Source organism: Lancefieldella sp. (genome assembly GCF_057237245.1).
Genome location: NZ_DBHHJM010000009.1, coordinates 1 through 57,671, shown reverse-complemented (window position 1 = coordinate 57,671; position 57,671 = coordinate 1). Strand labels below are relative to the sequence as shown.

The window sequence follows — 57,671 nt, the reverse complement described above, 5'->3', positions numbered from 1 at the left end:
CGTTGCCTGCCTGCGCCTGCGTCAGACCGAGCCAGACCTGCCTCGTCCTTACAAGGTCAACGGTGGTATCGCAGGCATCCTGGCTGCAATTCTTGCTGGTAGTATCATCATCGGCCTGATGGTTGTTCCTTTCAGCCCTGCAGCTTTGAAGCCAGTTGAGTGGATCATCACCATTTCTTGGATTGTCATTGGTATGGCCATCTTCATGATCTTTGGTCGTCAGTCTGAGAAGGCAGCAGCATAAGTTGCTTGCAAGCTCTAAAGGTTTCATCGGTACGTTGAACTAAGCACGTTATTTGTTTCTTTAGTTTGGATTTTTTGCGCCCAAAAAGGGTGGGCGCAAAAAGATAGTATTTATCATTTACTAGAGGGGGAAAGAAATGAGTAAGATTGCTTTTGTAGGCGGAAAGCTCGTTGACGGCACTGGCGCCGCTCCTGTTGAGGATTCTCTTGTCCTCGTAGACGACAAGAAGATCGCTTATGCTGGTCCTCGCACTGAGGTTCCAGAGGGCTATGAGGTCCGTGACATCCAGGGCCGCACCATTATGCCAGGTCTTATCGATACACACCTGCACTTCTCCGGCAACCTGACCGACAACGATAACGACTGGGTTATCGAGTCCGTTGCTCAGAAGCAGGCATGCGCAGTCAAGCAGTCCTGGGACGCTCTCTCCCACGGTCTTACCACCGTCTGCGAGATTGGCCGCAATGGTATCGCAATTCGTGACCTCGTTAACATGGGGGTCATGGAGGGACCACGTATCTACGCTACTGGCCTTGGCTTCTGCCGCGTTGCTGGTCACGGTGACTGCCACCAGCTCCCACAGGAGATTTCCAAGAATGGTCACCCATGGGGCGATCAGGTAGACGGTCCTTGGGATCTTCGTAAGGCAGTTCGTCGTCGTCTTCGTGAGAACCCAGACGCAATCAAGATTTGGGCTACCGGTGGCGGTATTTGGCACTGGGACTCCGGTCGCGATCAGCACTACTGCTACGAGGAGATCAAGGCAGTTTGCGACGAGGCAGCAATGGTTGGCATTCCTGTTTGGTCACACTCTTACAACAGCTTCTCCGCAGCTTATGACTCCGTCCGTTGCGGCTGCGAGCAGATGATTCACGGCTTCGAGCTTGATGCAAAGACCATGGATCTTATGTGCGAGCAGGGCACCTTCTTTACTCCTACCATCGGCTTCCTGCCAACTTGGTACGGAACTTATCCACCAGAGTGGACTCCAGAGCTTGACGCATTCCCAGGCGATACCGTCGTTGAGAAGGGTCTCAACCGTACATACGAGAACCTCCGTGCTGCTAACGAGCGCGGCGTCACTCTCACCATCGGCTCCGACTCCTTCAGCTTCGTAACTCCTTACGGCTATGTCACCATCGATGAGATGTATGACTTCGTTGAGAAGGCTGGCGTCACCATTCTTGAGACCATCAAGGCTGCTACCCTTAACGGCGCTAAGATGGTTCACCACGAGGATGAGTTTGGCTCCCTCGAGGCTGGCAAGCTTGCTGACCTCCTGGTTGTCAAGGGCGACGTTGCTACCAACATCCGCGACCTTACCCCAGATAACATGGAAGTTATCATGAAGGAAGGCAGCGAGGTTATTCGCGGCACCTTCTAAGAGGTAAACCAATCCCTTCTGGAGCCCCTATGCAGTCTCTGCATAGGGGCTCTTTTTGTATGTGCAGGGATGGCGAGAAACCCGTTGAGGGCTCCGACGTCTATCCGTCGAGATGTTCGTCGAGAAACCCGTCGAGATCCCTGGAACTTCTCGCCTTATCTGCGCATCGTCTATCACAAGGCACTTTAGGGTACATATCAGAAGATTCATCGGGTCAGCGCAAAAGGCGCTGGCTTCTACCTACAGGAGGATTTTTGGCTAGAAAACGCATACATAAAGGAAACCGTCGTCAGGGGCGTGCAAAAGTCTCAAAGCGACCATCGGCGTTGCTTACAGGCACGCTGAGCCTTTCTCGTCCAGGAGTTGCTACCGTAAGCACCCCTGAGGGTACGTATGCGCTGGCCAAGCACGGGATTCATGAGGCAATGCATGGAGATGAGGTCCAGGTTTCGCTTGTCTCGGCCAAGGGAAAGACTCCTCTGGCAAACGTGCGCTTTGTGCTTACGCGAGCTACTCAGACGTTTTTGGGTATCTACCACGACGCCGGTCCACTTGGCGCTGTGGTGCCGCTGGATAGTCGCATTCAGCGAGATTTCTTTGTGCTTCCCGAAGATCCTTCTGTTGGGCGTCATTACGTTTTTGAGGGCGACGTGGTTGTCGCGCGTATCACGGAGTATCCAACGCGTAAAAGCGCTGCTGTGGTTACTATCGAGCGCCGCGTGGGATCAGCCGAAGATCTGGACATGAACGTTGAGGCAACTATTGCTTCGTATGGTTTGGCAACGGAATTTCCTATCAAGGCACTGAAACAAGCCGAGAAAATCTCCGTTGATGCAGATAAAGCCCTTGCAGAAGACGCTTCAAGACACGATTTGCGAGAAGAGCTGTGCATCACCGTAGACCCAGCAGATGCTAAAGATTTTGATGACGCCGTTGGTGCGCGGAAGCTTGAAGATGGCAGCTTTGAGCTGTGGGTTCACATTGCAGACGTGGCTCACTATGTGAACTGGGATTCTCCCATTGACCTGGAAGCTCGCATGCGCACCTGCTCGGCATATTTAGTGGACCGCGTGTTGCCCATGTTGCCAGAAAAGCTCTGCAATGACGTGTGTTCTCTGCGACCAGCTGAAGATAGGCTGGCTATGTCGGTAAAGATGAAGCTGAGCAACTCAGGCAAGATTCTTGGCGCAACGGCTATGAATTCCGTCATTCGCTCACGAGCAAGACTCAGCTACGACCAGGTAGATAGCTATCTGCAAGGAGACGTCGCGGCACTTGACTCCGTTGTGCCTAGAGAAGACGTCGGCGCAATCAAAGAAATGATTAACGTGCTCAATCAAATCCGAGCACTGAGAGAAGAGATTCGTGAGAAACGCGGTTCGGTAGATTTTGAAAGCGTAGAGACGCGCGTAGTGCTTGACGAGAATAACAAGCCAGTTGGCGTGTCGGTGCGCGAGCGCACCCAAGCAACGGGGCTTATCGAGGAAGCAATGCTTGCAGCCAATGAGAGCGTCGCGCACATGCTCAGCCAGCATGACCTGGAGTCGGCATATCGCGTGCATGAGCAGCCTTCTCCAGAGTCACTTAAGCTTGCGGTCACTCCACTTGTAGCGATGGGTGCTCTTGAGCCAGATGTTGCGTCTCGTATTGCCATTGGCGATCAGACGGCATTGCAAGAAGCGCTGGAGTCAGTCCACGGCACACGTTATTCTCGTGTGGTAAATGCACAGCTGCTTAGAGCCCAAAAACGAGCTATCTATCTGCCAACAAACCAGGGCCACTTTGCCCTGGGAGCAGATGCGTACTGCCACTTTACCTCGCCAATCAGGCGCTATCCTGACGTGATAGTTCATCGTACGCTCAAGCGTTTGCTCCGCGGACAGACGGCGTCTCACGCAGAGCTCAGTGCCCTTCCAGATATCTGCAGCACCTGCTCTGAGCAGGAGCGCAAGGCAGATGCGGCGGCTCGTGCTACGCAAAAGATCAAGCTGGCTGAGTACTACCAGAGTCGTCTGGGAGAAGAAACGTGGGGAACTATTGACGGCTGCGAGCGTTTTGGCCTGTTCATTACATTGGACGATACCTACGCCGACGGGCTTCTCGCCGTGAGGGATTTGGGTCACGAATGGTACGTGTATGATCAGGAGACTCTGGCGCTGATAGGGGAATCAACAGGCAAAACGTATCGCATTGGTGGACGTGTGCGCGTGAAGATTTCTGGCGTAAATGTGGCTCGTGGTCAGATTGATTTGGCACTTGTGGAATAATAAGCAGGTAGATTACGTGCGGGTTTATGAAGCGCCCGCACAGATGATTGCATGATTGATATTGAATGATAGGTGAGTAAGATGGCACTTTCGGCACTTTCAGATGAGCTGATGCGCGCTGAAGGCATGATGATGCAGGACCAGAATGAAGAGGCCCTTGAGCTGCTGCTTCGTTTGGCTGAAGACGCTGAGGAATATGTGGATTGCAACTGCCAAACCACAGATGAGCTGCAGTATTTTGCGTTTCCAACGTTATTTGACCGCTTAGCGTATAGGCGCGTGGAGAACGACCCTCGCAAGCTTGAGGACGTTCATGAGCCGTTTGATCGGCTGTACGGAGACCTTGCAATGGCTTACGTACGTACTGGCGATTACGAAAACGCCATGAATGCGCTGAAGACTGCCATTCGTTGGAACCCAATGAACTGCGGATTTAGGCTTGATTTGGCTGACCTGTTTAAGATTGCAGGAGATATTCGTGAGCATATTGCCCTGACATTTGGCGTCTTTGAGCGCGCAAGCGAGGCAAGGCATCTGACCAGGGCGTTTTTGAACTTTGCTGCGTGGTTTGAGGCTCAGGGTAGGCTTGAGCAGGCTGCAGCATGTCTGAGGGCTGCTCGTCGCTTTGAGGTTAAAGACAGCACGCTTGAGGCCGCTCTTGACCAGGCTGCAGGCACCCCTAAAGATCCTGATGGTCTTACCGACGAAGAGGCAAATGACCTGCTTGAGGCAGAGGGCCTGCCAACAGGCGCCAACGCCGAGATTGCGGTTTGCCTGCTGATGTGTGCGCAGGATTGCGCCGCCATGGGCGACAGGGCTACTGCAACTGAGATGACCATTCGCGCTCGCGATCTTGTGGGCGAGCAGGCAGCTCTTACGCTTCTGCAGCTTGTCCGCGACGCCGCAATCTCCGAGGGCTTTACCGCGGGCGGCAATCCTGTATCTGCTGACGCGCCAGGCAATGCATCTGGCGAGAAAACCGATGCAGCAGAAACTTCGGATGGGGAAGGCAAGTAAGTATGGCCGAGACCCAGGGAAAACAACAGGGCAAGAAGTCGATCGCACGTAATCGCTCTGCTCGTCATGAGTACGAGATTGGCGAGACCTTTGAGTGTGGCCTGGTGCTTACTGGCACCGAGGTCAAGAGCCTGCGTGAGCGTGGCTGCCAGCTGACCGATACGTTCTGCCTCATTCGCGATGGTGAGGCGTGGATTCACGGCATGCACCTGCACCCGTACACAAACGGTGGCGTGTGGAACGTTGACCCAGATAGAAAGCGCAAGCTGCTACTTCACCGCAGGCAGATTGACTATCTTGACGCAAAGCTTCGCCAGAAAGGCTTGGCGCTGGTTCCGCTTGAGATCTACTTTGACGAGCATAACCGCGTCAAGTTGCTGATTGCGCTTTCGCAGGGTAAAAAGCTCTACGACAAGCGTGCGTCTGCAGCCAAGCGTGATTCTGACCGCGAGATTCAGCGAGCTCTCAAGGAGCGCAGCCGCTAGTAGTGCGTCGCTGCCGTACGCGAGCGTACCGCCGGAAGCGGCTGGCGCTCGGAGCACGCCGAACTTCTCGCCAAAAAATTTCGTGCGAATTTTATGAGAATCATTCCTATTTTCGGAATAATGCTTTAGAATCGCTCAAGATTTGTTACTATCTGCATGAGCACTTAACCGCGGATAAGGGCCACGGTTAGTTGCCGTCCGCGTTAAATGCGCGAATAGAAGGAAAAGCGCGTCAGCGCTTGGAGAGAGGAATAAAAATGGCAGAGACTACTTACAAGTTTGTTTGCACCGTTTGTGGCTATGAGGTCGAGGTTGACACTCCAGAGCTTCCTGAGGACTATGTTTGCCCAGTTTGCGGCGTTGGTCCTGAGATGTTCGAGCTTGTCGAGGAGTAAACTCCCCACAAATTAGTCAGATAGGTTATCCGCGCAAGATTGCACGTTGGTAACCTCTTTGATGATCACCCAAACAAAATCGTAAAAGCGATGTAGGATTTAACCTGCATCGCTTTTCGTATACGCCTGCGTAATATGTGCCGTGGATGTACGCAATGTGGTTGGAGTAGTCTTGAAGCACGCGTTACAAATGTCAGATTCGGTGGAAGTTGCAGCATTCTTGGCCTTTTCGGGCGGAGTGATGGACGCCTATTCCTACCTGGTACGTGGTGGTGTTTTTGCCAATGCTCAGACGGGAAACTTACTGCTTTTTGGTATTAATTTGACAAGCGGTTCGTTTGAAAAGTGTCTCAAATACGCCCTTCCAATTTTGGCATTTGCCATAGGTATTGCGCTTTCATATGCTATTCGAGCCATTGCGCGAGAAGAACATCTGCACTGGAGACAGCTGGCGGTTATCGTAGAGATTGCGCTTCTAGGTGTAGTTTCTTTACTTCCAACCGATATGAACCTGCTGGCAAACAGCCTGACGTCACTTGCGTGTGGCATTCAAGTCCAGGCGTTTAGAAAGCTACATGGTCACGCTTTTGCAACTACTATGTGCATTGGAAACCTCCGCGGCGGAACGCAAGAAATAGCCGCATATATGCACACGCACGATTCATCTCACATTGAGACATCGCTGCTCTATTTTGGAACTATTTTCTGCTTTGTAGCTGGTGCGGTAGTGGGTAACTTGCTCATTCCGCTGCTGGGAACCCATATGATTTGGCTGTCACCCGCAGCGCTTCTCGTGGTTATTCTTATCATGTTTATTGATCGCGAGAAACAAGTCCTAGAAGCTCACGGTAAGTCTGCAAAGTAAGCCGTTAAGTAGGCCGTAAAGTAAGCCACAAAGTAAGCCGTTCCCAAAATAGTCATATCTTTTTTGAAAGAATGGCAGTTCATGGGGTATACTCTCTACACTTTGAATTGTGTGTAGTGTCACTTGCGTACACAATTCAGGAACATTGAAAACTGCATGGTGGCAGTTTCTCTCATTTTTGGGGGTGACTGGATTCGACAAGGTGAGTTTGCGGTGGGCAGCAAGCCGTGGTCTCCTCGCCACGTAAAACAGGGGTAACGTCAAATTGAATTGACAACACTCTTACTTTTGAGCCTCGTATGGCTCTCGCTGCTTAATTTAGTTCAGCGCGTCTAACTGGGATTTTCTCCTGTTCTCAGGGTGACGTCATTTTAGGGAGATGCTTGTAAGGACGTAGTTGGTATGCCTTACAAAAAGATTGAACCAACTGGAGTACCAAACGCCTGTTACTAAGTGTGCGGTACTTGAGATTTAATTAGTAACTGAGCTTGGAGACACCTGCCTAGGATTTGCTTTGGACCGGAGTTCGATTCTCCGCACCTCCACCATACATTCGTTACTCATGAATGGCGAGAAACCCCGTGATTCATGAGTACTTTTTTAAACGCAACATTGTGTTGCACGTCTGCAAAAGAGCCGCACTCCGATGTATTTGGAGTGCGGCTTTTGCTGTTCAGGATTTATTTTTACGTTGGCGTTTGTTTTTTACTCGTTTAGCGGAAAGTCATAGGCTACGGGCAGTTGAGGGGTAATATTTAGTTAGCAAAATCTAACAAACACCAAAAGGCAAGTTCAGACATCATTTTCTGCACGTATAGTCCATCGCATTGGTGGATTGCTTTTCAAATCATATGACGCCGTGAATGGAAAATAGAATCGAGGCGAAGCAATGTCAAAGAGTGCTTCAAGGTTTCAAAAAGTGCTGATGTCGTGGGTGTATCGCGGCAAAGAAATATTTAAGCCCCTTAACACAGGTGCCATTGATGAGCACGTGAGGTGCATACGTGAGTATGTGGCCAATATTTTCTTCTACACTAAAGGCAGTACTACCATCATGATTGACGCAGGGTACAGCTACGATCGCCTGCAAGAAAAGATGGACTGGCTGGGAATTGACCCTAAGGATATTCAGCATATTCTAATCACTCACCTAGATACCGATCATATTGGCGCAATCGAGTCGGACAGTGACCAGCTTTTCAGTCACGCACAGGTTTATATTGGCGATGTTGAAAATAGGTATTTAACAGGAGAAGTTGGTCGCCGTGTAATGAATGGCTGGTTTAAGCTGCCAAAGGTGATCATTCCAAATAAAAAGACACTTCTGCACGACGGGGAAGTGCTTGATATTGATGGCATAAAAATCGAAACAATTCTTGTCCCCGGTCATACCTGGGGTCACGTGGTGTATCTGATTGATGACGAGTATTTATTTTCTGCCGATACTATCTGGCTGGGAGCAGACGGTGGTTATAGCTTTATCAATAAGCTTGCAGAAGACAACAAACTTGCTGTTGAATCGCTTGCAAGGCTAGAGGGCATTCTGCGTGAGCGTGGACTTAATCCCAAAATTATCACCGGGCATACAGGCTGGACAGATGACATCAACTTTGTCTTTGCTCATACTGATGAGGTGTGTAACGTCAACAAACCAGTCAAAGTTCATGACCCTAAGGCTCCCTACGACGCATATGACGAGCGCGACGACACACGCGAAAACGCGGTGAACACGCCACTTCTTCCCTGTAATAGGTAACGCCGGAGCAATAAAGAGTACATGATAAATGCACGTTAGGACTCTGTCAGAAATGGCAGAGTCTTTTTCAGTCAGAAAGTAGTTAAAGTTTTTCAGAATTTCTCGTTGACATATTCCACAAGTGGAACTATTATCGTTATAAGATATTCAACAAGTGGAATATAAGGAGATGAGAGATTTGCTCAAGCAGGGAATTCTTGGTCTCTTGAATTATGGAGATATGTCCGGCTACGAGATTAAAACGATCTTTCAACAGTCGCTTAATTACTTCTGGACCGCCCAGACAAGCCAGATTTATAGAGAGCTGCAGTCGCTAGAAAAAGACGGCTGGGTTACCTCAACGCTCGTCGCTCAAAAAGGAAAGCCGGATAAAAAGGTTTTCTCGATAACTGAAGCCGGCAAAGAAGAGTTGCAGAGGTGGCTGAGGGAAGACTCTCAGTCCTCGGTGCTGCGCATTCCGCTTTTGATGCAGACGTTCTTTAGGGGCGAGTGTTCCTACGAGGAAAACCTTGCGTTCTTTAAACGAATCGCAGATAACGCCTCCTCGTTTCCTGGTGGAAGTGAGCTGGCAGCTGGCGCGGTGGCCGCTTACGCAGCTCAAATGGGTGACCCAGAGAAGGCGTTGTTCTGGCAATTTACTATCGAGTACGGCAAGATGCACGAGGAAATGCTTAGGGCATGGAGCGAGAAGTGCATGAAGGAGCTGGAGGCGCACCATGAACATTCTGCTCATTAATGGCAGCCCCAAGGGCAAAGCTAGCAACTCTCTGCGTCTCGCTAAGAGTTTTATCGAGGGCGTCTCTGAGCAGCACGCAAATGAAGACGTGACTGTTGAGCAGCTCAATGTTGCTGCTATGGACATCAAGCCATGCAAGGGATGCTTCCACTGCTGGAAGAACACGCCTGGCCAGTGCATTATGTCGGACGACGAAGAAGACGTCATCCAAAAGCAGCTCTGGGCTGACCTGGTTATTTGGAGTTTTCCGCTCTACTACTTCAACGTACCTGGATTGCTAAAGAACCTTATTGATCGCCAGCTCCCCATGAGTCTGCCCTTCATGAGCGACGCAAATAGGGGATATGGAAGTGGTGCGCACGAATCTCGCTATGACATGTCCGGCAAGAAGCACGTTCTTATCTCTACCTGCGGATTCTATTCTTCAGAGGGCAATTACGATAGCGTTACCAAGATGTTTGACCACATTCTTGGCCAGGGCAACTACGAGAGCATTTTCTGCGGTCAAGGCGAGCTCTTTCGTGTAAAGGAGCTTTCCGCACGCACCAACCAGTACTTGGAGCTTGTCAAAAAGGCTGGTTCAGAATACGCTCAGGGCGGCATTTCTGACCAGACAAAAGCTGAGCTCAAAGTCTTGCTGTATCCAAAAGAGATGTTTGAGCAGATGGCAGATGCAAGCTGGGGAATTTCTCGCGATACAAGCGCTCAGGGCAGCAAAAACGCTGGCGAGAAACCCGTTGAGCAGGTACCTTTTGACCATATCTTCACCTCGCAGATGGCGGCCCTGTATGATAAGACGGCTTACGACGGAAAAGATCGCGTGCTTGAGATGAACTACACCGATCTTGGGCGTAGCTACCAGATTCTGCTGGGCAAAGACGGCAGCAGGGTCTTTACTGATGGCAGTCTTACTACCACCACAAAGCTCAACACTCCGTTTGAGGTCTGGCAGTCCATTTCTCGTGGCGAGATAAGCGGACCAGAGGCGCTGGGTAAGCACCTGTATACCGTTGAGGGCGATTTTTCCTTCATGATTGATTGGGATAAGTATTTTGGTCCCACTCCTGGCGGCGCATCTGGAGGTGCGCAGAACGTGCCGCTTGAAGAAGCGGACAACACGCAGAAAAACCCTCAGATGATTACAATGCTGCTCCCTTGGATTACCTTCTGGACTGCAACATCGTTTGACTCCCAGGTTGGCGCTATGATTGTGCTGCTTGTTACTGCTTTAATGCCGCTTATTATGAGGAACTTCAAGTTCACCATCTGGGACAGAATCTCATTTGCCCTGGTCGGAGCATTGTCTGCAGGCGTTTTTATGAGCGGAAATGGCGACGGGAATCTTATTGTCAATTTGGGTTACCTGGCTTTTGGTCTTATGTGGTTGGCCTCGTGCCTTACTAAAGAGCCTCTCTGCGCTGCATATGTTAAGTACAGCTACGGTGGAGATAATGCCTACAACAATCCGCTGTTCATGAAGACAAATTATATTTTGGCTGCATGTTGGGGTGCTATGTACGTGTTAACGGCCATTTGGAGCTGGTTTGCAGTTCAAAATGGTGTGGGCGGTATTTTGGTTATCGTGAACAACCTGGTTCCTATTGGAATGGGCTTGTTTACGGCGTGGTTCCAAAAGTGGTATCCAGCTAAGATGGCAAGCGGAAAGTAAGCAGCTCAATCCACTACAAAACACCTACACGTCAAAAGAGAAGCAGTACTGAACTGCCTCCCATTTCTTATGTCCAAGAAATGGGAAGCAGTTCATATGCGGGTGATTATGATTCTGTAGCGTGTTAGCGTCGGCTTTTAGGCCTGGCGCACAAAATAGCGCAGTTTTGGTAGGTTCTGCTGAAGAATTGACATGTTCCTAATCAAGATAGCCAGTCAGCCAGGCGGTCTCACTGACCGATATACATTTCTATGTATAAACTTTATTTAATATGCTGAATAATGAATAGGAATATATAAAGAATTTAACTATAGGTAAATTCTGTATCTACGGAACACACCTAAGTCGGATATTCTGCTCAATTGTGGGCATTTTACACACCTAATGACGATAATCTGCATGATTGAGGTATTTTCAGCGTAATGTATACGTCTTTTTAACAGATTATCCGACTTAGGTGTGTTTTGAACTGCCTCCCATTTCTCGTGTCCAAGAAATGGGAGGCAGTTCACTGCGGGCTCTCTTATTGGGCTTCTCGTCGCTTTGCTTTACTATAGCCACATAAGGAGATGATGCGACATGAATAAAGCGGCTCAAGTAATCAAGAACCTTTCACAGGGATTTTTAATTTCAGGTATTTTAAGTGCGCTTATGGGTGCATACTACCTGTTCGCTAAGGCAGGGCTTCCTCTGCAAGATCCTCCGCTGGCGCTCAAAATTCAATACGAGATTGACTTTGGCGTTGGCGAGAAAATGCTTATGTTAGGTCTAACCTGCCTGTTTATCGGCTGCGTCGGCTATACCGTTGCGTGGATTTGCTCCAAGACAGAGAAAGTTCAAGAGCCAGATAATCACCAAGCTGGTAGACCTTCTCGCCCTAATGAGGCAAATTGAAGTGCGATGGCCTGAATTCATATTCGCAAGCAGCAGATGCGGTGCGGATACAAAAATTTGAACTATTTTCAAAACAGTACTGTCCATGCAAACTGTACTATTCATCAGCCAAATTCACTTTTTATGTGAATACTAATTTCTCATATGTTTTGGCTATCAATTTGTAAGAAAATATAGATGTAATATGCACATCTTTTTGAGGGGCCATCATGAAAAAAGGTTTTCTTAAGAGAATCTCAGTCTTTCTCACCATGGTTGTGGCATGCCTGTTTATGTCTATTAACACAGCTCAGGCACTTGATCGCCAGAAAGACGATAGTGATCTTACCCAGATCAATATTTACCAGTTCACGCTGACCAGAGACAACATGACTGTTCTCTCGCAGGGAACTGGCGTTAAGCGTGTAGAGATTCCTGCTTCTGATACAGGCAGACTGCCCTCAACAGCTTTTGTTGTTCAGCCAACTAAAGACGGTTCCAACCAGCAGTATAACCAGCCGCTTTCTCTGAAGTTCTCTAACGCTGGTACTGTTGATGGCAAGGACGTTGACGTCTATGTCACCATCAACTCTCTGGACCTTACCCTCAAGAACGCCAACGCAGATTACAACAACCCTAATAAGACTGACGTTGCATTTTTGACCGTTGATGAGAACTGGGGAACTAAGTCCTTCCAGATTATGGACTACATTGACGTGAACCACCCCAGCTATACTGCTGATATGTTCAGGTCCTATGCAATCAACGCAAACGTAACAGTAGAGCTTAAGTACACCGATGGCACCCCTTGTGACCTCAAGCTTGTTATGCAGCCAAGCGATATTGACGTTGTCGGTGATACTGGCGCAAACGAGACCTTCTCTCTTATTAATGCCAATAGCACCATCGATAGCATTGTTATGAATAACAGGAACATTCTTGTTGAGAGCACAAGCGGCAACAATATTACTTGGAATCCTGTTCGTGGTACCTCTGGTCCTGATCAGGAGAAGAACCTTGCAGGCTTTGCTGTTAAGTCCAAGTCAAACAGCATGACATTTGAGTCAACTAGTGCAGCTACCAGCGGCAGCCTTTTTGGTGTGTACACTGAGGCAATTACTCCAGCTCCTGTAAAGGCCGTTGATCCAGAGCAGGCTCCTGCTAAGGCTGGAGAAACCATTACGTATACCGGCACCTTTACGCTGCCAAAGCAGGGTATTGATACCATCGGCAAGATTAAGTCGATGAGCATGGTTGACACCTTTGACGAGCGCCTTGATTTCCAGAGCCTTACCGTAAGCTTTGACGGCCAGACCCTGACCGAAGGTACTGACTATACCGTTTCTGTTGACGGCCAGAAGGTTACGGTCAACATCAAGGATCACCTGCTCACCAAGGCAAATGGCGGCAAGAAGTTTGTTATTACCTATAAGACTGTTACCAACAGCAAGGTAGAGACTGATGGCTCCAACATTGATAACGAGCTCACACAGGTTGTCGACGGAAACGTTGCTCACTCCAACAAGGTAACCACTGAGCTTCTGTACGAGAAGACTCACGAGTTTGTAAGCGGTACTCCTAACAGGGAGCTTCCTCAGGAGGTCTTGGACCTGCTTCCTGGTAAGCAGACTAGAATTCCTAACGGCACCACCGTTACCCCTGATCAGCCTCTTGGTGGTGTTACTCGCGTAGAGACTCCAGATGGAACGTGGATGTTTATCGGTTACGATCACGATTCCGAGGTCATTGATCACAAAAACGCTCACTTCATTGGCGTTTGGGTAGTTCTGCCTCAGCCAAAGAAGGATGTTCTGGACGGTCAGGGCAACTCTATCGACGGCAACAAGGTAACTGCTGGTCAGGTGCTCACGTACTCCGTTACCTACACCAACACCACCAACACCGCTCGCGATGTCACCATCACCGATGTCATCCCAGAGCACACAACTTACGTTGATGGCTCCGCTGATAACGGCGGCACCTACGACCCAGCTACGCGCACCGTAACTTGGACTCAGAATGTTGCTTCGGGCGACACGCTCACCGTAACCTTCCAGGTCAAGGTCAACAAGGGCGAGAAAAACGTCACAGTTGTAAACACTGCCCACGTCAGCGATGGTCTTATCGACACAGATACCAATACCACCACCAACCCTGTTGTCCCTAAGCCTCGCAAGTCCCGCACTCCTTATACCGGCGACGATGCATTGCAGAACACACTGATGTTTGCTATTGCAGGCGGCGCAGCAGTTCTCTTTGCGTTGGGCACACTCAAGCTTCACGCAGCTAAGAACTAAGCTGCGGCACTAGCACACAGTGATTCCAAGCCGCTCTCATTTTGAGGGCGGCTTTTTGTGTAGACGTTTGTAAGCGTGCACGCTTGTGAGCGCGTGCACTCGTGAGCTCAGGCGCGCGCAAAGCGTCGTTCAAGCGCAAGAACGGCGCCCGAAGCGCAAAGAGTGCACTTCACACGCCAGTTAGTGCATTTGAGTGACACGAGATCCCACATAAGAGATGCAACCGTTATTCTAAAGATGCCTTAAGGCAAGGAGACAAGCGGACACAGTTCCGCTACAGCAAGAAACGAAACGTTTGGTCAAGTAAGTTGTTTGGAAGTGCCATGGAAATTCGTGTAGTTGAAGAAAAGGGTCGCGCGCAAATCGAAGTGACCATCTTGAGCGGCCCCGATGACCCGCGCGTTTCGGGAATTGTTCGTCAGCTCCAGATGGTTGACGGAAAGATGACTGGATACGTTCCCGGTACCATCAACAGGCGCGTCGTTCTTCTCGCGGATGTGTCATGGATCCAAACGGACGGCAACGTGACGCTGATTAACCTGGTAAACGGCGAGACGCTGGAAAGCTCCAACCGCTTGACCGAGCTCGAGGATGCTCTCAAAGACACGGCTTTTGTGCGCACTTCTCGACAGGAACTGGTCAACTTGGATCAGGTTACGGGCATCAAACCCGCAGGTTCCGGCCGCATGTTGCTATCACTTGGCGAGAAAACCCTTGTTGCTTCAAGAAAGTATGCTGCCGAAATCAAACGACGCATTGGAATTGTGTAAGGGGTAGAGGGTTTTCTCGCGCATCGCTCCCGGTGCCGAGCGCCAAACACCACTCGAACCACACTTTAACAGCAGTTTTATCCCAGAGAAGGGAACATCATGGAACGCAACGAATCACAAAACTGGCAAGGAATTGAGCGAGAGACTCAGCAAGAATTTGATGAGGGACTCAATAAAACAGCAGGTCAAATTATGTGCAAAGGCATTTCTTCTGGAGCACTATGTTTTACCGGCATCTCGCTTGTGTATGGCGTCATTGCGCTGGCAATCAATTATGGGGACAAGCAGAATAACATCACGCTTCTTACTCTGATTGCCGCGGGTGTGTGCTCAGGTGTTTACCAGCAGATTTGGTTCAACTATCAGCCTCTGATTACCAAGCTTAGCTACCTTCAGAGGTTTCTTGGCTTTAACGTTTGCCTGTTCCCAACGCTTGTTGCGATGGCACTCATTGGTGGATGGGTTCCTAATATGGCACAGGCGTGGATGTCATTTACCGCACTATACCTGGTCATTCTTCTGGTTACAACCTTGGTCTTCAATGCTATTTTCAAGAAAGAGGAGCAGAAATATAAGGCTGCTTTCGAGAAGTATCAGGCATCTCGTCGCGTATAAAGTTTCAACTGATTCTGTACCGTCCGCCGCGCGCCTGATTTCTACAAAGAATCTGTGTCCCAAACACAGATTCTTTGCATTTTTCAGGCAGACTTTTAGTGACGTGACTTTGTATCCAGGTGTGGTTTCATGGGCGTTTACGTGGAGCCTGATTTTCTCGCCATGTCTGAACGATTGGCCGGAAAAGTTCACCAAGTCTGAGCAATTTGCCGGTTTTCCCCGCCATGTCTGAGCTGTTTTACTCAGACATGATGCGTTTTTCAGGCTCAAAAGAACCTTCGCCGAACCGCACGCGCAAGAGCTCGGCCTGTCGAGAAGACCGCGCTCTTGCGAGTCGCACCTGACCGCCGCATGCTGGCAAGCACTTACTTTTTCTTCAGAGCGTTCAGGATGCTGATGATGATGTGGTAGAGGAGCGCGGAAACAGGCCAGATAATCCAGGAACTTTTCCAGTCCTTGGTGATGAAGCTATAGCCCACGTACAGCAAGGTAATGGTGCCAAAATACGCCCTGGCAATTGGCCTGTACTTCAATGCTGCGGATTTGGAGTCTCTCTTGTTGCTTTTCTCGTCGTGAGAGAAATCGCCTTCCTGAAGAAGAACCCTGTAGCCATCTCTAAGAATTCCCGAGTAAACCAGCAGGTAAACGCCAAGAGAGACGAGAATTGCTGCCACGAAGAAACCAAGAGCAAAGGTGAGGCCAGTCCCATAGTACGAGGCAATAAGGAAGGGGATTGCGCTCAGGATGGTAAGGCAGACGCCGGCAGCCTGTTGCACGTATCGCAACGATTCTGTGGACTCGGCGCGCCTACGAACGGCAGCCTCGACACCATACTGGAGCTCGAGAGAGGCCTCCTTGAGCTGCTTAAACTTCGCGAGCTTCATGTCCTGGAGAATCAGCAGGCCAACGCCCGCAGCAATGAAGAGCATCATGATGCAAATGCCTGCGATACCCATCGCATCTGGAGAAATGTGCATCGGATCAAAGTAAAGCGCGTCTTCGCTGTATGTTGCAAGCGAGACAAGAAGCGCGGGCCCCAGGATAAAGAGGGTAATTGCACCTGCCGTGGGGCGAGAAGTTCGTGCGATTGCATCCAGGTATTCGGTGGCTGTGTCGAGAGAAACGCTGAGCTTCGGTGCCACAGTTTTGCTGGTAGATGCGTTGTCAGTGGAAGATTCGCCAACGGTGCCGCCGTCAGTGCTGTCCGTGGTGCTGTCTGCGGTGCTTGCGGCAGCGGGATCCGAAGGGCCACCCTGCCCCGAAGAGGCCGCATAATCAGCAGCTATGGCAGTAGCAGGCAGCTCTTCAAGCTCGTCTTTGAGCAGGTAGTCTGTGGAAACACCAAAGAGCTCGCTTATGGCCATAATCTTTTGAATATCAGGCATGGAAGCCATGGACTCCCATTTAGAAACTGACTGTCTCGAAACGCCAAGCTGTTGTGCAAGCTCTTCTTGTGACCAACCATTACGCTTTCTGAGACTCATGATTTTCTCGCTCAGTAACATGGCTGTTCCTTTCTGTTGGTGATGTGGTGGGATTCACATGTGATAGCTATTACTCTAAAAATTGCCTCGATTGCACACCACCAAGTTGAGTTGGAAATTTGTCAACTCTGAGTTGCGTAATAGTTTACCTGCAGAAATGTTATCAGACTTTGGAAAATTAGTTTTAAAAGTCATTTAAAATTTTCGTGCGTTCGCGGAATATGTCGATCAGACGCGACATTTGTTCAGCATGTCTATGATAGTATCTGCTCACGGAGAAATTAAATAATCCATATCAGAAAGGAATGCGCTAAAAAATTTTGTGCTTCTTGGCGTTGGGCCCGGCGCATAAATTTTGGCGTAAAAGCCACATGAAGAATTTAAAGGTCTGTATCGCTTCATCTGTTCTTGCAGCCGCATTGGCACTTGCTCCAACATTTGCGCTTGCAGAAGACACAACTCCTGCTCCTACAAGCGCCACTGGAGTTACTGCTACAGCTGCAACTCCAACCAGAGAGCAGCTTATGGACCCAACGGTTAATCCATACGCCCCTGAGGACGCATACTTTCTGCCTGATGTTACTAACCCAATTCCAGACGGATTTATGGTTGGCAATGCTGACGGCGTAGTCATTGTCGATAACGGCGATGGCACTGTTACCGTTAAGGGACACTGGACTCCTGCGCTCGATTTTGACGAGGTCATTGAGGTTGAGTTTGTTCGCATTCCAGATCCAACGCCTACACCCACTCCTACTCCAGATCCAACTCCAGCTCCAACCCCTGATCCAGAGCCAGCTCCAGCACCAGAGCCAGAGCCTACACCAGCTCCTGCACCAACACCAGAGAAGAAGTCCACTCTTCCTGCAACTGGTGTCGCAGACGTTGTTATTCCAGCTTCTGTTCTTGCAGTAAGCGGTCTTGGTTTTGTTGCTGTTTCTCGTAAGGTCCGCAAGTAGGGGAAGAGCCTGCGACGCTGGCCGCGGCAACTTCGACGCCGACCGCGTTGCAAAGCCAAAGGGTTTCTCGCCAGAAGAATATAACATGCATGTAAAGTGCCCGAGATTCGGGCACTTTTTTGTGCGGAAACCGATTGAGCGGCCAGGCGGAAATTGGGTACACTCTGAATAACGAAATTCGGAGGTTGTTATGGAAGACCAGCAGCAGAAATTCTCGCAGGACGGTGGCGTGGAGCAGGAGTCGGTGCACCCATCTTCAACTGCGCTTATTCTAGAAGGCGGCAGTTATCGAGGCATTTTTACTGCTGGAATTCTTGATGTGCTTCGCGAGAAGGGCGTCACTAACTTTGAGAGCGTGTGGGGAGTTTCCGCGGGCGCTATCAACGCCGTGAGCTTCAGGTCCAAGCAGATGGGCCGCGCCATGCGCATCATGCTGGCCTTTAGGGATGACCCTCGCTTTCTTTCGATTCGCTCGTTGATCACTACTGGCGACATCGCGGGCGCGGATTTTATGTTCGATGAGATCCAAAACCATTTGGACCCCTGCGATAACGAGGCATTCAATCAAAATCCCATGCAGATGTACGTGGTGGCGTCCGACGTTACGTTTGGCACGTCGGCGTATCTGCACGTAAAAAAGTTCCCGGAAGACGTGACTATGGTCCGAGCGTCCGCGTCGATGCCAACGGTTTCTCGCATGGTTGAGCTGGACGGACATCGTTATTTGGACGGCGGAACAACTGATTCAATTCCGTTTGCGGCGGCGCTTGGTTTGCCCGACGGTAAAGCGGAACGCGCGGTTGACATTCCCGACCACAAGCCGGCAAAGAAAGCGCTGGTCATTATCACGCAAGATAGGGATTTCGTAAAAACCGACGTTAACGAGCAGATCGCTATCCGCTCGCAGCTCTACTCCGCGTATCCATACTTTGAAGCCGCATTGGCTTCTCGCGCCGAGCGCTACATGGATCAGCGCAAACAGCTTTTTGAGTTGGAAGAAGAGGGTAGAGTGTTGGTACTTCTACCTCCTGAGCCAGTTGAAGTTAAAGTTAACGAGAAGTCCGGTGAAGCCCTACTGTCTCTGTACCTGACAGGTCGCAAAGTTGCACTTGAGCGTCTCGAAGAGATTAAAAGTTTTATCGAGTAGGTCGCGCGAGCTAGCGCTCGCGCGACCTGCGCAGGACCCGCAAGTTGACACGAAAAGAGTTTGTTTTGAAGACGCCAATGAACAAGTTTTTGAAGGTAATGTTTGCGCTGGTTATCGTTGCGATGACCGGTGCGGCAATTCTGCAGATCGTCGCTCCCGAGTACATGGGAAGCAACGCCGCTTATGGCATTTCGACCGGATGGCAGCGAGAGATTGGTTTTTGGAATCTCGCGGTACTCATCATTTTGGTCACCACTTGCTTCCACTACGATTGGGTCTATCTACGTGCGATTTTGCTCGCGCTGATTCTGGGTGGCATTGGAATTGGAACCAACCACTTCATCCATTTTTTGAACGCTCACGAGTCGGTAAATTTGGTTGGTGCTATCGAGAATTACGTTCTTGCAGTTGGCTGGATGGTTGGCTGGAAACTTGAATGTAACCGCAGAAAAGTCGAAGGCGCTTCCGAGTAACTGCGGAAAGGTCGCGAGCGTTTTGCACGACGGCGCTACGAGCGAGACGTTATGCCCGCGACGTTATGCGCGCCTGATTTTCTCGTCATGTCTGAACGATTTGCCGGAAAAGTGCTCCATGTCTGAGTGGTTTTGCCTGATTTTCTCGCCATGTCTGAGCTGTTTTACTCAGACGTGATGTAGTTTTCAGGCTCAAAATTTAGGGTCAAAGCGCCTATCTTTCACGCGCCTGATTTTGTCAAAGAATCTGTAAATTTTGCCTAAAAATGCAAAAGAATCTGTGGATTTGCCTGATTTCTGTAAAGAATCTGTGCCTCAAATACAGATTCTTTGCACTTTTTAGGCGCATATTGCTAGACTGGCTCGCCTGGCGAGAAACCCCGCGCGCTAGCGCAGGCGCGTGAGCTGCACTTTCTCGATAAGCGAATCCACAACCGAGCGCTCCGCCGCCTGAGTTCCGCTCTCCATGACGTTTGCGGCGCCCGTGGCCATAGCCAGTCGCAGCGCGTCTTCTGTCGAGAGACCCTGTGCATCTGCAAAGGCAAGCGCCGCCACAACGGAGTCACCAGCACCGACAGTGCTTCCTACCTGGACTTTTACTGGACCTGCATACCAAACCTCGTCGGCCGTGGCGTAGACGGCGCCGTTGCCGCCCATGGAAACGCAGACCGTGTCGATGCCACCAGCAACAATTTCGGATGCGGCAGCGGCAATCGCGTCCACGTCGGCAAGCTCACGGCCAAGCATGGCGGAGAGCTCGTGGTCGTTTGGCTTGGTGAAGTACGGCTTCTGCTCAAGACCAGCTGAGAGCGCTGCGCCGTCAGCGTCCAGGTATACCTTCAACCCGGCGTCGCGCAAAGCACGAGTCCAGCGGCCATACGTATCAGCAGCAGCTCCGCGGGGGAGACTGCCGGAGAGAACCACAATGTCGCCAGCGGAAGTCTTGGCAATCAAGTCAGCAAGTGCCTGGTCAAGCGTGGTGTCGGTGACCTCGGGACCAGGCTCGTTGATGTCGGTATTGGTGCCGCCCTCAGTATCAACGACCTTCAGGTTGGTACGCGTTTCGCCAGGAACGGAAATCGCTTGGACCTTGATGTTATTCTCGACAAGCGTGTCAGCGATCCATTTGCCGGTTTGACCTGCAAGGACGGCGATGGCGGTAGACTTTCCGCCCAGCTTAGCGATAACCTTGGAGACGTTGATGCCCTTACCGCCAGCGTCTCGCCTGAGCCACGTGATGCGATTCACCTGGTCAACGGCAAAGTTTGGCACCTGGACGGTCTTGTCCAGAGCGGGGTTGAGCGTGACGGTGTAGATGCTGGGCATAGTCGCTCCTCGGTTTGCGGCGCCGCAGTCGGCGCTTGAGTAGCACCGCCAGGCGGCGCAAGTTATCTACGCTGATAATACTTCAGTTTCGGCAAAAAAGTAACCGCGGACAGCGTTGTTACGCGCATGTCCGCGGTCTTTTCTGGCGAGAAACCCGGCGCACTCGCGGCTCGCCTTGGACCCGCGGCCCGGTGGCGCACACGCCGCTCGCCCTGCGCCGCCCCGCGCTGCCCGGCGCGCCGTCAGCGCTTACTTGCTGTCAGCGCTCTTGAACTGGTCGAGCGCCCAAGCGTACGCAGTTGGAGCAACCCTGGACCAGTACTTCCAGTTGTGGTTGTCGCCGGAGTCGCGCTGGTAGTCAACGTTGATACCAGCATTTTTGAGCTGCTCAACAAAGGCGTCGACGTCAGCAACAGGTACTACGCCGTCGTCGGAAGTTGTTGCCACAAAGAACGAAACCTGACTTGGATCAACCTCACCAAGATACTGGGTTGGGAATAGCTGCTTGTACAGATCCCATGACCAGCTGGTGGTTCCGTCGCTAAAGGCGTGCTGAGACGTGTAAATAAAGTTGTCGTCAGCAAGTGTGGTCCAAACAGAAGGCGAGAGCAAAATGCCCTTGCTAAAGTAATCGGAGTGGTGCAAAACAAATCGTGCCGCACCATAACCGCCCATAGAAATGCCGCCGATTGCGTGATCTTTGCGATCTTTTGACACGCGATACGTGCTCTCAATGTAAGGTACCAGGTCGTTCATGATGGCAGATTCCATCTTGAGGCCGCGATCAGCGGAGTCAATGTAGAAGCTGTTAAAGCCGTCGACAAAGACTACGATAGCTCCTTGACCAGCGGTTTGAATGGCCTCGTCAAGCATGGCTGATGAATCAAAGCGCTCCAGCAGATTGCGATGATTGCCGTACAGACCATGCAGCATGTAAATAACAGGATAGGTTTTATCGGGATTGGACTCGTAGTCTGCAGGCAGGTAGACGTCATAGTTCCAGTCCAAGCCAAGGGTTGGCGAGTAGAACGATGTAGCCTTAACCGTACCTTTAGGAGCTTCGTCTTTCTGCGCCTCCGTTTGAGCGGTTGAGCTGCCCTGAGCGTTCTCAGAAGCGGCTGGTGAGCAACCATAAAATGGAATCACCAGCAAAAGCGCCGCAAACAGAGCAAGCGAGGTGCTCAGAACAACATGGTTCTTGAAGCGGGTTTTAAGCTGGCCGCCCAGCAACACAATGTTCCGGTGCAAACGTGCGACAAAATCTGTGTCACGCATTGTTTCCTCCTGACGTTGTAGCTTTGACCTTGGTGTAAACATACGAGCACGCCCGCACTTCTCGCCCTATGAAATAAAAAGTCGAAACAAAATGCATCGCACAGCAGGCCAAGTGGTTGTTCTTGTGCTGTGGACGGCTTTGCAATGTGGAGAAACCCGTCAAATTTGAACGAATTGTTGCATTCGTGAAGCAACAAAAATTCCCGCGTACAACTGCTAAAGAGTGGAGTATACTTTTAAGGCTTTTCCACAGAGCCCCGTAATCTCTGACAAGAAAAAGCATCGATGACCCGTCCAGGGGTTATCAACTCGTAATTCGTAGGAGGAGTCAAGTGAAGAAGTCGACTCAGTTCGCCAAGGCTGGCGAAGTCGAGCGCAAGTGGGTGCTCATCGACGCTGAGGGCGCAACGCTCGGTCGTCTGGCTACAAAGGCTGCCATGATTCTTCGTGGTAAGACCAAGCCACAGTACACCCCAAACGCTGATACTGGTGACTTTGTTGTCATCATCAATGCAGACAAGATCGTCCTTACTGGTGTTAAGGCTGATCACAAGGAGTATTGGCGTCACTCCGGCTACCTTGGTGGCTTGAAGATCACTTCCTTCAAGGAAGAGATGGAGAAGCACCCAGAGCGTGTTGTTGAGCACGCAGTCAAGGGTATGCTTCCTAAGACCACTCTTGGTCGCAAGCAGGGTATGAAGCTTAAGGTTTACGCCGGCGCTGAGCACCCACATGCTGCACAGAATCCCGTCAAGATTGAGCTGGAGGGCTAAACGATGGCAGATAACACCGCTGTTTACACCGGCACCGGCCGTCGTAAAGAGGCCGTCGCTCGTGTTCGTCTTGTTCCTGGAACTGGTAAGGTTACCGTTAACGGCCGCGAGGCAGTCCAGTATTTTGGTCGCCAGCAGCTCGTAGATAACGCAACCGCACCTCTCCGCATTACCGATACCCTTGAGCGCTTTGACGTCTTCGCAAACTGCGATGGCGGCGGCATCAATGGTCAGTCCGGCGCACTTCGCCTGGGCATCGCTCGCGCTCTTCTTGAGGCTGGCGAGTATCGTGATGACCTTAAGAAGGCCGGCTACCTCACCCGCGATTCTCGTGCGGTCGAGCGTAAGAAGTACGGTCTGAAGAAGGCTCGTAAGCGTCCTCAGTTCTCCAAGCGCTAAGGCCGCTGGACTCAAAAAAGTCCTCACAAAGAGACCTGTTGTATATCGGCAGGTCTCTTTTTTGTATACTTTTAAATGGTTGCATTTTGCATATGTGCGCAACCGTTTTAGTCCGCACGTTCTTCTCGCCATCTGGCGAGAAGCCCCACCTGTCGAGTAGTTCGCTGGCGCTTCGCGCGCACGTTGCTCTCCACCCGACAACACCACATTCGCAGCTAGGAGACGCTTATGAAGTACTTTGGAACCGACGGCTTTAGAGGCCGTGCAAACGAGGGTCTGAACGTCGATCACGCATACAAAATTGGCCGCTTCATTGGCTGGTATTACGGAGCTAAGCAGGCTCGCAAGGCTCGCATCATTATTGGTAAGGATACCCGCAGGTCAAGCTATATGTTTGAGTCCGCGCTTGTCTCGGGCCTGGTTGCTTCTGGCGCTGACGCGTACATGCTGCACGTTATTCCTACGCCTGGCGTCAGCTACGAGGTAGTTGACGGTGGCTTTGACTGCGGTGTCATGATTACCGCATCTCACAATCCGTTTACCGATAACGGCATCAAGCTGGTCAACAAAGACGGCTACAAGATGGACGAGGACGTCCTTGAGCAGGTAGAGGCCTATATTGACGGCGAGTTTGACGTTCCTCTGGCAACCGGTGACAGCATTGGCCGCACGGTTGATTACATGCAGGGCCGCAACCGCTACATCTCCAGCCTTATTGCTAGCTGCGGTTTTAGCCTCCAGGGCCTGAAGATTGGCCTGGATTGTGCAAACGGCGCAGCTTCTAGTGTTGCTCGCCCTGTCTTTGACGCCCTGGGTGCTGAGACGCATGTTATCAACAACGCTCCAAACGGCCTCAACATTAATGTTGATTGCGGTTCTACCCACATTGACCAGCTGCAGCGTTTTGTAGTTCAGAACGGCCTTGACGTGGGCTTTGCCTACGACGGCGATGCTGACCGCTGTCTGGCAGTTGACGAGCGTGGTCACGTGGTTGACGGAGACCTGATTCTCTACGTCTGCGGCACCTACCTCAACAAGTATGGTCGCCTGGCTAAGCAGACCGTGGTCACTACCGTCATGAGTAACTTTGGCCTGTTCAAAGCATTTGACGACGCTGGCCTTTCTTACGAGAAGACCAACGTGGGCGATAAGTACGTCTACGCTTGCATGAACGAGAACGAGTACAGCCTGGGCGGCGAGCAGAGCGGTCACATCATTTTTGGTGACCTTGCAAAGACCGGCGACGGCATCCTGACCAGTCTCCGTATTATGGAGGTCTTACGAGCAGAGCGCGAGAAACTCTCTGAGCTGACTCGTCCCGTTACACTATATCCACAGCAGTTGGTTAACGTCCGCGTCACCGACAAAGAGGCCGCTATGCAGTCTCCTAAGGTCAACGATGCAGTTGCAGCTGCCGAGAAGTTCCTTGAGGGCAATGGTCGCGTGTTGGTCCGCGCTTCCGGAACAGAGCCTCTGGTGCGCGTTCTTGCAGAAGCTCCAACCGATGAGCTCTGCCAGCAGGCAAACCAGATTGTGCTTGACGCACTTGAGGAGTATAGGCTCAGCGCTTAAGCGCAGATAGATCCAGGGGATACGATGGCACTGGCAGGAATAGGTGTAGATATGCTTGAGATTGCCCGCATGCAGCAGGCAATTGAGAGACGCCCTCACTTTATTCGCCGCATGTTCACCGATGCCGAGCGTGCGTATTGTGAGCGCACTGCTCGTCCTGCGGAGCACTATGCTGCTCGATTTGCGGCAAGAGAAGCCGTGCTCAAAGCCTTAGGAACGGGATTCTCGTCTGGTATTGGTTTTCAGGATGTGTCTGTTGAGAGAGATCAGCTGGGCAGGCCACAGGCTCGTCTAGCGGGCAAGGCTGCACAGATTGCGGCCGAGCAGGGCGTGCAGGAGATTGCGCTTTCTATCTCGTACACCAGAGACGTGGCGGTAGCCAATGCGGTTGCGGTGACCAACGCCGTAAAACCCAAGGTAGATCAAAAGGAAGATGCTGCCCAAGAGCTGGCACGTTCGTTCAAAGAAGCTCGTTCTGTGTTGGATGAGCTTGAGCGCGTGCAAGAACCTATAATTGAGACAACCTTTGATGATGTTGTTAAATCCGAGGAGTAAGTTATGCAGCCGGTACTAAATGTTGAGGACATCAAGCGTGTAGAGATTGCGCTGACACGCGTGGGCGTGAGCGTTTCCGAGCTCATGCACCGTGCAGGTTACGCTGCTGCTCAAGAGGCCCTTGGCATGGGAGGGGACATCTCTAATGTTGTCATCCTCGTAGGTCTTGGCAATAACGGTGGAGATGGCTGGGTGGCAGCAGAAGCGCTGCGCTCTAGAAACTGCAACGTTAAGGTAGTCACTCCGCTTGAGCCTGATCAGATTTCCGGCGATCTTGCACGTCAGATGGCGCAGCGCGCCGTTCGCGCGGGAGTTTCCGTGCTTGTCGGCCCTTCTCGCCAGGAGCTGATTGATCTGCTGGCAACGGCTGACGTGGTGCTTGATTGCATGCTGGGCACCGGCTTCCACGGCAAGGTTCGTGCTCCGTTTGATATTTGGATTGAGTGTCTGAATCAGTCTGGCGCTCGCGTGCTTTCCGTTGACGTTCCCAGTGGCCTTTCTGCGCAGAAGGGTCAGGTAGAAAGCGCGTGTGTTGTCGCTGACGTTACCGTTACCATGATTGCGCTCAAGCCCGGCCTTATTGCCGATGCAGGCCGCGACGTTTGCGGCTCCATTGTTGTGGCTCCTCTGGCCGAGCAGACTGAGCGTCTGGTTGTTGAGGCAGATCCTGTTGCCTGGCGCGTTGACCTGGAAGATTATCTTGCTTCTGTTCCTGCCCAGCTTAACGACTGCGATAAATACTCTCGTGGCTCCGTATTGGTGGTTGGTGGCTCAAGCCGCTTCCCTGGAGCTGCTGTTTTTGCTGCTAAGGCGGCTGCTCGTGCGGGTGCTGGCTACGTTACGCTGGCAGTTCCTGAGGCCATTGTCAGCTGCGTTCAGATGATGTTGCCAGAGGTTCCCGTTATTGGCCTCCCGTGCGACGCTGAGGGCGTGTTTACCGAGGAAGCAGCTCCACTGGTGCTGCAGCTTGCCGCCATGCGCACCGTTACGCTGGTTGGCCCTGGCATGCGCGTCTCTGGCGGAACCGTCAAGGTTACCTCCGCGCTGCTTGACTCTGAGTTGCCCGTTATTGTTGACGCCGACGCGCTCAACTGCATTGCTCGCCTCACTAATAACAATCTCCCAGATTTCCCCGAGCTCACTCGTCGTACCGCTCCGCTTATCATGACGCCGCATCGTCGCGAGCTTGGTCGCCTGGTCAACCAGGTAGATAATCCTCCTGCAAGTCTGGTGGGTCAGCTTGAGGCTGCTCGCAAGATTGTCTGGGCAGACGGTGGCTCTGAGCTGGTCATTGTTGCTAAGGGAACCGCAACTGGCTGCGTTGGTGTCCAGAAAGCCGTGCTGCCAAAGCCTGGTCCCGTAACGCTGGCAACTGCTGGCTCTGGCGACGTTCTTGCTGGTACTATTGCTGGCCGCTTGGCTCAGGTTGCTGGTCAAGTTGATGACCTGCCAACCTTCTGCTCACTTGCCTGTGAGGTTCACGCATACGCAGGTCAGCTAGCTGCCGAGAAGTTCGGTGTACGCGGAGCTATGGCTGGTGACATCTGTGACGTTATTGGCCTTGCTTCCGACGCACTTGAGGAGCAGATTGCATTCCCTATGGCAGACTTTGAAGAAGCTGCGGAGTAGGTGAGCCTGATGTCGGCATATCCCCAGGATAGATGGGCTTGGATAGAGATTGATCTTTCTGCCGTCCGCCACAATGTAAAGGCGTTTAAGGCCCAGCTTAACCGCGGTGTCAAAATGATGTGTGTGGTTAAGGCTGACGCATACGGTCACGGTGCTGCTCAGTGCGCTAAAGCCATGCAGTCCGTGGGTGCTGATCAGTTTGCCGTTGCAACAGTCGATGAGGGTGTTGAACTGCGCTGTTCCGGTATTGATAACCCCATTCTGGTGCTTTCTGAGCCGCCGGTTACTTCCATCCCAGACCTCGTTCGCTTTGACATTATGCCTTCCGTCTACACGGTTGACTTTGCCCTTGCGTATGGCGAGGCTTCTGCCGCAGCTAACAAGGTTGGCCGCTATCACCTGGTTATTGATACCGGTATGACCCGTATTGGCGTCAGGCGAGAAGATCTTCTTGAGGTACGCGGCTCTATTGATTTCCACAGGGGTCTTGAATGTGCTGGCACGTTTACGCATTTTGCCACGGCCGACGTGCTCGACAACTGGGACTTTGACCTGCAGGTTAATCGCTTTATTGAAGCGGTTACGGCACTCAAAAACGCAGGCTATGAGCTGGGCTTGGTTCACGCTGATAACACCCCTGGCACGGTTCTGCACAAAGACATTCAGTTTGATATGGTCCGCGTGGGCATTGGTCTGTACGGACTTCACCCAAGTAAACTCACCATTCCCCGCATTGACCTGCAGCCCGTTATGAGCGTGCGCGGTCGCGTGACGCGCGTGGTCTATCCAGCTGTTGGCGACGGCGTTAGTTACGGTATGACGTGGCGTGTTCCTCGCAATAACATCCAGGTAGCTACCGTGCCTATTGGCTACGCCGACGGACTTGCACGTTGCCTCTCTAATCGGATGGATGTTTTGACGCGCGGAGATCGTGTTCGCCAGGTGGGCAACATCTGCATGGATCAGTTTATGATTGCTGTTGATACCGCAGGTACACACGCTAATAAGCCTGCACACGAAATTCGCCATGGTGACGTGGTTACTCTCATTGGCAAAGACGGCGACCAAGAGATCACCGCAGATGAGATGGCTGATCTTCGCGAGACCATCAATTACGAGGTAGTTTGCAACTTTGGTGCGCGCCTCGATAAGGTGTACATCTAATGGCAGCAACTCCTGCTTCTCCTAAAAACGCTTTAGGCAGAAAGCGCATGTCAAATGACGAATATGCGAAAATCGCATATTCTAAACAAGCAGGTAAGACGCTTGACGAGATTCGTGAGCAGATAGCTGACTGTAAGAAGTGTCCGCTTTGGGAAACGCGCACTAACATTGTGTTTGGTGGCCCAAATCCCACGGCTCGCATTATGATTGTGGGAGAAGCTCCTGGTAAAAACGAGGATCTAAGCGGTCAACCTTTCGTGGGCGTGTCGGGCAAAAAGCTTGATGCACTGTTAGAAGAAGTTGGCTTTTCTCGCCAGGATGTTTTTATCTCTAACGTGGTCAAATGCCGACCGCCTTCAAACAGAAATCCCAAGGTGGCTGAGGTGGAGGAGTGCTCTCCGTATCTTCGCGACCAGATTCGCGCTATTAAGCCGGACGTTATTGTCTGCCTGGGAAATTTTGCGACGCAGTTTGTCATGCATACCGATAAGGGCGTGACGGAGCTGCGCGGCAAGTTTTACCAGATAGGCGCCTTTAGCGTGCTGCCTACCATGCATCCCGCATCAACTATTTACCGCAAGGAGTGGGCGCAGTTCCTCAAAGATGACCTGCGACTTCTTGCTGATTGGCTTGAGGAACACCCTCGAGGAGGCTCTTGTGACTAACCTTTCTACCAGCGCAAATAATACTGCCGTAAACAACGCTGCAACAAACGACACTGCGGCAAACAACACCGGCACAAACAACCTGCCAGAAAAAACCGCAGCTGACACGTATGTCTCTACTACCACCGAGCAAACTATTGCTCTTGGTCAGATTCTGGGCAAACTTCTGCAAGCGGGAGACGTACTGGTGCTCACGGGAGACCTGGGCGCAGGAAAGACGCAGCTCACTAAGGGCATTGCTGCTGGCATGGGCGTCACGGATGACGTGACCAGCCCAACGTTCACCATCGAGATGGTTTACGAGGGCACAACCATGCCACTCTACCACTTTGACCTGTATCGCTTGAACGATCCCGACCAGCTTGAAGATACCGGCCTGTACGATGCACTTGAGTCTGATGGTCCAACTATCATCGAGTGGGGAGAGCAATTTGCAGAGCAGATTGGCGAGAGAACCCTTGATGTGTATGTTTCTAGGCTATCTGAGGAAGAGCTGGGATCTGACGACGCTGAGCCTCGTCGTGAGGTTCGTTTTATCCCGCAGAATGCTCGCGGAGAAGAAATTATTCAGTCGCTGTAATTGCTGTATCAAAAACGTTTTTATAGCCCAGTTATAGATATTTTAAGAATATCTATAACTGGGTGTTTTGGCAGTATACCTGCGATTTCTTTTCATATATACTTACTAAACCGTTAAAACATGTTCAAAAAAAGAAAAACAATAGTTTTTCTTGAAATACACGAGTTAAGGAATATGAAATGTCAAAGTATTTGCGCAACAACGTAAAGCTGCTCGCAATTTCAGGCATTATGGCAGGTGTGCTGGTTTTCTCGCCAGTACTTTCTGCGTTGGCTCTTGCTGAGGGTACTGAGGTAGCTGAGACACGCGCCACAACTGAGGGCACTGCTACAACCGAGGTAACTACAACAACTGTAGCAACTGAGACGACCGCTGCAGTTGTCGCAACAGATGACGACAGTGATGCAGAGGCTGTTGGATCTTATATGGGTGCCGATGGCATAATGCGTGAAATCCACATTTCAGTCTCAACAGATGGCGGCACTTATAACGGAAAAGATTATATTCCACCAACTATTTCAGATGATTTTAAGAGTGTTTCTTTTAGTAGCAATGTTCAGCGTGAGGGATACACACTGGTAGGTTTTTCAACAGGTTATTTTTCGCAAGAGGAAATAAACAATGCAACACCAGATATGTCGAAACCATATACTATCGATGAGAGTGGCAATGTTCATATGAATTTTGATGATATTGTTGCCTGGAGCATTACCGACAATATTGATACAAACACTATTACGATTCGCTATCATCTAACTACCTTATGGGCACCAAATCCTGAGCCAGAGCCAGAGCCAGAGCCTCAGCCAGAACCAGAGCCAGCGCCTGCACCAGTTGCACCTGCGTCCGATTCAGTCCAGCAGTCACTACCAAGGCGCGAGAAAAGCGTTCTGCCTAACACCGGTGACGCAAGCTCTGTAGCAGGCGTTGTTGCAGCAGCTGGTACTGTACTGACCGCCTTTGGCCTCCGCAAGAAAATGCAGCAGTAAATAGTCGCTTCCTAGTAGAAATAAATCCCCATGTCTAAGTATTTTTACAACAAAACAAAGCTTCTTATTCTTTCTGGTGTTCTTGCAGGAGCATTGGTTTTCTCGCCAGCACTTTCTTCTCTTGTGCTTGCTGAAGGTACGCAGGTAACAGAAGCAACTGCCGCAGCTGAGGCAACCGTCTCGACTGAGTCGTCTGCGGCGACCGAAGCGACCACCGCAGTTGAGACAACCGCGGTGACTGAAGCAGCCACCGCAGCTGAGACGACTGCTACAACCGAAGCAACTACTTCAGCCGAAGCTGCTGCCAGCACCACTTCAACAGATGACAATGGTGCAACTATTGTTCGTTTTTATGATCCTGAAGTTGGTTGGAATACTAGAATTAACCTTGTTGTCGGTGCAAACGGCACTCAATACAATGGAAATAACTATATTCCTGCAACGATTTCAGACGACCATAAGAGCTTCACTTTTGATGGAAATATTCAGCGTGAAGGTTACATATTGGTAGGCTATTCGTCAGAATTGCTTTCAAATGATCAAAGGGATAATGCAACTTCCGACCAGTCGATGCCTTACACCGTTGATGCTAATGGATTTGTTCACGTGAATTTTGCTGATATTACCTCGTGGTCCGTTACCGATGACCTGCGTGATGACACTACAACTTACTATTACTTTTTTGCTCCTCTTTGGGCGCCAAATCCTGAGCCAGAGCCAACACCAGAGCCAGAGCCTCAGCCAGAACCAGAGCCAGTACCTGCGCCAGTCGCTCCCGCTTCCGACGTTTCTGAGCACCCAGCACCAAGGCACGAGAAGAACACTCTACCCAACACTGGTGACACAAGCTTTGTAGCAGGTGCTGTTGCAGCAGCTGGTACTGTACTGACCGTCTTTGGTCTCCGCAAGAGGATGCAGCAGTAAACTGCAGCAAAAGTTTAACTAGAACAAAACGCTCCTAGAAACAGAAGTTCCTAGGAGCGTTCTTTTTAGCAATTTGTGGCTCGCGGTTAAACGAGCCTTTAGGATACGCTAAAAAATATATCCCTTTGCAACAGCCCAGTTCCAGATGCGGTCAGCCTGTACTTCACAGCGCTGCTTAAGTTCAGCAGTGTTAGAACCTGTGAAAGTAACTTGCTGAACAGAAAGAGGAAGGTTATCTGGCTTAGTAATAGTTAAAGTTGCGCTGTTCATAGCCATGCGAGCGGTCTTGTTTGTACCAAGGCGGACCTTAACAGTAAAGTAACCACGAGCAACAGGCCACTCAGTAACTTCTCCGCTATTGGCTGTTCCAGACCTAAATCCGTTTGCATTAGCAATAATGCTATAGCCATTCATAAAGAAACCAGCTGCAATAAGTAGGCCACCAATGGCGCACAAAAGAATTCCTGCAAAAATGGTGCCCTCACCATTTAAATTAAAGAAATTCCAGAGGCCGCCAACAGCAAAAAACGCACCGGCTGCCCAACCAACAAGAGGGCTCGCAGCTCCCTGAGGTTTACCAAAATCAATTACATCGTAAGTAAGAGGAATTGGGGAGGTGTCGTTTTTATCGTAAAGATAAACGTTACCTGGAATTTCCTGTTTTTGAGCGGGTTTTTGTGGTACTTCTGGTGGAGTTGGAAGCGACATAAATCGTCCTCCTTTTAGCTGGTAGAACCGTTCAGGATAAAAGAATTATCCTATTTGAGAGATTTATTGTAACATATTGGATAGTACAGTCTTAAATTTTTTAATTTTGCACCCCACCTATCGAAAGGATGCTTAATGAAAAGACGTCAACTAGCACTGACTTGTGCATTGGTCCTTGCACTTTCATCAGGTGTTGTATTTACTGCGTGTAATTTTAACTTTGGCTTACCATCACCTGAAGAGATTGCAGCTCAGAAGGAAGCAGAAGAGAAGAAAGCTGCTCTTGCTCCTTATGTAGGCATTTGGGAGGCCAAGTCAATTGAGGATGAAAATAAGGGTACAGTCACTGAAGACATGTACAAAGATGTTAGAGATGTTTATCTAGCAATTTATGGCTATGACTTCTCTGACGATGGCACTGGTTTGTTTGTTCGCTTCGGTGCTCAGAAGCCCTTTACCTGGTCTGTTGATGCCGATGGAAAGCTTACTATCACCCTTGCAGGTAATGCCGGAAGCTATACAGCAAGCGTTGATTCTTCAGGCCAGATGACCGTTGAGGGCTCTGATGGTTCTAAAGCCATCCTTACTCAGGTAAGCAAGACCTCAGGTGATTATTCTCATATTAGGTATGAGCCATTTAATCCACTAACAGGAACAGGCAATATTTCTAAAAACAAGTCATCGCATGAAAATAAACTACGCTTTAATATCACCACTGAGCTTGATCAGGTCATTATTGATACCGATGAGCTCTATGTAAGGCTTATTGGCATCGCTTCCCTTAAAGACCTCAAGGGTTTTGAAGGCTATGTCTTTGAGGTTATTAATAGAACTCCTTATACAACCGGCTATCAATTTACTATTCAAGATCCAACCGATGGCTATTGGGCTTATGGATTTAACGTGTTAGAGCCAGGTGAGAGAGTCTATGAATATGTTCTTAATGACCAACGTAGAGATAAGTCACTCTCTGAAGTCACGGATGTAAAAGGCACTCTTGAGTATGACCACTCTAGCAATGGCGCCCTTCATAATGACGAGAAAACCGTGACATTTGATTTGCCTACTGGGCAGAGCAAGTAACAGTTAAGAGTTAGTTTTATATCGCTGCACGTATGGAAGAAGGTCTTATGAAAAAGCGTCAAATGCTGTTAGGATGTCTGCTTGCGCTGGTGCTTTCTGTAAGTGCAGTGCTTAGTGCATGCTCATCAGGGGATAACAGTCCCGCAGGAAACAAAAAGTCTGCTGGTCAGATCGTAGGTGTTTGGGAAGCTTATGACATCTTTGAACCCGGACTAGGAAACCTGAGGGAGGGAGCAGCCTACGACGATTATAAAGAACAGTTCCATGCAATTTATGCTTTCAGCTTTGCTGAGGATGGAACTGGCTTGTTTACTCGCTTTGGCATAATGAAGCCTTTTACCTGGACTGTTGATGCAGAAGGAAAGATTACAGTTACCCTTGAGGGAACTGCGGGTTATTTTACGGGACAGATTGACGCTGAGACTGGCAGGTTAAGGCTCAAGGGCACTGGCTACGATGAGACTGACGCCGAGCTTAAGCAGATTTCAACTACTGCTGGAGACTATGCAAGTGCTACCTATCAGCCATTTGATCAACTTACCAATAAAGGTACCGTACCAACCATGATTAGGTATAACGATCTCAAGTTTAAGAATTTTGAAATAACTCGAGAGGTCAATAAAGTTCTTATCGATACAGATAAGCTGTATATGAATCTGTATGCTATCGCTCAGGTACCGGGAAGCTCTCAAGAAGGTTACGTATTTGAGATTATCAATAAGTGTCCTGAGTCATTTTACGGAGAGTTCTCTCTTGGAGATCTACATGGTCCTCTGAAAGCCTTTGGTCAAGCCTCCTTACAACCTGGTGAGAAGTTCTATTTGTTCGTTCCTAATGTCTCGCAAACACCAGGATCTCTTGTGGCACTTTCTAATCCAAAAGCTACGGTTGATACTATTTACAATGACCCAATAACTAGCGTACTTACTCAGCAAAGGCAGAGATTAGAACTTGATCTAAATATCCCTCCTAAGTCTGAGTAGCAAAAGAACGCTTATCTTCAGCGTGCTCACTACCACTGAAAGGACATTTGATGAAACAACATAAACTGCTGCCAGTTCTTGCGCTCATCTTGGCGCTCTCTGCTGGTGTTATGTTTACAGCTTGCACTCCTAACATTGGTGGGCCTTCGGCTGAAGAAATTGCAGCTCAGAAGGAAGCAGAAGAGAAGAAGGCTGCTCTTGCTCCGTTTGTGGGCGTTTGGGAAGCAAAGTCTATTAGTGATCCAAAGAAGGGCGAGATTCCCGAGAGTGTCTATCCAACAGCAAGAGACACATTCCAGGCCATTTACGGCTATGACTTTTCCGACGACGGCACTGGACTATTCATCCGTTTCGGTGCTCAGAAGCCCTTTACCTGGACTGCTGATGCTGATGGAAAGCTTACCATCACCCTTGCTGGCAACGCCGGAAGCTATACAGCAACCGTTGATTCCTCAGGCCAGATGACCATTGAGGGCTCTGACGGTTCCAAGGCAGTGCTTACCCAAGTAACTAAAACCTCAGGTGATTACTCTTCTCTTAAATATGCTCCATTTGATGCGCTTACGGGTAAGGGAACTATTGGAGGAAATTATTCCTCCCATGATGACTTTTATATGAATTTTAAGGTAGTTACCGAGGTCAACAGGGTTGTTGTTGATAATGACGACATGTACGTCAGATATGTTGGAATCGCCACAACACCAAGCGGTCAAACCGAAGGTTATGTTTTTGAGGTAATCAACAAGTCCGATAAGACGGCCTCATATGACTTTAGGCTGGATAATTCGGATTCCACTGTGTTTGGAACAGCTCTTAATGTTCTTGAGCCTGGTGAGAGATTCTATGAGTTTGTAGTTGATACCTCCAAAGCAGATGTACCTCTGGCTAAGCTTTCTGAATCTCAGGGAACTTTTAAGTATTCCCATGTTGCAGATGGAAGCAGTCTTGAAGACGAGAAGACCGAGCAGTTCGATTTGACGATTTCGCAGAATAAGTAATGCACTCAGACGATACCTAGATTGAGCAGAATGAACTTCGTTAAAAAAGTGTCGCCAAGAAAGGACATTGTCAATCTAGAGAGCTTTGGTGTTGGAGGGACTTTCTTGAAACAGCGTAGACTACTTTTTATGCTTGTACTTACACTTGTGCTTTCTACCAGCATTGTGTTTACGGCTTGCACTCCTAACATCGGCGGACCATCTCCTGAAGAGATTGCAGCTCAGAAGGAAGCAGAAGAGAAGAAGGCTGCGCGTGCTCCGTTTGTGGGCGTTTGGGAAGCAAAGTCTATTAGTGATCCTAACCAGGGAGATATCCCCGAGAGTGTTTACCCAACGGCAGTAGAATCCATGAAGTCAATTTATGGTTATGACTTTGCTGATGACGGCACGGGTAATTTTATCCGTTTTGGCGCTCAGAAGCCCTTTACCTGGTCTGTTGATGCTAATGGAAAGCTCACTATCACCCTTGCAGGTAATGCTGGAAGTTACACGGCAACTGTTGATTCCTCAGGTCAGATGACCATTGAGGGTTCTGACGGTTCCAAGGCAGTATTGAAGCAAGTTACTAAAACATCTGGTGATTATTCCAGCTTTAAGTACAAGCCTTTTGATGCAATGGCAGACAAGGGCACTATTGCGTATAACTTCTCTTCTACTAAGGGCGAATACAAGATGCGCTTTAAGCTGAAGACCGAGGTTGACAAGGTTCTTATCGATAATGACGATCTTTATGTCAGGTATGTTGGTATTGCTAAATCCCCAGATGGTTACTCTGAAGGCTACGTCTTTGAGATCATCAATAGATCTGAAAACTGGGTAAATTGCACCTTTAAGTTAGATAATTCTGAGAATTCCGTATGGGCTAACGATTCCAACTATCTTGAGAGTGGCGAGAGGGTCTTTGCATTTGTTATTAACGATTCTTATCAGAAAAAGCCTCTTGCTGATCAGACTGAGGTAAATGCAGTTGTTGAGTACTACCACATCAAAGGCGGTAAGAGTATGGAAGACACTAAGACAGAAAACGTTGACCTGATAATCTCTCAGAAGAAGTAAGTGTGCCTTTGATAATGAGACAAGTACACACACATAAAATATTTACGTGTTAAACGTGGAATACAGAGACGTCACCTGTACAATGAGTGGCGTCTATTCTTTTACTGACTGCTCTTTTAAACTCAAGAAAGAAGCGTGACCAAACATGCAGAAAGCTTTGATTTCGATTGATTACACCTATGATTTTGTAGCAGATGACGGAAAGCTGACAGCAGGTGCGCCAGCTCAGGCTATTTCAGATGCTATTTATGAGGCTACAAAGTGCGCTTTTGATCGCGGAGATTATATTTTCTTTGCTATTGATGCTCACGACCCAGAGGATAACTTCCATCCAGAGACCAAGCTTTTCCCACCTCACAACATTATTGGCACAAGTGGTAGAGACCTGTTTGGTCCTCTGAATGATTTCTATCAGCAGCACAAAGACGATAGCCATGTGTTCTGGATGGACAAGCGTCATTACTCGTCCTTCTCGGGAACTGATCTTGATATTCGTCTGAGGGAGCGCGGCATTAATACGGTTATCCTGACTGGTGTTCTTACCGACATCTGTGTACTGCACACAGCGGTTGACGCTTACAACCTGGGTTATCACATTGAGGTTGTTGAGCCAGCAGTTGCATCACTAACGCCAGAGAACCATCAGTTTGCGCTTGCGCATTTCAAAAATACCCTTGGGGCAACATTGGTTGATGCAAAACTCAACGAGATTGAGAGCGCATAATGACGCCAGAACAACGAGCAGTTACATGGTTTGAGAAAGTGCCCGAGGCAGATGACCTTTCATTTGACCAGAGACTTGCTATTTGCAAAAAGACTGGAAATACCATGGCACTTGTTTTTGTTGCTCTATTTTCGCTTGAGTTGATACTTGCGTATGTGCTTACCGATGGCTCATTTGTATTCGCTATGACTGATATTTTAAACAGCATACTATCAAGACCTGGTAGAAGAGTTACAGCCCAGGGAGTTGCTGTCGCGGGTATTCTTGTGGTTGCGCCACTATTGGTCATTCCTGTAGCCGCCGCGTTTTTTACTCGTTCCATTGTTTTTAAGCAAGAAATTAAGAAGCGCTTAAGTAAATAAGTATTTAAGTAAATTAGTTAAAGCATTTATTAGACCCAAGGTTAAAAACTTGGGTCTTTTTTGTTACCTATGGCTAACATATCTGATAAGATACGGATGTTCAATGGGCAAAACTGTTGTGGCTCAATTGAAGGGTTCACATAAACAGTCAGATTGGGGGAAGCTCTATGTACGTTAAGCATGTGCCAAGTAGGCTCCGTGCTCAGTTTGTTGTTGTGATGGCAATTGCAGCTTGTTTGTTTTTCTCGCCATTTACAACAAAGGCTTATGCAGATGGAACGTTTGAGATTACTGACTGGCTCTCGGGCTATGGTTCTAGTAGTTTGCAATACATCTACAGCAATAACAAGGCTGCAATGGATGCTGCATCCACATGGTCTTTCTCTGGTTCAAGGGTGACTATTGGTGCCGGTAGCGCTTCTTCTATTCAGGACTTCACTGTTCCTACTACCGTAACCAACATTACTAGCACCTATCAGAGCACGTATCTGGGTAACGGTACGCGCGTTCAGATTTACGCTGGCCTGAATCCTAAGGGTTCACGCATCATTTTCCCAGCTGGCTTTAACGGAACCGTCTCAAATATGAAGTTTGAGGGCGATGTTATTGTTGAGGCTGGTGCAAACGTAACCTTTGATAATGTTACGTTCTATAACGGTCTTGATAACAGGGGTACTTCAACTGTTAAGAACTCCACGGTTGTTCAGATTGATCTTACTACCACCAATGGCGGTGATTTGACTATCGAGAACACCAGGTTCCAGAATTCTAACAATACCGCTGGCGTAGTACTTCCTTCTAACAAGATCACTCCCGCAAAGGTCGGCGAGGCCTACAACGAGCCAATCACCATTCCTTGGGCAGCATCTACTATGGGTTACGATACCTTTACCGTAAGTAACCTGCCTGCTGGTCTTACGCTTAGCCCAATGGAGAATGATGCAACTGCTCGTAGAAGCACTGCAACTATTTCTGGTACTCCAACTGCTGTAAGCAATGGTTATACGCGCATCACCATCAAGAACAGCGGTCTGTATGACTTCACCATTCCTATGAAGATGAGCGTTCAGAAGGGCACTGTTGCTGTTCCAACCGCAACTAACTACACCTATAACGGTCATAATCAGCGTGGTTTTGATGCCACCGCTAACCCACAGGTAGTTGTTAGTGGCCAGGTTTCAGCAACTTATCCTGGTACGTATGAAGTTGAACTTGATCTTGCTGACCCTATGAACTACACCTGGGAAGACGGCACCACTGCCACTAAGGATGCAACTTGGACAATCAATAAGGCTCAGCTTGTTGTGACCTATGCTGGCGAGACTGTCCAGAAGGGCGTTGCTCCTCAGCTTGCTCTTACTGTTACCGGTTTTGTAGACGGTGAGACTGCTGATACCGCTCGCAGCTATACCGCTCCTACCCTCAGCGCAACTGACCTGAGCGTTGGTGCACACGAGCTGACTCCTGCAGGTGGCTCAGCTGACGACTACGAGTTCGTCTACGTTTCTGGAACTCTTACCGTGACCGATACTGCAAGCGACCCATCTAACAGCAGCTCTAACAATGGTACAAGCAGCTCTAACAACGGTACAGGCAGCTCTCAGAAGAAGCACAAGTCGCACAAGAAGGGAGTGCTGCCAGATACCTCTGACGCTTCCGTTGTTCTGTCTTCTGTCAGTATGATTGCTGCTGCAGGCGCAATAGCTTCTGGTATTCGTCTTCGTAAGCGCGCATAGTCTATCAGACTCAGCACCCTTTGTAATCGTTTGAACTAGTAACAGCCTCTCCTGTATGGGGGAGGCTGTTCATATGCGGGTGATTATGATTCTGCAGCGTGTTAGCGTCGGCTTTTAGGCCTGGCGCACAAAATAGCGCAGCTTTGGTAGGTTCTGCCGAAGAATCGACATGTTCCTAATCAAGATAGCTAGGCAGCTAGGCGGTCGTACTACCTGATATGCATCTCTATGCATAAACTTTATCTAATATGCTTAAACATGAATAGACTTATATAAGAAATTTAACTATCGATAAATTCTGTATCTACGGAACACACCTAAGTCAGATAATCTGCTCAGATGCGGGCATTTTACACACCTAATGACGATAATCTGCATGATTGGGGTATTTTCAGCGTCATGTATACGTCTTTTTGACAGATTATCCGACTTAGGTGTGTTTTGAACTGCCGTTATATTTTCAGTTAAAAGAAGCGTAATCAAAAAATTCATTTTACGATTATTTTGAGTTTAAAATTAAAGATGATACAAGTTTTAATACCGTTGTTAAGATTCAGGATTACTATAAACACAATATATTATTTTAGCAAGAAAGGTATCCATTATGGCTACTAGTGAAGCACAGAAAAGGGCCAGCGCTAAATATCGAAAGAATAACGTAAAGGCAATTATGTTTAATCTATATCCAAGTGATAGCGATTTAATAGAGTTCTTGGAAGGTAAAGAGAACCGTTCAAGCTACATTAAAGAGCTTATTCGCAAGGATATGAATAATTCAAAAAATTAGTTTGTTAGCGTCTGTATTTGGCGTTCTCGAATGCAATCTTAAAGTCTTCGAGGAGTTCTCGTGGGACCTTCTCCTGATCTCCGTGATGGAGCTCCTGCATAAAGACATTGCTTATAGCTCCAAAAATCAGGCGAGGAGCAATCTTATCTGCAAGAGGAACAAACTCTAGGACATATCTTTTATCATCAATGGTAAGCCAGGTGACTCTCCAGCTACTGACGGTTCCCTCAATATCTGAAGCATGAGCCGAAGCAAAGACATTTTGATTGTTATCAAAGAGGTACACGACACCATCTGCGTCAACGCCAACAAAACCGTCTGTAGCGCACTGCTCAAAACCAGAAACAATATGCGCACCACTGGTCCAGAACACCCAGTTCTTCTCGCCAGCCATAGATAGACCTTTCTAGGACATCAAAAGTTTCTTTTTTAATGGTAGTTGGAGGGAACTTTTAGGGCAAGTAAATTTCGGTTAAAAAGCATAGTTTACCTGCTAACTCAACCTACTGTTGAGTATTTGGAAACCGTTGCGATACCTAACTCAACTGATGCGTTCTTGTTGAACGTATTGTTACGACTCATAGTGAAATCAGCGGCCCGCAAGCTATTTCAGTAATAATGAGTTGAAAAAAAGGAGCAACCATGACTACTTCATCTGAGACCCTTGGTCGTCGTATTGCACGTCTTCGTTTGGCTAGAACTGCAACGCAGGAGCGTCTGGCAAAAGAGCTGAACGTGAGCCCGCAGGCGGTGAGCAAATGGGAGAACGACATTAACTATCCGGATATCTCGCTGTTGCCAGATCTTGCGCGATTCCTTGGCGTGTCCGTTGACGAGCTTTTGAGTGGCGCAAGCGCTTCCGCTCAGGAAAGTGTTGCTGCCCAGGAGAGCGCTGCTGCCCAGGAGAGAGCTGCCGAGAAGAGCACTGCTGAGGTTGTTTCTGTTGTAGTTGATGAGCCCGCAGAGATCGTAGAAGAGCCTACCGAGCAGGACAACCAGGGTATTGCTACTCAGTCTTCAGGTTTCAGCTTTGGTAAGCTTTTTGGTAAGAGCATGGTCAAAGTCGAGAAGAACGACGAGGCTGACGGTAGCAAGAAGAAGGGTGTTCGCCTGGGCAACGGCTCTGCAAAACACGGCTTGCACGTGTATGTAGTCTCCGACGATGGCGACGTTGTTGATATGTGCGTGCCTCTGGGCCTGGCAAAGTTTGTTTTGAACTCGGGAATTCAGGTCAGCGGAAGCTATCTTAATCAGGAGACTCAGGAACAGCTTTCTAACATCAACCTTGATGCGCTTATGGATGCTGCAAAGACTGGCGAGAGTGGCACACTTGTGGATATTACATCCGCAGACGGTGACGTCGTGAAGATTTGGTTTGACTAAGCGCTCACGATTATATAGACTGACTAAAAACGAGATACGCCCGTCCAGTTGCTTGGAAGGATACGGTCTCGTTTTTTGTTGGACGTAGATTTAGTCACACTCACACAAATCAACAAAAAGCACCTCAGTCATCCCACAAGGGGGATAGCCGGGGTGCTTTTGTTTCACTGTAGCATATGCTTGCTGTGAGAAACCGGTCGGCTGCGCAATCCCATCAACTATACTTGTGTCAAATAATTCGACGTAATGCTGCAACAGCATGTTCTTCTCGGCTGGTAGTGGAGATTCTTACATGAAGTCTTTGATTGTGTACTATTCATATTCCGGCATCACAAGAAGGCTTGCGGAGGATATTGCGCTGATTACCGATGGTGAGTTGCTGGAGCTTAAGCCTCAAGAGCCCTATTCTTTCTCGTATAACACGGCGGTAAAAGAGGTTAGGGCCCAGATAGAAAAGGGCGTTTGTCCTGCGCTGACGCAATACGATGTACATGTTGCTGACTTTGATACTGTCTTTATAGGATCGCCCAACTGGCTAAAGACATTTGCTCCTCCGGTGCTTTCGTTCTTACGAGCAACGGATTTGAGTGGAAAGACAGTCATTCCGTTCTGCACGCACGGCGGCGGAGGATTTGGCAACATGATTGAGGAGTACAAGAAGGAATGTGGTGCTTCTCGTGTGATGCCAGGATTGGCGGTAAAAGGCACGTACACTTTTAGTGAAGTGCAAAATTGGCTGGAGTCAATGGGGTTGGACGATGCGAGTACTTCTAGCTGAAGACGAGAAAAGAATGGCCGCGGCTATCGTGGCCCTATAAAGAAAATGGCGTGCCCTCTCTCTCTGCAGAGCGAGGATGCGCGCCGGTGTTATATGTAATATATCACACTTTTTCTTGGATAAAAGTACTCTACACAGACGTCTTTCTCGATAAGGCGTCTTTTTATTTATGCAGTTAAATGGCTATATAACAAAATATGCGAAAATCGAATATTTATGGATTGACGTGCAGTTTTATAAATATTCTAAAATCGCATATTTTAGGCTTTATCTGGGGCTATTCAGTTTCCGTATCATCACGCGTAAGCAGGGAGTTGAACAGCGCATCGATATCGGTGTGTCGCTGAGCGGTTTCTTCCTCGGCTCGTATCCACGAGCCGTCTTGGTAGTAAAGAACATCGCCCTGGCAAGCGTTGTTTGGTAGCTCATCGACAGAAACGGTCAGCATATTGCCTGGCTGGTCATCTAGTTCAAGCACGGCAAGATTGTTGTCTTCAAATCGATCAATGATTGCTTTCATTACTTGGACCTCGATGTCGACGACGTGCTAGATTTTTCTTGTGAGGTAGGCGCTACAACGATACCGTTTTTCTCGCAAGATATATCAATGGTTGTACCATCGCAGGTAATGGTAATGGTTCCGTTGGCACCCGTTCCCCAAACCTCAACGGAATGTTTATGGAGGGAGTTCAGGACCGACTGCATGGGGTGACCGTAGGAGTTGTCTAAGGCGTACGAAAGGATGGCGTAGGTAGGCGAGAGCCTGCGAACCAGCTGCTCATTTGTGCCTGTTCGGGAGCCGTGATGCGAGAGCTTAAGCACATCAATGTGGCCTGGATTGGAGTCCAGGATGGCGCTTGTGGGTGCGTCTCCCGTGAAGAGGAACGTTTTGGTGCCCACGGTCAGCTTGATGATTATCGAGTAATCGTTGGTGTCGGGGAAATTTGCGTCCTTGGTAGGCCAAAGGATTTCTAACTTGTAAGCATCGGTTTGATCGATGATGGTTCCTGCTTCGGCAAGAGTTATCTGCAGGTTATTGTTCTGGATGGCAGTCAGAAACTTCCTGTACGTTGCCGTATTGTTTATTTTATTTGGTGCGTAAATGGTCCCGATTTGGGTGCTGGAAATGACGTCCGCCATCCCGCCGATGTGATCTTCGTCGGGATGGGTGGCCACCAGGTAATCAATCTTGTCTCGACCAAGTTCTTGGAGCACCTGGGCAATTTTTGGAGCAGACCCCGTGGGGCCTGCGTCGATGAGCATGGTTTTCTCGGGGAGTGCGATGAGAATAGCCTCTCCTTGGCCCACGTCGATGAACTTGATAGTGACGTTTGTGCTTGCCTGTGCGGTGGCTGACGGAGCGCTGGAGGCTGATTGTGAGGACCCGCCAGGCGCTTGAACTGCGGTTTGTTGGCCCGAGGACCCCGCGGTAGATAGGGTGGTCGGAAGCGGTTGCGTGAGCGCTGCGCTAAAGTAAAGCGCTACCGTCAGCGCGGCGAGCACGACTCCAGCTTTCTGTTTTCCCGCGTATTGTTTGCGCGGTTTGAGCTTGCCTTTTACGAGTTGTTTGGAAGCGCTGGGGTCTTCGTAGATGAGGTTCAGAGCGCTTTCAATAACCGGGAGCGAAAAAATTGCTGGTAGAAGATAAGAAAGCAGCGACGGCAAAGAAAGTATTTGAGCCAGGACAAATGCGCCCGTGATTAGCGATGCGTTTATAACAAGCCTGGTAAGTCCCGATTTCCAGCCTTTAAGATAAAACTGTGGAATACCAAAAATGCCAAATACCAGGGAAAGAATGAGCGCAAATAAGTAGTCAGATTGTTTGTTAGAGGCTGTGTTGGCCGATTCAGTTTTGCTGTTAAATTGCTTTTGGTTGGGCATAAAACCTCTCTGGACACGTGCGTTCTGAAGAATCTTACCCTATTTGACCAGCCAGTCCAGGGCTTTCTGCATTCTTCCTTCAACGTTTTGGAAGTGATTTCCGCGGTTCAGCTCAAACGTTGAGGTAATTCCCGCGCTCTCTAGCTTGCTGGCGAGAAGTTCTGCGTTTTCTCGCACGTGCATTATTTGTGGATTGGGGGTTCGTGCTTCTCGGTCACCCAGAGAAAGATAGACGTGTGTGAGGCCGACCACCCCTCCGCTGAGCTGCTGATCTACGTAGTCCAAAAGCCCTGGAAACCAAAACGATCCGGAGACAGCTCCGATGCGCTGGAAGGTTGGGGTGGGGGCGTCGACGTGCGGCGCGCCGGGCTGCGACGACGGGCCTGGCTGCGACGGTGCGTCGTCGGACTGGCAGCCGCGTGCGACCTGCTGTGATACGCCGGCCCAGAGGCTGAATAGGCCTGCAAGCGAATATCCCACAAGCACCCTATATGCCGGCGGCTCGGTGAGCTCCGACTCTGTCCAGGGGATGACCTGGTTGATAAGGGTATCGAGCGTTTTCTGGGCGCCGTCGCCAAAGTTGGGACCCTTGGCAAAAACGCGCGGGGCGCACCAGGGCGAGAAGTTCTTTTCCCACAGGTCAACGCCAACGTTCACTAGGCTGACGCCCTCAGGTACCTGAATGGGGGAGTGGTCGGCCACGTCACCCAAGAGGTAGACAATAGGAGCTCCAGCTACAGAGGACATCTGCGTGTGGATGGAAAGTCCGGAGATGATTGTTTTTCTCGACACGGGGTTGGCGGGGCGCGTAGCCGCATCGGCGATGGGGTGCGTATCTGGTGTAGCGCTCATGCTACTCACTCAACGTCATCTGCAGGTAGTAGACGTTTTCGCGCAGGTGAGAGGCAACCTCGCGGTCGATGACACCCTCAAACTGCAGGCGCGAAATCTGGTCCAACTCAATGCGCAGGGCGTTTTCTGCCACGTCATCGGCGTACTTTCGAGCGTCCGCAATCTGCTGCCTAAAGTGAGGCGACATCTTGTGTGAGCTCAGGTTGTAAGGCAGCAGGTAGGAGACTTGGGTGGTGCTGGAGTCATGCTCATCATTGATGTTGATGCGACCCCAAATGGACTCAATTGCTGACTCGTGGTCGATCATCAGATTAGATGCGATGACCGCCAGCTCCTCATCGTCACCGTTGGCAATGCGCTCCAGGTCATCAAGCTCCGCGTATTCCATCTCAAGTGCGTATAAACACGCCTGGTAGTAGGACTGATCGGCGTCCTCAAGGTGCCTGATTTCGCCGTCGATGATGCGTTGCACTGCCAGCTTAAGCTCGTGAAGGGCAACGGCAATCCGCGAGCGGTGGTTTGTTGTTGCAGCAATGTTTGCGATGGGTCCGTAATAGCCTACTGACCTGCGAATTGAAGTAATGTCATCGACAATTTGATCCCACGGAATGGGGTTGTGCGTTTTAATATGGCGCTCGCGTAGCTCCTCGAGGCATTTCTGCTGGACTTCTGTCTCGTGAAGGACCAGCTTTTTGACAAGTTCGCCCGAGCCAGGGACAGTGATACGAGAGGCAAACAAGCGGTTGGTATAGCGCGTGATAGCCAAACGAAGCGCAGGTAGATACTTTGCTTTGGCGTTTTCTGACTGCAACATGCTCCTGAGCTCGCCAAGAGTTGCCTCAAGAACGGCAATCTCTCCCTTGTGGAGACGTTCGGGCAGGTCAGAGTCTGCTTCAGGGGACTTTGATAGCACGGGCAACAGATTGTCCGCTAAAAATAACGTGGCGAGAATAACGCCGGCGGCGATGGTAATCAGCAGATCCCTCTGCGGAAACGCTGCTCCGGACTGGGTTGTGAGAGGCAAGGTGAGGATAATCGACAACGTTACCGCACCTTTTGCACCTGCAATAGTGGTAACCAGCACGTTCTTGATGATCTCGGCCGACGTGATTGAGATGGGCTTTATGGCGCACGTGGGTTTGGGCTGGTCAGCGGTCTGCTCCGAGGTTTGCACCGAGCCCAGTTCAGCGAGCGGCTGGTCGGGTTTCTCGCCGTTCGTGTCTTCGGAGCCGCTGGCGTCGTCTTTTCCGGTGCAGAGATGGCCGCCCTTGTGGAGCTTGTAAGTTTCTAGCGTGTAGAGCCATGCAAAGCGGACACCGTGCATGAACAGGGTAATTGCGATCACGATGCTCAAAATCTGCAGGATATTGAGGCCGCCGTTGGTGCCAGGAAGTACGGCAAGGGGGAGCTGCATTCCTAGGAAGACAAAGATGGTACCGTTGATCAGGAAGCTGATGACTTTCCACGTGGAATCTGAGACCAATTTTTGCCGTGCAAATAGCGCGTTGTTGTTCTGCCTTCGTGGGAGCGCAATCATCAAGCCAGCCGCTACAACAGCAAGTACGCCAGAAACGTGGAAGGTTTCGGCAAGAAGATAGACAAGAAACGGTGTCAGTACTTCATAGAGAACGCTTGCAATGGTGTCCTCGTAACCCAACCTACCAAGCATTGCGTTGATGGCAGAGAAGGCAAAGCCAGTGACAATTCCCATTACCACGCCGCCTATAAAAAGCACCGTGAAAGATCCCGCTGCGTCTACCAGCGAGAACGCACCCGTTACAGCCGCAGCTACGGAGAATTGGAATGCAACGACGCCGGATGCGTCGTTAATCAAGGACTCTCCCGAGAGAAGCGTCTGCTGGCGATGGGTCAGGTGGATGTTGGATTTAAGTGCGGTGACAGTGGCTGCATCGGTTGGCCCCAGGGCTGAGGCCAGCGCAAACGCCGCAGCTAGAGGAATTGAGGGGACCATCAAATGGAGAGCGTAGCCGACCGAAAGCACGCTGACAACTACCAGAGCAATCGCCAGCGACAAAATACTGTTCAGGTTGAGGAGAAGTGCACGAATGTTGGTTTCTCTCGTCTCGTTGAACAGGAGTGGGGCAATGAAGAGCAGCATAAAGAGTTCGGATTCCAGGTGAACCTCTTGGACGCTGGGCAGCACGAGCGCGACAAGCAGGCCGATAACAACCTGGATAACGGGGATGGAGACGTTGACAAACTTGTCGATAACCGAGGAAGCCGCGACGCAGGTCAAAACAATGAGCACAAATTCGAATGTCTCCAACAGGCTTCCTTCCTGGTCGTAGGTGGCAACGACGGCGAGCGTCGAGCGGCGGGTCCGTGACGAGCGGCGGATCCGTGTCGAGCGGCGGATCCGTGTCGAGCGACGGGTCCGCGACGAGCGGCAGATCCACGAGAGTTCCGAGCACACGGGGCTTCTCGCCAGATAACGCTTCATTCGAGTATATACGGTTTTGCGGATCTAGCTCGACTTGGCGCAGATAACACATGGTTTCTGCGGTGATGCGTGAGCTCTATCAGTGAGGCTTGAAATTGCGAGCCTGAAAAGTGCATGAAGTCTGAGTACATTTACTCAGACATGGCGATAAAAACCGGCAAATAGCTCAGACTTGGCATACTTTTCCGGCAAATCGTTCAGACATGGCGAGAAAATCAGGCTCCATGAAAGGGCGAGCTCGGACGCGCTTTAAACTCTGCCTGAAAAGCGAGCCTGAAAAGCGAGCCTGAAAAGCGAGCCTGAAAAGTGAGCCTGAAAAGTGAGCCTGAAAAGTGAGCCTGAAAAGTGAGCCTGAAAAGTGCAAAGATTCTGTATTTTGGATACAGATTCTTTGAGGAAATCAGGCAAATCCACAGATTCTTTGATATTTTCAGGAAAATTTTACAGATTCTTTTAAGAAATCAGGCGCGGAGAAAATCAGGCGCGGAGCAAAAATTGAGCACCCCTAGCTTACGCAACTCCAAAGTAAAAGAACGCGTAGTTGAGCACGTTGATTACCGTGTACAGACTGCCAATGACCAGGTAGGGCCAGAGGTGCGCTTTGGTGATTGCAATAAACTCGCGGATAAACGCCGTGGGCCAGTACCAGCCTTTGGTGTGCGAACCGATGCCATCTGCCTTAATGCCCAGGTTGTGGGCGTATTCGGCGCAACGGAAAACGTGGAAATCGCTGGTAACAACCGCGGTGGTAAAGTCGCTGCTCGAGGCGGCGGTTCTGCTCGAGGCGGCGGTTCCGCTCGCGTCGCTGGTCGACGCGTCGCTGGCTGCTGTTGTGACGTCCCTGCTTGCGACGGTGGCCGCACTTGTGGCGCCGACACCCGTTGTTCGATCAGCGTTGATAATGGCTAGCGAGTACCTAAGATTTTCCCAGGTAGTAGTGGACTTGTCTTCCATGAGAATTGCGTCAGCTGAAACGCCCTTCTCCAGAAGATAGTCGCGCATGGCCTGAGCTTCGGAGACAATCTCGTCAGCGCCTTGACCACCAGAAACAACAAACTTTCCGTGCTGATGCTGCTTATTCCACAGCTCAAGTGCCTTATCAATCCTGCCTGCAAGCAGCGGAGTTGGTCGCGGACCGTCAAGCCCAGCGCCGTGAATAATGATGTAATCGTATTGGCGTCGGCGGGGAAGCAAACGATACACCCACGAATAGAACAGCAAAGCCATAAAGGTAAACGAGAACCACAGGCCCTCGAGCGTAAAAAGTCCCAGCACAAAGACAATAATGTGTCGAACGTCCGGGTCAAAATAATTCACGATGGTCGGCGACGCAATCAGCAGAACAAGGAATCCAGCCATCAAAAACGGCAGCATCGATGTCAGTGAAAATCCGTTATTTTTTACCACAACTATGGTGTTGATCAGCAAGAAACCAATGGTCAGAAATGGTGTCAGCAGTACAAGAGTAACCAGAATTAGTCCAAGGATAAAGTTGTTCAGCCTCAGCACCAGAAGAATTGATGACCACGCAAGAGCCGCGAACAGAAAAAGTGCATTGCGGAATTGGCGAGGCTCTTTGATAAAAGAGTAAACAAATAGCACGCCCGGAATAACTGCCGGAGCCAGCAGGATGGCGTATGAGATTATGTATTGCCAGTCAAGGCTAGCGCCAGCGTCTCCAAACAGGCTATCAATGGGCATGCAAATTCCTTTTTTGACTGCTGGTCTTCTCTACAAAGCGATTCATTGAAGAGGTTCATTTGGCGAGAAACTCATCTATCAGAATTATAACAAAGCGCCTCTGCATAGCTGCCGAGACGCCTCTGCATACCACTCGACATCGCTTGCGTACAACAGAAAAGTGGACATCTGCCCTTTTGACTCGGTGAACGGTAACCGTTTGCCGATAAGCGTTGTTTCGCCTCGGTCGGAGGTTTGGTTAACGGTATGTTAGCGTACGCATTGTCTACGTGCGCAAATATCGGATATTTGTAAACCGCATTTCTCGCCAACCTAAAATTCATGAAAGTCTGCTCAACCTTTCACGGTTTCGTTCTAGATTTACGTAAAAAAGTACTTGAAAATGTACTTCGCGAGTGTTCGTCGTTTTGTTGTGGAGAGGACCCAATTGTGGCTGCAACAAAGCAGCGAGCTTTCGCAAAAACGTTTATAAGCCTCGTCAGTGTCACGCAAAAGGCGTGCTCCTCCACGAGGTAGGTAGTGTTTCAACTGCAGAAACACAGATTTTAGGAGGGTTTTATGAAGGGTTATGCAATGCTCAAGATCGGCGAGTCCGGCTGGATTGAGAAGGAGACACCAAAGTGTGGTCCTCTGGACGCAATCTGCAAGCCACTTGCGGTCGCAATTTGTACATCTGACATTCACACTCTGTGGGAGGGCGCAATCGGCGACCGTCACAACATGATTCTTGGTCATGAGTGCTCCGCAGAGGTTGTCGAGGTTGGCGAGTGCGTCAAGGACTTCAAGCCTGGCGACCGCGTCCTCGTTCCTGCAATTACTCCAGACTGGAACTCCCTTGAGGCTCAGGCCGGCTACTCCATGCACTCCGGTGGCATGCTTGCTGGCTGGAAATTCTCCAACTTCAAGGACGGCGTCTTCTCCGAGTACTTCCATGTAAACGACGCTGACGGCAACCTCGCTCACATGCCAGAGGGCATGGATCCAGCAGACGCCTGCATCCTTTCCGACATGGTTCCAACCGGCTTCCACGCAGTTGAGCTGGCTGGCGTTGAGTTCGGCGACACCGTCCTGGTCATCGGCATTGGACCTGTCGGTCTTATGTCCGTTGCTGGTGCTGCACTCCACGGTGCTTCTCGCATCATCGCTGTTGGTACCCGTCCAGTCTGCGTTGAGGCAGCTAAGGGCTACGGCGCAACCGACTTCATCTCCTACAAGGACGGCCCAATCTGGGAGCAGGTCATGGAGCTCACCGGCGGCAAGGGCGTTGACCGCGTCTGCGTCGACGGCGGCGGCTGCGAGACCTTCGAGGACGCTGTCAAGGCACTCAAGCCTGGCGGAAAGATTGGTAACGTCAACTACCTGGGCTCCGGCGACTACGTCAACATTCCTCGCGTCGAGTGGGGCGTTGGTATGGGCCACAAGGACATCCGTGGCGGCCTCATGCCTGGCGGCCGTCTGCGCATGGAGAAGCTCTCCAGCCTGGTCACTTCTGGCCGTCTGGACCTTCACCCAGAGGTTACCCACCTCTACCACGGCTGGGATCACCTCGAGGAGGCTCTCTTCACCATGCGTGATAAGCCATCCGACCTCATCAAGCCAGTTGTTGTTATCGACTAGGTAATCAACTAGGTCGCGTGATTTAGTACGTTTAGGCTGGCGAGAAGTTCGTTTTTCTCGCCAGCTTTTTGCGCTGGTGAGCGCCAACAGAGTTTAGAAAGCGGTTGTATTCATGAAAATCCTTGTTGTATCAGGCTTTCTTGGAGCTGGTAAAACCACCTTCATTCAGGAGCTCGTGCGCCGGACTGGGCGTGATTTTGCTATCTACGAGAATGAATATGGCCAGGCAGACATCGATGCGCGCCGTCTGAGGCAGGACTCCGACCTCAAGGTTTGGGAGTCTACCGAGAATTGCATTTGCTGTTCGGGCAAGCAGGATTTTGCGACGTCGGTGCTGACCATTTCAAACACCATTGACCCCGAGTATTTAATTGTTGAACCAACTGGTGTGGCTAAGCTGCAGAGCATTCTTGATAACGTGAATCAGGTAGCCTGGGAGCGCATTAGTTTGCTGGCGCCGGTCACCGTGGTCGACGCCGTTTCGTGGCAGAATCAGCGCACCGATTTCCCAGAGATTTTTGATAATCAGCTGAGCGCCGCCGCGAGCGTGGTGATTTCCAAGCTTGCTCCAGGTAGCGAGGATGCCGCCGAGCCCATTAAGCAGCTTGCGGCAGATATGAATCCGCAGGCAGAGATCATTGCGGAGTCCTCGTATGCTGATATTCCCGACGAGTGGTGGAACTCTCTTTTAACGCGTGCGCTTGACGGTTCTGTTCTTAAAGATCCAGCTAGCGAGAAGGACGAGGGGCCTGACCTGGAGACTATGGCGTTGACTCACGCTGAGCTTCCAAGTCCAACGCACTTGATTTGGCTTTTGGACGCAGCGTCAGCTGGCGTTTTTGGAAAGCTTGCGCGCGCAAAAGGTACGTTGCCGTGCGGTCATCAGTGGGTCAAGTTTGACCTGGTAGAACGTGCGTGGGCCATTACGGGCGACGAGCCTCAGGAAGAGTCCAGGTGTGTGTTTATCGGCCGCGACCTGCTGCGTCATGGACTTCGTGAGGTGTTTGTGCCGGCGTTCTGGCACGAGCAGTCGGACTTGGCTGACGAGCACGATCACTCGCATTGCGATCACGAGCATGGTCACTGCGTGCATGAGCACTGCGATCACGAGCATGGCCACTGCGAGCACGAGCACGCAGGTCACGAGCACCACGCGCACGGCGAGCACCACGAGCACCACGAGCACCACGCGCACGACCACGGCGACCACGGCGAGCACTGAGTCGCAAGCGCATAAAACCTGCAACTAAAAAGAGCCTCCGATGTGGAGGCTCTTTTGCTAGTTCTTGAGCGAATTGAGTGGAGCGGGGAAGCGACCGCCACGGTGTGCAAGCACCGTGCCCGCAAACTGGTTGACCGGCATAATTGGTGCGGATCCAAAGAGGCCGCCGAACTCCAGGACGTCTCCCTCGTTGTAACCAATAGCTGGGATAACGCGGACCGCTGTGGTCTTGGTGTTGATGACACCAATGGCCATCTCATCTGCGATGATGCCCGCGATGGTCTCCACAGTGGAATCGCCAGGAATGGCAATCATGTCCAGGCCAACAGAGCAGACTGACGTCATTGCCTCGAGTTTCTCGAGAGAAAGCGCGCCGTCTTGAGCTGCGCGAATCATGCCCGCATCTTCGGAGACCGGGATGAACGCGCCAGACAGGCCGCCAACGCTGGACGACGCCATGACGCCGCCCTTTTTGACAGCATCGTTGAGCAGGGCAAGTGCGCAGGTAGTTCCGGGACCTCCGCATTCGCCAACGCCGATGAGCTCCAGAATCTTAGCGACGGAATCGCCAGCTTCTGGGGTAGGCGCAAGACTGAGGTCTACGATGCCCTTCTCGACACCCAGGCGCCTTGAAGCCTCGCGGCTCATCAGCTCTCCTGCGCGGGTAATCTTGAATGCCGTCTGCTTGATTTTTTCGGCAACGTCCATGAGGTTTGCGGAGTCGGGGAGCTCGGCGAGGGCCGCAGCCATGACGCCAGGACCAGAAACGCCCACGTTAATGACGGCGTCCGCCTCTCCGCTGCCGTGGACCGCGCCGGCCATGAAGGGGGAGTCCTCCACCATGTTGGCAAAAACGACCAGCTTAGCGGCACCGTAGCACTGAATGTCGGTGGTGCGACGAGCGGCTTCGAGCACGGTTTCTGCCATGAGCAGGACGGCGTCCATGTTGATGCCTGCGCGCGTAGATGCGACGTTTACCGAGGAACAGACGCGTGACGTGGTAGCCAGCGCCTCGGGGATGGATGCGATGAGTCGGCGATCGGCGTCGCCAAGACCCTTGTGGACCAGCGCCGAGAAGCCGCCCAAAAAGTCGATGCCCAGCGTCTCGGCCGCGCGGTCAAGCGTGTGAGCAAGCGGGGTCAGGTCTTGCGCCGAGGTACATGCCGCAATCTGCGCGATTGGCGTGACGGAGACGCGCTTATTGGCAATGGGGATACCGTACTCGCGCTCCAGATCCTCGGCCACGGACACCAGGTGTTCGGCCTGGCGCGTGATGCGATCGTAGACCTTCTGGCACATGCGATCCAGGTCCTCGTCTGCGCAGCTATTGAGCGAGATGCCCATCGTGATGGTGCGCAGGTCAAGGTTTTGCTCGCTGACCATGGCGAGGGTTTCGGCGATTTCCTGTGGAGTAATGTTCATGCGCGTCCTCTCGGAATGCGGTTGTCGTGCGAGCGCCGGGGCGCAGGTGCAGCTTGCGTGCGGTATCGGGGTCCAGGTGCGGTTGTCGTGTGGAGACAGCGTCTGGCTTTTGGCGGACGACCAGCCGCAGGGGTTTCTCGACTATTATACTTAAGCAACAACGATAAACGGGGCAAGTTGCGAGGTAACGTGGCAGAAAAAGTCACCCTAAAAACGATTGCGCGCGAGGTGGGGCTGTCGCCCGCCACGGTTTCGCTGGTGCTGAACGGTCGGCCGGTGCGCGTGAGTGACGAGAACCGTCGCCGCATCCTCGACGTTGCCCGTCGCGAACACTACATTCCCAACCAGATTGCAAGAAGCCTGGTCACGCAGCATACGCAGACGCTGGGGTTGATCGTACCGAATATCGAGAGCCGGTTTTTCTCGTCGTTTGCAAAGATGTTGGAGATGAAGTGCCGCCGCCGTGGGTACGCGCTGTTCATCACTAACTCGGATAACAGCACGTCAAACGATGCGGACCTTGTGCGACTACTGGTCAATCGCGGCGCCGACGGCATCTTTATTATCACGTCCGACGAGGTAGAAGCCTCAAAGCAGCTCATCGCCGACTTGGAGCAGCTGCCCGTGCCGTACGTCATGGTGGACCGAACCATCGACGCGCTCGACTGCGACAAAGTCACGTTCAACAATGAGCTTGGCGGCTATCTGGCCACAAAATACCTGCTAGATCACGGTCATCGCCGCATCGCATGTATGGTTAACACCGCTTCCAACACCGGCTGTGCCCGCCTCAACGGCTACGTTCGCGCACTTGGCGAGAAGGGCCTGGAGCTGGATCAGTCGCTTGTGTTGACCAGCGATTATTACATTCCTGATGCGTATCTTGCAGCTCAGCAGCTGATTCGAGTGAACGCTACCGCGGTTGTTGCGACGTCCGACAATATTGCGTTGGGCTTGCTGCGCTATCTGTACGAGCGCGGTCTGCATGTTCCACGCGACTATTCCGTTGTCGGATACGATAACAGCATTTCAGACGCACTGTTTGAACCAGCGCTGACCTCGATTGAGCAAAATGTTGATGAGCTTTCTGATGCCGCGCTTTCAATTATGTTTCGTCGTCTGGGCGAGCATGGAGCGGATGTTGTGCAGAGAGCTGCGGCGGAAGCAGTCGCGACGCAAGAAGCCGCGACGCAATCAGCCGCTACGCAATCAGCTGCGACAGGTAAAAATAACGGCATCGAAGCGCAGGATGACAGTGCGTCAATCCAGATAATCCTTGAGCCGCGCATGATTGAGAAGAATAGCGTGCGTCTTTTGGGTTGCTAGTCAGATTTCTGCATATTTGTGCAATTAAATTCATTTCCATGAATACGTAATTTTTGAGCTCAAAATTATGTGCCGAAAAAGGTAAAAAACCCGTTTAGTTGGAAATGAAAATTGAAAATTAGCTGTTTTATCTCCAACTAAGACGATTTTTTACCGCGTCAAAAACTTTTATCTGGGCAAACGTTGTATGCAGAAAAATGAAATCTCCAACTAAACGCATTTTTTACCACTTTGGTGTGTATACGCTTTACATGGGCACCATTTTGGTTGCATTTTGGCATTGTGGGTACTGTTGGGGGATTGTTTTGCTGCTTAAAAGACAGCTTAAGCGTCTCTCAGGAAAGAAATTTCAAGAAATCTCACAGTGATAAAACGTTTTATCACTTAGAGTATTATTTGAAACATAGCCGAAGCATCATACTGTTATGTATGTGTTGTTTTATGCGTGCCCAGTTGAGTGCGAACAAAACAAACGCTCAGGTGATGGAAGCAACGAGGTTGCCTAACCTGCGTAAACGCGCAGATAGCAGCCCAAGAAAAGGAGGAGCACATGGCTCAGCCCGTGTACGGCACACCTTGGCAGACCCTGAATCAGCCTGTATCTGAGGACGAGCTTGCCGGCGTCGATAGGTATTGGCGCGCAGCTAACTACCTGTCTGTTGGTCAGATTTATCTTCGCAGCAACCCTCTTATGAAGGACGGTTTCTCTCGCGAGGACGTTAAGCATCGCCTGGTTGGCCACTGGGGAACCACCCCAGGTCTGAACTTCCTGTTCGGCCACGTAAACCGCTTCATCCGCGACCATAACCAGAACACCATCTTCCTCATGGGCCCTGGTCACGGTGGACCTGCAGGTACCGCACAGTCCCTGCTCGACGGCACTTATCGCGAGACCTACCCATTCATCACCGACGATGAAGAGGGCCTCCAGAAGTTCTTCCGCCGCTTCTCTTACCCAGGCGGAATTCCTTCCCACTACGCACCTGAGACTCCAGGTTCCATCCACGAGGGCGGCGAGCTGGGCTACGTCCTCTCCCACGCATACGGCGCTGTCCTGGACAACCCATCCCTGCTGGCAGTCGCTGTTGTCGGCGACGGCGAGGCAGAGACCGGCCCACTTGCAACTTCTTGGCAGACCAACAAGTTCATGGACCCACTGACCGATGGTATCGTTCTCCCAATCCTGCACCTCAACGGTTACAAGATTGCTAACCCAACTATCCTGGCTCGTATTTCCGACGGTGAGCGCGACGAGTTCTTCCGCGGCATGGGCTACCACCCATATAACTTTGTTGCTGGCTTCGACGACGAGGATCACGCATCCATTCACCGTCGTTTCGCAGCTCTTCTCGAGGCTGTCTTCAACGAGATCTGCGCTATCAAGACTCGCGCAGCCGCAGGTGACGCATCCCGTCCTTACTACCCAATGATCATCTTCCGCACCCCTAAGGGCTGGACTTGCCCTCCTTACATCGACGGCAAGAAGACCGAGGGCTCTTGGCGTGCACACCAGGTTCCACTGGCATCCGCTCGCGACACCGAGGCTCACTTCCAGGTTCTTCGCGACTGGATGGGCTCCTACAAGCCAGAGACTCTCTTCACCGAGAAGGGCGCAATCCGCCCAGAGGTCACCGCTTTCATGCCTAAGGGCGACCTCCGCCTCGGCGCTAACCCTAACGCAAACGGTGGCGCAATCCGCCGCAACCTCGTCCTTCCTGACGCAAAGAAGTACGAAATCCCAGTTGCCGAGAAGGGCCACGGCTTTGGTGCTACTGAGGCAACGCGCGTCCTCGGAGAGTACACCGCTGAGCTCATCAACAGCAACCGCTCCGAGTTCCGTATCTTCGGACCTGACGAGACCGCTTCCAACCGCCTGCAGCCATCCTTCCAGGTAACCGACAAGCAGTGGTTCGGCGGCTTCAACGACGACTTTGAGAACGACGAGCACATCTCCCCAGTTGGTAACGTTATCGAGCAGCTTTCCGAGCACCAGTGCGAGGGCCTGCTTGAGGGCTATACTCTGACCGGTCGCCACGGCATCTGGTCCAGCTACGAGTCATTCGTTCACATCGTTGACTCCATGATCAATCAGCACGCTAAGTGGCTCGAGGCTACCGTCCGCCACATTCCATGGCGCAAGCCTATCTCCGCTCTCAACCTGGTTCTTTCCAGCCACGTTTGGCGCCAGGACCACAACGGATTCTCTCACCAGGATCCTGGTTTTGTTGACATCATGCTCAACAAGAGCTTCAACAACGATCACATCACCAACATTTACTTCCCAGCAGATGCTAACCTCCTGCTTGCAGTTGGCGAGAAGTGCTACACCTCCACAAACTGCATCAACGCAATCTTTGCTGGTAAGCAGCCTGCTCCAACGTGGGTAACGCTCGACGAGGCTCGCGAGGAGCTTGCAGCTGGCGCTAAGGAGTGGAAGTGGGCTTCCAACGCTGAGGCAGGCGAGGAGGACATTGTTCTCGCATCCTGCGGCGACGTCCCAACCCAGGAGCTCCTGGCAGCTCTTGACATGCTTGGCAAGCTGGGCATCAAGGCTCGCTTCGTCAACGTTGTTGACCTGCTCAAGATTCAGAACGCTTCCGAGAACAACGAGGCTCTCTCCGACGAGGAGTTCACCAAGCTCTTCTCCGCAGACAAGCCAGTTCTCTTCGCATTCCATGCTTACGCCGGTTCTGTCCGCCGTTTGATTTGGAACCGTCCAAACCACGACAACTTCAACGTTCACGGCTACGAGGAGCAGGGTTCCACCACAACTCCTTACGACATGCTGCGCCTGAACAACATGGACCGTTGGGCACTTGCTGCTGACGCTCTCCGTATGATTGACGCTCAGAAGTGGGCAGATCAGATTGACGAGTGGGAGAAGTTCCGCACCGAGGCCTTCGAGTTTGCTGTCGAGAAGGGCTATGATCACCCAGCATTTACCGACTGGGCATGGCCAGACGCTTCCGATGCTGGTTCCGGAATCTCCGCAACTCAGGCAACCGCTGGCGACAACGAGTAACACGCTCTCGAGCTGCGCAAACGTGCCTTCCGCCCGGTATCCACTTCGTGTGGGTACCGGGCTTTCTTGTGCGAGAGAGCTGCTAGTGGACGGGTTTCTCGCCAGGCGGGCGGCGCGCTCGGCACGCGCCTGGGTGTGCTTGGACGCGACCGCCGCGCGCCTGATTTCTGCAAAGAATCTGTAAAATTTGCCCTTGAATTTTCATTGCTAGTGCAACAACAAAAGAGAAGGTAGTGACCCATGGGTCTACAATGGCGCTTACGACAACGTTCATTGAAAGGA

At 50.7% G+C, this 57,671-nt stretch carries 53 protein-coding genes and 1 other RNA gene (1 of these 54 running past the window's edge); 42 read left to right on the top strand and 12 right to left on the bottom strand.

What is annotated here, in order from left to right; translation table 11 throughout:
- The 15 genes from ACO5GU_RS06785 to ACO5GU_RS06715 all read left to right on the top strand — a co-directional run.
- A protein-coding gene (locus ACO5GU_RS06785; protein WP_484844777.1) for an APC family permease crosses the window boundary here: on the top strand, positions 1 to 244 show its final stretch. The gene continues 1,199 nt to the left of window position 1, outside the view; the window shows 244 of its 1,443 coding nt (coding positions 1,200-1,443); the start codon falls outside the window, past its left edge; it ends in the stop codon at positions 242 to 244.
- Between the two features lie 136 nt (positions 245 to 380).
- Positions 381 to 1,628: a metal-dependent hydrolase family protein gene (locus ACO5GU_RS06780; protein WP_484854275.1), complete on the top strand. Its 1,248-nt coding sequence runs from the start codon at positions 381 to 383 to the stop codon at positions 1,626 to 1,628.
- 254 nt (positions 1,629 to 1,882) lie between these two features.
- Positions 1,883 to 3,895, top strand: a complete 2,013-nt coding sequence (gene rnr, locus ACO5GU_RS06775) for a ribonuclease R (RefSeq protein ID WP_484930542.1) — start codon at positions 1,883 to 1,885, stop codon at positions 3,893 to 3,895.
- 81 nt (positions 3,896 to 3,976) lie between these two features.
- Positions 3,977 to 4,912, top strand: coding sequence for a tetratricopeptide repeat protein (locus ACO5GU_RS06770; protein ID WP_035431546.1), 936 nt, complete (start codon positions 3,977 to 3,979; stop codon positions 4,910 to 4,912).
- 2 nt (positions 4,913 to 4,914) lie between these two features.
- Complete coding sequence (gene smpB / locus ACO5GU_RS06765) at positions 4,915 to 5,397, top strand: SsrA-binding protein SmpB (RefSeq protein ID WP_035431549.1); 483 nt, start codon at positions 4,915 to 4,917, stop codon at positions 5,395 to 5,397.
- Positions 5,398 to 5,654: 257 nt separating this feature from the next.
- Positions 5,655 to 5,792 carry a rubredoxin-like domain-containing protein gene (locus ACO5GU_RS06760; RefSeq protein WP_035431550.1) on the top strand — a complete coding sequence of 46 codons (138 nt, stop codon included), beginning with the start codon at positions 5,655 to 5,657 and terminating at the stop codon, positions 5,790 to 5,792.
- 172 nt (positions 5,793 to 5,964) lie between these two features.
- Positions 5,965 to 6,657 carry a YoaK family protein gene (locus ACO5GU_RS06755; RefSeq protein ID WP_484815799.1) on the top strand — a complete coding sequence of 231 codons (693 nt, stop codon included), beginning with the start codon at positions 5,965 to 5,967 and terminating at the stop codon, positions 6,655 to 6,657.
- Between the two features lie 180 nt (positions 6,658 to 6,837).
- Positions 6,838 to 7,205: a transfer-messenger RNA gene (gene ssrA, locus ACO5GU_RS06750) on the top strand.
- 341 nt (positions 7,206 to 7,546) lie between these two features.
- Positions 7,547 to 8,413, top strand: a complete 867-nt coding sequence (locus tag ACO5GU_RS06745; protein ID WP_484930540.1) for an MBL fold metallo-hydrolase — start codon at positions 7,547 to 7,549, stop codon at positions 8,411 to 8,413.
- Between the two features lie 169 nt (positions 8,414 to 8,582).
- Positions 8,583 to 9,149, top strand: coding sequence for a PadR family transcriptional regulator (locus tag ACO5GU_RS06740; RefSeq protein ID WP_314007018.1), 567 nt, complete (start codon positions 8,583 to 8,585; stop codon positions 9,147 to 9,149).
- Positions 9,130 to 10,818: a flavodoxin family protein gene (locus ACO5GU_RS06735; RefSeq protein WP_484930538.1), complete on the top strand. Its 1,689-nt coding sequence runs from the start codon at positions 9,130 to 9,132 to the stop codon at positions 10,816 to 10,818. Before ACO5GU_RS06740 ends, ACO5GU_RS06735 begins: the two co-directional genes overlap by 20 nt.
- Before the next feature lie 579 nt (positions 10,819 to 11,397).
- A complete protein-coding gene (locus tag ACO5GU_RS06730; protein WP_484930537.1) occupies positions 11,398 to 11,712 on the top strand; it encodes a hypothetical protein in 315 nt (104 codons plus the stop codon).
- 209 nt (positions 11,713 to 11,921) lie between these two features.
- The gene (locus ACO5GU_RS06725; RefSeq protein WP_484930535.1) at positions 11,922 to 13,988 is read left to right on the top strand and encodes an Sgo0707 family adhesin; all 2,067 of its coding nucleotides are present in this window, start codon (positions 11,922 to 11,924) and stop codon (positions 13,986 to 13,988) included.
- 323 nt (positions 13,989 to 14,311) lie between these two features.
- Positions 14,312 to 14,758 carry a LytTR family DNA-binding domain-containing protein gene (locus ACO5GU_RS06720; RefSeq protein ID WP_484930534.1) on the top strand — a complete coding sequence of 149 codons (447 nt, stop codon included), beginning with the start codon at positions 14,312 to 14,314 and terminating at the stop codon, positions 14,756 to 14,758.
- Between the two features lie 99 nt (positions 14,759 to 14,857).
- Positions 14,858 to 15,373, top strand: coding sequence for a DUF3021 domain-containing protein (locus tag ACO5GU_RS06715; RefSeq protein WP_484930532.1), 516 nt, complete (start codon positions 14,858 to 14,860; stop codon positions 15,371 to 15,373).
- 365 nt (positions 15,374 to 15,738) lie between these two features.
- On the opposite strand, the gene ACO5GU_RS06710 is transcribed toward ACO5GU_RS06715, so the two are convergent.
- The gene (locus ACO5GU_RS06710; RefSeq protein WP_484930530.1) at positions 15,739 to 16,878 is read right to left on the bottom strand and encodes a helix-turn-helix domain-containing protein; all 1,140 of its coding nucleotides are present in this window, start codon (positions 16,876 to 16,878) and stop codon (positions 15,739 to 15,741) included.
- 350 nt (positions 16,879 to 17,228) lie between these two features.
- Here ACO5GU_RS06710 and ACO5GU_RS06705 point away from each other — a divergent pair, with 350 nt between their 5' ends.
- From ACO5GU_RS06705 to ACO5GU_RS06695, 3 genes are all read left to right on the top strand, one after another.
- On the top strand, positions 17,229 to 17,816 hold the full coding sequence (locus ACO5GU_RS06705; RefSeq protein ID WP_484930528.1) for a hypothetical protein: 588 nt from the start codon (positions 17,229 to 17,231) through the stop codon (positions 17,814 to 17,816).
- 190 nt (positions 17,817 to 18,006) lie between these two features.
- Positions 18,007 to 18,963 carry a patatin-like phospholipase family protein gene (locus ACO5GU_RS06700; RefSeq protein WP_484930526.1) on the top strand — a complete coding sequence of 319 codons (957 nt, stop codon included), beginning with the start codon at positions 18,007 to 18,009 and terminating at the stop codon, positions 18,961 to 18,963.
- A gap of 77 nt (positions 18,964 to 19,040) precedes the next feature.
- Positions 19,041 to 19,436, top strand: a complete 396-nt coding sequence (locus ACO5GU_RS06695; protein WP_475003477.1) for a hypothetical protein — start codon at positions 19,041 to 19,043, stop codon at positions 19,434 to 19,436.
- A 387-nt stretch (positions 19,437 to 19,823) separates the two neighbouring features.
- Here ACO5GU_RS06695 and pfkB read toward each other — a convergent pair whose 3' ends face one another.
- Together pfkB and ACO5GU_RS06685 are read right to left on the bottom strand one after the other, a co-directional pair.
- Positions 19,824 to 20,762, bottom strand: coding sequence for a 1-phosphofructokinase (gene pfkB, locus ACO5GU_RS06690; protein ID WP_484930524.1), 939 nt, complete (start codon positions 20,760 to 20,762; stop codon positions 19,824 to 19,826).
- Between the two features lie 249 nt (positions 20,763 to 21,011).
- Positions 21,012 to 22,037 carry an alpha/beta hydrolase gene (locus tag ACO5GU_RS06685; protein ID WP_484930522.1) on the bottom strand — a complete coding sequence of 342 codons (1,026 nt, stop codon included), beginning with the start codon at positions 22,035 to 22,037 and terminating at the stop codon, positions 21,012 to 21,014.
- Positions 22,038 to 22,369: 332 nt separating this feature from the next.
- Between ACO5GU_RS06685 and rplM the strand changes: the two genes are divergently transcribed.
- The 10 genes from rplM (at position 22,370) to ACO5GU_RS06635 (ending at position 31,287) form a co-directional block, all read left to right on the top strand.
- Positions 22,370 to 22,810 carry a 50S ribosomal protein L13 gene (gene rplM / locus ACO5GU_RS06680; RefSeq protein WP_484801051.1) on the top strand — a complete coding sequence of 147 codons (441 nt, stop codon included), beginning with the start codon at positions 22,370 to 22,372 and terminating at the stop codon, positions 22,808 to 22,810.
- Positions 22,811 to 22,813: 3 nt separating this feature from the next.
- Positions 22,814 to 23,209, top strand: coding sequence for a 30S ribosomal protein S9 (gene rpsI, locus ACO5GU_RS06675; protein ID WP_484801052.1), 396 nt, complete (start codon positions 22,814 to 22,816; stop codon positions 23,207 to 23,209).
- 228 nt (positions 23,210 to 23,437) lie between these two features.
- Positions 23,438 to 24,781: a phosphoglucosamine mutase gene (gene glmM, locus ACO5GU_RS06670; RefSeq protein ID WP_484924146.1), complete on the top strand. Its 1,344-nt coding sequence runs from the start codon at positions 23,438 to 23,440 to the stop codon at positions 24,779 to 24,781.
- A 24-nt stretch (positions 24,782 to 24,805) separates the two neighbouring features.
- A complete protein-coding gene (gene acpS, locus ACO5GU_RS06665) occupies positions 24,806 to 25,336 on the top strand; it encodes a holo-ACP synthase (RefSeq protein ID WP_035431588.1) in 531 nt (176 codons plus the stop codon).
- Positions 25,337 to 25,339: 3 nt separating this feature from the next.
- On the top strand, positions 25,340 to 26,965 hold the full coding sequence (locus ACO5GU_RS06660) for a bifunctional ADP-dependent NAD(P)H-hydrate dehydratase/NAD(P)H-hydrate epimerase (protein ID WP_035428794.1): 1,626 nt from the start codon (positions 25,340 to 25,342) through the stop codon (positions 26,963 to 26,965).
- 9 nt (positions 26,966 to 26,974) lie between these two features.
- Entirely contained in the window at positions 26,975 to 28,129 is a 1,155-nt protein-coding gene (gene alr, locus ACO5GU_RS06655; protein WP_484930519.1) for an alanine racemase, read from the top strand.
- The gene (locus ACO5GU_RS06650; protein ID WP_484930517.1) at positions 28,129 to 28,794 is read left to right on the top strand and encodes a uracil-DNA glycosylase; all 666 of its coding nucleotides are present in this window, start codon (positions 28,129 to 28,131) and stop codon (positions 28,792 to 28,794) included. Before alr ends, ACO5GU_RS06650 begins: the two co-directional genes overlap by 1 nt.
- Positions 28,795 to 28,876: 82 nt before the next feature.
- A complete protein-coding gene (tsaE, locus tag ACO5GU_RS06645) occupies positions 28,877 to 29,374 on the top strand; it encodes a tRNA (adenosine(37)-N6)-threonylcarbamoyltransferase complex ATPase subunit type 1 TsaE (RefSeq protein WP_484875774.1) in 498 nt (165 codons plus the stop codon).
- 179 nt (positions 29,375 to 29,553) lie between these two features.
- Positions 29,554 to 30,363, top strand: a complete 810-nt coding sequence (locus ACO5GU_RS06640) for an LPXTG cell wall anchor domain-containing protein (protein ID WP_484930515.1) — start codon at positions 29,554 to 29,556, stop codon at positions 30,361 to 30,363.
- Positions 30,364 to 30,393: 30 nt separating this feature from the next.
- On the top strand, positions 30,394 to 31,287 hold the full coding sequence (locus ACO5GU_RS06635; RefSeq protein WP_484930514.1) for a hypothetical protein: 894 nt from the start codon (positions 30,394 to 30,396) through the stop codon (positions 31,285 to 31,287).
- A gap of 108 nt (positions 31,288 to 31,395) precedes the next feature.
- Here ACO5GU_RS06635 and ACO5GU_RS06630 read toward each other — a convergent pair whose 3' ends face one another.
- Positions 31,396 to 31,995 carry a hypothetical protein gene (locus tag ACO5GU_RS06630; RefSeq protein ID WP_484930512.1) on the bottom strand — a complete coding sequence of 200 codons (600 nt, stop codon included), beginning with the start codon at positions 31,993 to 31,995 and terminating at the stop codon, positions 31,396 to 31,398.
- Positions 31,996 to 32,130: 135 nt separating this feature from the next.
- On the opposite strand from ACO5GU_RS06630, the gene ACO5GU_RS06625 reads away from it, so the two are divergent.
- The 8 genes from ACO5GU_RS06625 (at position 32,131) to ACO5GU_RS06590 (ending at position 39,724) form a co-directional block, all read left to right on the top strand.
- A complete protein-coding gene (locus ACO5GU_RS06625) occupies positions 32,131 to 33,078 on the top strand; it encodes a hypothetical protein (protein WP_484930510.1) in 948 nt (315 codons plus the stop codon).
- Positions 33,079 to 33,125: 47 nt separating this feature from the next.
- A complete protein-coding gene (locus ACO5GU_RS06620) occupies positions 33,126 to 34,061 on the top strand; it encodes a hypothetical protein (RefSeq protein WP_484875768.1) in 936 nt (311 codons plus the stop codon).
- A gap of 50 nt (positions 34,062 to 34,111) precedes the next feature.
- Positions 34,112 to 35,059 (top strand): hypothetical protein, encoded by a 948-nt coding sequence (locus ACO5GU_RS06615; protein ID WP_484930508.1) that lies wholly within the window; start codon positions 34,112 to 34,114, stop codon positions 35,057 to 35,059.
- 105 nt (positions 35,060 to 35,164) lie between these two features.
- The gene (locus ACO5GU_RS06610; protein WP_484930506.1) at positions 35,165 to 36,115 is read left to right on the top strand and encodes a hypothetical protein; all 951 of its coding nucleotides are present in this window, start codon (positions 35,165 to 35,167) and stop codon (positions 36,113 to 36,115) included.
- Between the two features lie 145 nt (positions 36,116 to 36,260).
- Entirely contained in the window at positions 36,261 to 36,839 is a 579-nt protein-coding gene (locus ACO5GU_RS06605; protein WP_484910967.1) for a cysteine hydrolase family protein, read from the top strand.
- Positions 36,839 to 37,201, top strand: a complete 363-nt coding sequence (locus ACO5GU_RS06600; RefSeq protein WP_484930504.1) for a hypothetical protein — start codon at positions 36,839 to 36,841, stop codon at positions 37,199 to 37,201. Before ACO5GU_RS06605 ends, ACO5GU_RS06600 begins: the two co-directional genes overlap by 1 nt.
- A gap of 167 nt (positions 37,202 to 37,368) precedes the next feature.
- On the top strand, positions 37,369 to 38,937 hold the full coding sequence (locus tag ACO5GU_RS06595; protein WP_484930502.1) for an MBG domain-containing protein: 1,569 nt from the start codon (positions 37,369 to 37,371) through the stop codon (positions 38,935 to 38,937).
- 604 nt (positions 38,938 to 39,541) lie between these two features.
- Complete coding sequence (locus ACO5GU_RS06590; protein ID WP_314009145.1) at positions 39,542 to 39,724, top strand: hypothetical protein; 183 nt, start codon at positions 39,542 to 39,544, stop codon at positions 39,722 to 39,724.
- 4 nt (positions 39,725 to 39,728) lie between these two features.
- Here ACO5GU_RS06590 and ACO5GU_RS06585 read toward each other — a convergent pair whose 3' ends face one another.
- Positions 39,729 to 40,118 (bottom strand): hypothetical protein, encoded by a 390-nt coding sequence (locus ACO5GU_RS06585; RefSeq protein ID WP_484806626.1) that lies wholly within the window; start codon positions 40,116 to 40,118, stop codon positions 39,729 to 39,731.
- 248 nt (positions 40,119 to 40,366) lie between these two features.
- Between ACO5GU_RS06585 and ACO5GU_RS06580 the strand changes: the two genes are divergently transcribed.
- Positions 40,367 to 41,107 carry a helix-turn-helix domain-containing protein gene (locus ACO5GU_RS06580; RefSeq protein WP_484930501.1) on the top strand — a complete coding sequence of 247 codons (741 nt, stop codon included), beginning with the start codon at positions 40,367 to 40,369 and terminating at the stop codon, positions 41,105 to 41,107.
- Between the two features lie 292 nt (positions 41,108 to 41,399).
- On the top strand, positions 41,400 to 41,885 hold the full coding sequence (locus ACO5GU_RS06575) for a flavodoxin (protein WP_484859166.1): 486 nt from the start codon (positions 41,400 to 41,402) through the stop codon (positions 41,883 to 41,885).
- Between the two features lie 277 nt (positions 41,886 to 42,162).
- Here the strand turns inward: ACO5GU_RS06575 and ACO5GU_RS06570 are convergent, their stop codons facing one another.
- From ACO5GU_RS06570 to ACO5GU_RS06550, 5 genes are all read right to left on the bottom strand, one after another.
- Positions 42,163 to 42,405: a DUF3006 domain-containing protein gene (locus ACO5GU_RS06570; protein ID WP_484930499.1), complete on the bottom strand. Its 243-nt coding sequence runs from the start codon at positions 42,403 to 42,405 to the stop codon at positions 42,163 to 42,165.
- Positions 42,405 to 43,766, bottom strand: coding sequence for an MBL fold metallo-hydrolase (locus ACO5GU_RS06565; RefSeq protein WP_484930497.1), 1,362 nt, complete (start codon positions 43,764 to 43,766; stop codon positions 42,405 to 42,407). Before ACO5GU_RS06565 ends, ACO5GU_RS06570 begins: the two co-directional genes overlap by 1 nt.
- Before the next feature lie 39 nt (positions 43,767 to 43,805).
- Positions 43,806 to 44,618: an alpha/beta hydrolase-fold protein gene (locus ACO5GU_RS06560; protein ID WP_484930496.1), complete on the bottom strand. Its 813-nt coding sequence runs from the start codon at positions 44,616 to 44,618 to the stop codon at positions 43,806 to 43,808.
- Position 44,619: 1 nt separating this feature from the next.
- Positions 44,620 to 46,905, bottom strand: coding sequence for a cation:proton antiporter (locus ACO5GU_RS06555; RefSeq protein WP_484930494.1), 2,286 nt, complete (start codon positions 46,903 to 46,905; stop codon positions 44,620 to 44,622).
- 684 nt (positions 46,906 to 47,589) lie between these two features.
- On the bottom strand, positions 47,590 to 48,780 hold the full coding sequence (locus ACO5GU_RS06550) for a YdcF family protein (protein ID WP_484930492.1): 1,191 nt from the start codon (positions 48,778 to 48,780) through the stop codon (positions 47,590 to 47,592).
- Positions 48,781 to 49,338: 558 nt separating this feature from the next.
- On the opposite strand from ACO5GU_RS06550, the gene ACO5GU_RS06545 reads away from it, so the two are divergent.
- Together ACO5GU_RS06545 and ACO5GU_RS06540 are read left to right on the top strand one after the other, a co-directional pair.
- The gene (locus tag ACO5GU_RS06545) at positions 49,339 to 50,397 is read left to right on the top strand and encodes an NAD(P)-dependent alcohol dehydrogenase (protein WP_035433270.1); all 1,059 of its coding nucleotides are present in this window, start codon (positions 49,339 to 49,341) and stop codon (positions 50,395 to 50,397) included.
- A gap of 112 nt (positions 50,398 to 50,509) precedes the next feature.
- Positions 50,510 to 51,619: a GTP-binding protein gene (locus ACO5GU_RS06540; RefSeq protein ID WP_484930490.1), complete on the top strand. Its 1,110-nt coding sequence runs from the start codon at positions 50,510 to 50,512 to the stop codon at positions 51,617 to 51,619.
- A gap of 57 nt (positions 51,620 to 51,676) precedes the next feature.
- Here the strand turns inward: ACO5GU_RS06540 and ACO5GU_RS06535 are convergent, their stop codons facing one another.
- The gene (locus ACO5GU_RS06535; protein WP_484876662.1) at positions 51,677 to 53,041 is read right to left on the bottom strand and encodes a DUF711 family protein; all 1,365 of its coding nucleotides are present in this window, start codon (positions 53,039 to 53,041) and stop codon (positions 51,677 to 51,679) included.
- 189 nt (positions 53,042 to 53,230) lie between these two features.
- Between ACO5GU_RS06535 and ACO5GU_RS06530 the strand changes: the two genes are divergently transcribed.
- Positions 53,231 to 54,367: a LacI family DNA-binding transcriptional regulator gene (locus tag ACO5GU_RS06530; RefSeq protein WP_484896948.1), complete on the top strand. Its 1,137-nt coding sequence runs from the start codon at positions 53,231 to 53,233 to the stop codon at positions 54,365 to 54,367.
- A 550-nt stretch (positions 54,368 to 54,917) separates the two neighbouring features.
- Positions 54,918 to 57,389: a phosphoketolase gene (locus ACO5GU_RS06525; RefSeq protein WP_484930488.1), complete on the top strand. Its 2,472-nt coding sequence runs from the start codon at positions 54,918 to 54,920 to the stop codon at positions 57,387 to 57,389.
- Positions 57,390 to 57,471: 82 nt separating this feature from the next.
- On the opposite strand, the gene ACO5GU_RS06520 is transcribed toward ACO5GU_RS06525, so the two are convergent.
- A partial coding sequence (locus ACO5GU_RS06520; protein WP_484930486.1) for a hypothetical protein occupies positions 57,472 to 57,671 on the bottom strand: 200 nt, incomplete at its 5' end.

Excerpts from the sequence above, each read along its gene's own strand:
- ACO5GU_RS06780 (WP_484854275.1), top strand. The coding sequence starts at position 381 with ATGAGTAAGATTGCTTTTGTAGGCGGAAAGCTCGTTGACGGCACTGGC.
- ACO5GU_RS06770 (WP_035431546.1), top strand. The coding sequence starts at position 3,977 with ATGGCACTTTCGGCACTTTCAGATGAGCTGATGCGCGCTGAAGGCATG.
- smpB (WP_035431549.1), top strand. The coding sequence starts at position 4,915 with ATGGCCGAGACCCAGGGAAAACAACAGGGCAAGAAGTCGATCGCACGT.
- ACO5GU_RS06760 (WP_035431550.1), top strand. The coding sequence starts at position 5,655 with ATGGCAGAGACTACTTACAAGTTTGTTTGCACCGTTTGTGGCTATGAG.
- ACO5GU_RS06745 (WP_484930540.1), top strand. The coding sequence starts at position 7,547 with ATGTCAAAGAGTGCTTCAAGGTTTCAAAAAGTGCTGATGTCGTGGGTG.
- ACO5GU_RS06740 (WP_314007018.1), top strand. The coding sequence starts at position 8,583 with ATGAGAGATTTGCTCAAGCAGGGAATTCTTGGTCTCTTGAATTATGGA.
- ACO5GU_RS06735 (WP_484930538.1), top strand. The coding sequence starts at position 9,130 with ATGAACATTCTGCTCATTAATGGCAGCCCCAAGGGCAAAGCTAGCAAC.
- ACO5GU_RS06730 (WP_484930537.1), top strand. The coding sequence starts at position 11,398 with ATGAATAAAGCGGCTCAAGTAATCAAGAACCTTTCACAGGGATTTTTA.
- ACO5GU_RS06725 (WP_484930535.1), top strand. The coding sequence starts at position 11,922 with ATGAAAAAAGGTTTTCTTAAGAGAATCTCAGTCTTTCTCACCATGGTT.
- ACO5GU_RS06720 (WP_484930534.1), top strand. The coding sequence starts at position 14,312 with ATGGAAATTCGTGTAGTTGAAGAAAAGGGTCGCGCGCAAATCGAAGTG.
- ACO5GU_RS06715 (WP_484930532.1), top strand. The coding sequence starts at position 14,858 with ATGGAACGCAACGAATCACAAAACTGGCAAGGAATTGAGCGAGAGACT.
- ACO5GU_RS06710 (WP_484930530.1), bottom strand. The coding sequence starts at position 16,878 with ATGTTACTGAGCGAGAAAATCATGAGTCTCAGAAAGCGTAATGGTTGG.
- ACO5GU_RS06705 (WP_484930528.1), top strand. The coding sequence starts at position 17,229 with ATGAAGAATTTAAAGGTCTGTATCGCTTCATCTGTTCTTGCAGCCGCA.
- ACO5GU_RS06700 (WP_484930526.1), top strand. The coding sequence starts at position 18,007 with ATGGAAGACCAGCAGCAGAAATTCTCGCAGGACGGTGGCGTGGAGCAG.
- ACO5GU_RS06695 (WP_475003477.1), top strand. The coding sequence starts at position 19,041 with ATGAACAAGTTTTTGAAGGTAATGTTTGCGCTGGTTATCGTTGCGATG.
- pfkB (WP_484930524.1), bottom strand. The coding sequence starts at position 20,762 with ATGCCCAGCATCTACACCGTCACGCTCAACCCCGCTCTGGACAAGACC.
- ACO5GU_RS06685 (WP_484930522.1), bottom strand. The coding sequence starts at position 22,037 with ATGCGTGACACAGATTTTGTCGCACGTTTGCACCGGAACATTGTGTTG.
- rpsI (WP_484801052.1), top strand. The coding sequence starts at position 22,814 with ATGGCAGATAACACCGCTGTTTACACCGGCACCGGCCGTCGTAAAGAG.
- glmM (WP_484924146.1), top strand. The coding sequence starts at position 23,438 with ATGAAGTACTTTGGAACCGACGGCTTTAGAGGCCGTGCAAACGAGGGT.
- acpS (WP_035431588.1), top strand. The coding sequence starts at position 24,806 with ATGGCACTGGCAGGAATAGGTGTAGATATGCTTGAGATTGCCCGCATG.
- ACO5GU_RS06660 (WP_035428794.1), top strand. The coding sequence starts at position 25,340 with ATGCAGCCGGTACTAAATGTTGAGGACATCAAGCGTGTAGAGATTGCG.
- alr (WP_484930519.1), top strand. The coding sequence starts at position 26,975 with ATGTCGGCATATCCCCAGGATAGATGGGCTTGGATAGAGATTGATCTT.
- ACO5GU_RS06650 (WP_484930517.1), top strand. The coding sequence starts at position 28,129 with ATGGCAGCAACTCCTGCTTCTCCTAAAAACGCTTTAGGCAGAAAGCGC.
- ACO5GU_RS06640 (WP_484930515.1), top strand. The coding sequence starts at position 29,554 with ATGTCAAAGTATTTGCGCAACAACGTAAAGCTGCTCGCAATTTCAGGC.
- ACO5GU_RS06635 (WP_484930514.1), top strand. The coding sequence starts at position 30,394 with ATGTCTAAGTATTTTTACAACAAAACAAAGCTTCTTATTCTTTCTGGT.
- ACO5GU_RS06630 (WP_484930512.1), bottom strand. The coding sequence starts at position 31,995 with ATGTCGCTTCCAACTCCACCAGAAGTACCACAAAAACCCGCTCAAAAA.
- ACO5GU_RS06625 (WP_484930510.1), top strand. The coding sequence starts at position 32,131 with ATGAAAAGACGTCAACTAGCACTGACTTGTGCATTGGTCCTTGCACTT.
- ACO5GU_RS06620 (WP_484875768.1), top strand. The coding sequence starts at position 33,126 with ATGAAAAAGCGTCAAATGCTGTTAGGATGTCTGCTTGCGCTGGTGCTT.
- ACO5GU_RS06615 (WP_484930508.1), top strand. The coding sequence starts at position 34,112 with ATGAAACAACATAAACTGCTGCCAGTTCTTGCGCTCATCTTGGCGCTC.
- ACO5GU_RS06605 (WP_484910967.1), top strand. The coding sequence starts at position 36,261 with ATGCAGAAAGCTTTGATTTCGATTGATTACACCTATGATTTTGTAGCA.
- ACO5GU_RS06600 (WP_484930504.1), top strand. The coding sequence starts at position 36,839 with ATGACGCCAGAACAACGAGCAGTTACATGGTTTGAGAAAGTGCCCGAG.
- ACO5GU_RS06595 (WP_484930502.1), top strand. The coding sequence starts at position 37,369 with ATGTACGTTAAGCATGTGCCAAGTAGGCTCCGTGCTCAGTTTGTTGTT.
- ACO5GU_RS06590 (WP_314009145.1), top strand. The coding sequence starts at position 39,542 with ATGGCTACTAGTGAAGCACAGAAAAGGGCCAGCGCTAAATATCGAAAG.
- ACO5GU_RS06585 (WP_484806626.1), bottom strand. The coding sequence starts at position 40,118 with ATGGCTGGCGAGAAGAACTGGGTGTTCTGGACCAGTGGTGCGCATATT.
- ACO5GU_RS06580 (WP_484930501.1), top strand. The coding sequence starts at position 40,367 with ATGACTACTTCATCTGAGACCCTTGGTCGTCGTATTGCACGTCTTCGT.
- ACO5GU_RS06575 (WP_484859166.1), top strand. The coding sequence starts at position 41,400 with ATGAAGTCTTTGATTGTGTACTATTCATATTCCGGCATCACAAGAAGG.
- ACO5GU_RS06570 (WP_484930499.1), bottom strand. The coding sequence starts at position 42,405 with ATGAAAGCAATCATTGATCGATTTGAAGACAACAATCTTGCCGTGCTT.
- ACO5GU_RS06565 (WP_484930497.1), bottom strand. The coding sequence starts at position 43,766 with ATGCCCAACCAAAAGCAATTTAACAGCAAAACTGAATCGGCCAACACA.
- ACO5GU_RS06560 (WP_484930496.1), bottom strand. The coding sequence starts at position 44,618 with ATGAGCGCTACACCAGATACGCACCCCATCGCCGATGCGGCTACGCGC.
- ACO5GU_RS06550 (WP_484930492.1), bottom strand. The coding sequence starts at position 48,780 with ATGCCCATTGATAGCCTGTTTGGAGACGCTGGCGCTAGCCTTGACTGG.
- ACO5GU_RS06545 (WP_035433270.1), top strand. The coding sequence starts at position 49,339 with ATGAAGGGTTATGCAATGCTCAAGATCGGCGAGTCCGGCTGGATTGAG.
- ACO5GU_RS06540 (WP_484930490.1), top strand. The coding sequence starts at position 50,510 with ATGAAAATCCTTGTTGTATCAGGCTTTCTTGGAGCTGGTAAAACCACC.
- ACO5GU_RS06535 (WP_484876662.1), bottom strand. The coding sequence starts at position 53,041 with ATGAACATTACTCCACAGGAAATCGCCGAAACCCTCGCCATGGTCAGC.
- ACO5GU_RS06525 (WP_484930488.1), top strand. The coding sequence starts at position 54,918 with ATGGCTCAGCCCGTGTACGGCACACCTTGGCAGACCCTGAATCAGCCT.